This is a genomic window from Microbacterium sp. B19(2022), assembly GCF_012030385.1.
Classification (GTDB): Bacteria; Actinomycetota; Actinomycetes; order Actinomycetales; family Microbacteriaceae; genus Microbacterium; species Microbacterium oxydans_B.
This window is the reverse complement of the sequence record NZ_JAAUVO010000026.1, coordinates 1-49,137: the sequence shown is the minus strand read 5'-3', so window position 1 is coordinate 49,137 and position 49,137 is coordinate 1. Positions and strand designations below refer to the sequence as shown.

The 49,137-nt window shown below is 68.6% G+C and carries 49 protein-coding genes and 1 tRNA gene; 35 read left to right on the top strand and 15 right to left on the bottom strand.

What is annotated here, in order from left to right; genetic code table 11:
- The 9 genes from obgE to HCX50_RS18205 form a co-directional block, all read left to right on the top strand.
- The coding region (gene obgE / locus HCX50_RS18245; RefSeq protein ID WP_167635293.1) for a GTPase ObgE at positions 1-1,136 on the top strand (1,136 nt) is incomplete at its 5' end.
- Complete coding sequence (proB, locus tag HCX50_RS18240) at positions 1,133-1,918, top strand: glutamate 5-kinase (RefSeq protein WP_091037048.1); 786 nt, start codon at positions 1,133-1,135, stop codon at positions 1,916-1,918. The genes obgE and proB, both read left to right, overlap by 4 nt.
- 9 nt (positions 1,919-1,927) lie before the next feature.
- Positions 1,928-3,181, top strand: coding sequence for a glutamate-5-semialdehyde dehydrogenase (locus HCX50_RS18235; protein WP_091037046.1), 1,254 nt, complete (start codon positions 1,928-1,930; stop codon positions 3,179-3,181).
- 67 nt (positions 3,182-3,248) lie between these two features.
- Complete coding sequence (locus tag HCX50_RS18230; RefSeq protein ID WP_091037043.1) at positions 3,249-3,473, top strand: hypothetical protein; 225 nt, start codon at positions 3,249-3,251, stop codon at positions 3,471-3,473.
- Between the two features lie 6 nt (positions 3,474-3,479).
- Positions 3,480-4,085 carry a nicotinate-nucleotide adenylyltransferase gene (nadD, locus tag HCX50_RS18225; protein WP_091037040.1) on the top strand — a complete coding sequence of 202 codons (606 nt, stop codon included), beginning with the start codon at positions 3,480-3,482 and terminating at the stop codon, positions 4,083-4,085.
- Complete coding sequence (locus HCX50_RS18220) at positions 4,082-5,287, top strand: hypothetical protein (RefSeq protein WP_167635292.1); 1,206 nt, start codon at positions 4,082-4,084, stop codon at positions 5,285-5,287. The genes nadD and HCX50_RS18220 overlap by 4 nt, the downstream gene beginning before the upstream one ends.
- Positions 5,287-5,667 carry a ribosome silencing factor gene (rsfS, locus tag HCX50_RS18215; RefSeq protein WP_091037033.1) on the top strand — a complete coding sequence of 127 codons (381 nt, stop codon included), beginning with the start codon at positions 5,287-5,289 and terminating at the stop codon, positions 5,665-5,667. The genes HCX50_RS18220 and rsfS overlap by 1 nt, the downstream gene beginning before the upstream one ends.
- Before the next feature lies 1 nt (position 5,668).
- Positions 5,669-6,358, top strand: a complete 690-nt coding sequence (locus tag HCX50_RS18210) for an SDR family oxidoreductase (RefSeq protein ID WP_167635291.1) — start codon at positions 5,669-5,671, stop codon at positions 6,356-6,358.
- A 96-nt stretch (positions 6,359-6,454) separates the two neighbouring features.
- A complete protein-coding gene (locus HCX50_RS18205; protein ID WP_167635290.1) occupies positions 6,455-6,739 on the top strand; it encodes a hypothetical protein in 285 nt (94 codons plus the stop codon).
- A 78-nt stretch (positions 6,740-6,817) separates the two neighbouring features.
- Here HCX50_RS18205 and HCX50_RS18200 read toward each other — a convergent pair whose 3' ends face one another.
- The 3 genes from HCX50_RS18200 to HCX50_RS18190 form a co-directional block, all read right to left on the bottom strand.
- Positions 6,818-7,000, bottom strand: a complete 183-nt coding sequence (locus tag HCX50_RS18200; RefSeq protein WP_091037025.1) for a hypothetical protein — start codon at positions 6,998-7,000, stop codon at positions 6,818-6,820.
- 103 nt (positions 7,001-7,103) lie between these two features.
- Positions 7,104-7,565 (bottom strand): SRPBCC domain-containing protein, encoded by a 462-nt coding sequence (locus tag HCX50_RS18195; protein ID WP_091037021.1) that lies wholly within the window; start codon positions 7,563-7,565, stop codon positions 7,104-7,106.
- Between the two features lie 108 nt (positions 7,566-7,673).
- Positions 7,674-7,746: transfer RNA gene (locus HCX50_RS18190), tRNA-Ala, on the bottom strand.
- Positions 7,747-7,883: 137 nt separating this feature from the next.
- Between HCX50_RS18190 and HCX50_RS18185 the strand changes: the two genes are divergently transcribed.
- Positions 7,884-8,954 (top strand): NAD(P)-binding domain-containing protein, encoded by a 1,071-nt coding sequence (locus tag HCX50_RS18185; protein ID WP_167635289.1) that lies wholly within the window; start codon positions 7,884-7,886, stop codon positions 8,952-8,954.
- Here the strand turns inward: HCX50_RS18185 and HCX50_RS18180 are convergent.
- Positions 8,941-9,963, bottom strand: a complete 1,023-nt coding sequence (locus HCX50_RS18180; protein WP_167635288.1) for a DUF2804 domain-containing protein — start codon at positions 9,961-9,963, stop codon at positions 8,941-8,943. The genes HCX50_RS18185 and HCX50_RS18180 overlap by 14 nt on opposite strands.
- 140 nt (positions 9,964-10,103) lie before the next feature.
- On the opposite strand from HCX50_RS18180, the gene HCX50_RS18175 reads away from it, so the two are divergent.
- The 4 genes from HCX50_RS18175 to HCX50_RS18160 are packed head-to-tail and all read left to right on the top strand — an operon-like array spanning position 10,104 to position 13,336.
- The gene (locus HCX50_RS18175) at positions 10,104-10,895 is read left to right on the top strand and encodes a hypothetical protein (protein WP_167635287.1); all 792 of its coding nucleotides are present in this window, start codon (positions 10,104-10,106) and stop codon (positions 10,893-10,895) included.
- The gene (locus HCX50_RS18170; protein ID WP_167635286.1) at positions 10,892-11,419 is read left to right on the top strand and encodes a hypothetical protein; all 528 of its coding nucleotides are present in this window, start codon (positions 10,892-10,894) and stop codon (positions 11,417-11,419) included. The genes HCX50_RS18175 and HCX50_RS18170 overlap by 4 nt, the downstream gene beginning before the upstream one ends.
- A gap of 28 nt (positions 11,420-11,447) precedes the next feature.
- Complete coding sequence (locus HCX50_RS18165; RefSeq protein WP_091037011.1) at positions 11,448-12,104, top strand: SDR family oxidoreductase; 657 nt, start codon at positions 11,448-11,450, stop codon at positions 12,102-12,104.
- A gap of 26 nt (positions 12,105-12,130) precedes the next feature.
- Positions 12,131-13,336, top strand: coding sequence for a glycoside hydrolase family 3 N-terminal domain-containing protein (locus HCX50_RS18160; RefSeq protein WP_237682575.1), 1,206 nt, complete (start codon positions 12,131-12,133; stop codon positions 13,334-13,336).
- Positions 13,337-13,339: 3 nt separating this feature from the next.
- Here the strand turns inward: HCX50_RS18160 and HCX50_RS18155 are convergent, their stop codons facing one another.
- Genes HCX50_RS18155 through HCX50_RS18145 form a run of 3 tightly spaced genes read right to left on the bottom strand, consistent with a single transcriptional unit; the run spans position 13,340 to position 15,941 of the window.
- A complete protein-coding gene (locus tag HCX50_RS18155; protein ID WP_167635285.1) occupies positions 13,340-14,221 on the bottom strand; it encodes a 3-methyladenine DNA glycosylase in 882 nt (293 codons plus the stop codon).
- 18 nt (positions 14,222-14,239) lie between these two features.
- Positions 14,240-15,265, bottom strand: coding sequence for an App1 family protein (locus HCX50_RS18150; RefSeq protein WP_167635284.1), 1,026 nt, complete (start codon positions 15,263-15,265; stop codon positions 14,240-14,242).
- 4 nt (positions 15,266-15,269) lie between these two features.
- Entirely contained in the window at positions 15,270-15,941 is a 672-nt protein-coding gene (locus tag HCX50_RS18145) for a VTT domain-containing protein (RefSeq protein ID WP_167635283.1), read from the bottom strand.
- 41 nt (positions 15,942-15,982) lie between these two features.
- Here HCX50_RS18145 and HCX50_RS18140 point away from each other — a divergent pair, with 41 nt between their 5' ends.
- Positions 15,983-17,305, top strand: a complete 1,323-nt coding sequence (locus HCX50_RS18140) for an anthranilate synthase component I family protein (RefSeq protein ID WP_337750139.1) — start codon at positions 15,983-15,985, stop codon at positions 17,303-17,305.
- Positions 17,306-17,339: 34 nt separating this feature from the next.
- Positions 17,340-19,916: a leucine--tRNA ligase gene (gene leuS, locus HCX50_RS18135; RefSeq protein ID WP_167635296.1), complete on the top strand. Its 2,577-nt coding sequence runs from the start codon at positions 17,340-17,342 to the stop codon at positions 19,914-19,916.
- Positions 19,917-19,985: 69 nt separating this feature from the next.
- Here leuS and HCX50_RS18130 read toward each other — a convergent pair whose 3' ends face one another.
- Entirely contained in the window at positions 19,986-20,624 is a 639-nt protein-coding gene (locus HCX50_RS18130) for a phosphatase PAP2 family protein (RefSeq protein ID WP_167635282.1), read from the bottom strand.
- Between the two features lie 181 nt (positions 20,625-20,805).
- Here HCX50_RS18130 and HCX50_RS18125 point away from each other — a divergent pair, with 181 nt between their 5' ends.
- From HCX50_RS18125 to holA, 3 genes are read left to right on the top strand one after another with little or no spacing between them, the layout of a single operon-like run.
- Positions 20,806-21,402 (top strand): ComEA family DNA-binding protein, encoded by a 597-nt coding sequence (locus HCX50_RS18125; protein WP_167635281.1) that lies wholly within the window; start codon positions 20,806-20,808, stop codon positions 21,400-21,402.
- Positions 21,399-23,723 carry a ComEC/Rec2 family competence protein gene (locus tag HCX50_RS18120; protein ID WP_337750135.1) on the top strand — a complete coding sequence of 775 codons (2,325 nt, stop codon included), beginning with the start codon at positions 21,399-21,401 and terminating at the stop codon, positions 23,721-23,723. The genes HCX50_RS18125 and HCX50_RS18120 overlap by 4 nt, the downstream gene beginning before the upstream one ends.
- A gap of 43 nt (positions 23,724-23,766) precedes the next feature.
- Entirely contained in the window at positions 23,767-24,807 is a 1,041-nt protein-coding gene (holA, locus tag HCX50_RS18115; protein ID WP_091036995.1) for a DNA polymerase III subunit delta, read from the top strand.
- Between the two features lie 84 nt (positions 24,808-24,891).
- On the opposite strand, the gene rpsT is transcribed toward holA, so the two are convergent.
- On the bottom strand, positions 24,892-25,152 hold the full coding sequence (gene rpsT, locus HCX50_RS18110; protein WP_029261697.1) for a 30S ribosomal protein S20: 261 nt from the start codon (positions 25,150-25,152) through the stop codon (positions 24,892-24,894).
- A 222-nt stretch (positions 25,153-25,374) separates the two neighbouring features.
- On the opposite strand from rpsT, the gene HCX50_RS18105 reads away from it, so the two are divergent.
- On the top strand, positions 25,375-26,745 hold the full coding sequence (locus HCX50_RS18105) for a glycoside hydrolase family 1 protein (protein ID WP_167635280.1): 1,371 nt from the start codon (positions 25,375-25,377) through the stop codon (positions 26,743-26,745).
- The gene (locus HCX50_RS18100) at positions 26,742-27,977 is read left to right on the top strand and encodes an MFS transporter (protein ID WP_167635279.1); all 1,236 of its coding nucleotides are present in this window, start codon (positions 26,742-26,744) and stop codon (positions 27,975-27,977) included. The genes HCX50_RS18105 and HCX50_RS18100 overlap by 4 nt, the downstream gene beginning before the upstream one ends.
- On the opposite strand, the gene HCX50_RS18095 is transcribed toward HCX50_RS18100, so the two are convergent.
- Genes HCX50_RS18095 through HCX50_RS18075 form a run of 5 tightly spaced genes read right to left on the bottom strand, consistent with a single transcriptional unit; the run spans position 27,972 to position 33,273 of the window.
- Complete coding sequence (locus tag HCX50_RS18095; RefSeq protein ID WP_091036985.1) at positions 27,972-28,703, bottom strand: alpha/beta fold hydrolase; 732 nt, start codon at positions 28,701-28,703, stop codon at positions 27,972-27,974. The genes HCX50_RS18100 and HCX50_RS18095 overlap by 6 nt on opposite strands.
- A 42-nt stretch (positions 28,704-28,745) precedes the next feature.
- Complete coding sequence (locus HCX50_RS18090) at positions 28,746-29,306, bottom strand: PH domain-containing protein (protein WP_167635278.1); 561 nt, start codon at positions 29,304-29,306, stop codon at positions 28,746-28,748.
- A 14-nt stretch (positions 29,307-29,320) separates the two neighbouring features.
- A complete protein-coding gene (locus HCX50_RS18085) occupies positions 29,321-31,423 on the bottom strand; it encodes an ABC transporter ATP-binding protein (protein ID WP_167635277.1) in 2,103 nt (700 codons plus the stop codon).
- Entirely contained in the window at positions 31,374-32,291 is a 918-nt protein-coding gene (locus HCX50_RS18080) for an ABC transporter permease (RefSeq protein WP_091036975.1), read from the bottom strand. Before HCX50_RS18080 ends, HCX50_RS18085 begins: the two co-directional genes overlap by 50 nt.
- A 1-nt stretch (position 32,292) precedes the next feature.
- A complete protein-coding gene (locus HCX50_RS18075) occupies positions 32,293-33,273 on the bottom strand; it encodes an ABC transporter permease (RefSeq protein WP_091036971.1) in 981 nt (326 codons plus the stop codon).
- Positions 33,274-33,638: 365 nt separating this feature from the next.
- Between HCX50_RS18075 and HCX50_RS18070 the strand changes: the two genes are divergently transcribed.
- The 5 genes from HCX50_RS18070 (at position 33,639) to hemW (ending at position 39,790) form a co-directional block, all read left to right on the top strand.
- Entirely contained in the window at positions 33,639-35,369 is a 1,731-nt protein-coding gene (locus HCX50_RS18070) for an ABC transporter family substrate-binding protein (RefSeq protein WP_167381658.1), read from the top strand.
- A 116-nt stretch (positions 35,370-35,485) separates the two neighbouring features.
- Entirely contained in the window at positions 35,486-37,339 is a 1,854-nt protein-coding gene (gene lepA, locus HCX50_RS18065) for a translation elongation factor 4 (RefSeq protein ID WP_091036967.1), read from the top strand.
- A gap of 3 nt (positions 37,340-37,342) precedes the next feature.
- Positions 37,343-37,828 (top strand): DUF1990 family protein, encoded by a 486-nt coding sequence (locus HCX50_RS18060; RefSeq protein ID WP_091036964.1) that lies wholly within the window; start codon positions 37,343-37,345, stop codon positions 37,826-37,828.
- Positions 37,829-37,919: 91 nt separating this feature from the next.
- On the top strand, positions 37,920-38,573 hold the full coding sequence (locus HCX50_RS18055; protein ID WP_091036961.1) for a DUF1990 family protein: 654 nt from the start codon (positions 37,920-37,922) through the stop codon (positions 38,571-38,573).
- Positions 38,573-39,790, top strand: a complete 1,218-nt coding sequence (gene hemW, locus HCX50_RS18050) for a radical SAM family heme chaperone HemW (RefSeq protein ID WP_167635276.1) — start codon at positions 38,573-38,575, stop codon at positions 39,788-39,790. The genes HCX50_RS18055 and hemW overlap by 1 nt, the downstream gene beginning before the upstream one ends.
- Before the next feature lie 19 nt (positions 39,791-39,809).
- Here hemW and HCX50_RS18045 read toward each other — a convergent pair whose 3' ends face one another.
- The gene (locus HCX50_RS18045) at positions 39,810-41,228 is read right to left on the bottom strand and encodes a carboxylesterase/lipase family protein (RefSeq protein ID WP_237682574.1); all 1,419 of its coding nucleotides are present in this window, start codon (positions 41,226-41,228) and stop codon (positions 39,810-39,812) included.
- 103 nt (positions 41,229-41,331) lie between these two features.
- Between HCX50_RS18045 and hrcA the strand changes: the two genes are divergently transcribed.
- The 9 genes from hrcA (at position 41,332) to HCX50_RS18000 (ending at position 48,980) form a co-directional block, all read left to right on the top strand.
- Complete coding sequence (gene hrcA / locus HCX50_RS18040) at positions 41,332-42,363, top strand: heat-inducible transcriptional repressor HrcA (RefSeq protein ID WP_091036953.1); 1,032 nt, start codon at positions 41,332-41,334, stop codon at positions 42,361-42,363.
- 38 nt (positions 42,364-42,401) lie between these two features.
- The gene (gene dnaJ, locus HCX50_RS18035) at positions 42,402-43,517 is read left to right on the top strand and encodes a molecular chaperone DnaJ (RefSeq protein WP_091036950.1); all 1,116 of its coding nucleotides are present in this window, start codon (positions 42,402-42,404) and stop codon (positions 43,515-43,517) included.
- 2 nt (positions 43,518-43,519) lie between these two features.
- The gene (locus tag HCX50_RS18030; protein WP_167635274.1) at positions 43,520-44,248 is read left to right on the top strand and encodes a 16S rRNA (uracil(1498)-N(3))-methyltransferase; all 729 of its coding nucleotides are present in this window, start codon (positions 43,520-43,522) and stop codon (positions 44,246-44,248) included.
- Positions 44,249-44,312: 64 nt separating this feature from the next.
- Positions 44,313-44,663 carry an HIT domain-containing protein gene (locus HCX50_RS18025; protein WP_167635273.1) on the top strand — a complete coding sequence of 117 codons (351 nt, stop codon included), beginning with the start codon at positions 44,313-44,315 and terminating at the stop codon, positions 44,661-44,663.
- 79 nt (positions 44,664-44,742) lie between these two features.
- Positions 44,743-45,768: a PhoH family protein gene (locus HCX50_RS18020; RefSeq protein ID WP_237682577.1), complete on the top strand. Its 1,026-nt coding sequence runs from the start codon at positions 44,743-44,745 to the stop codon at positions 45,766-45,768.
- On the top strand, positions 45,765-46,223 hold the full coding sequence (ybeY, locus tag HCX50_RS18015; protein WP_029261717.1) for an rRNA maturation RNase YbeY: 459 nt from the start codon (positions 45,765-45,767) through the stop codon (positions 46,221-46,223). Before HCX50_RS18020 ends, ybeY begins: the two co-directional genes overlap by 4 nt.
- On the top strand, positions 46,220-47,515 hold the full coding sequence (locus tag HCX50_RS18010) for a hemolysin family protein (protein WP_167635272.1): 1,296 nt from the start codon (positions 46,220-46,222) through the stop codon (positions 47,513-47,515). Before ybeY ends, HCX50_RS18010 begins: the two co-directional genes overlap by 4 nt.
- Complete coding sequence (era, locus tag HCX50_RS18005) at positions 47,508-48,404, top strand: GTPase Era (protein WP_237682573.1); 897 nt, start codon at positions 47,508-47,510, stop codon at positions 48,402-48,404. The genes HCX50_RS18010 and era overlap by 8 nt, the downstream gene beginning before the upstream one ends.
- Before the next feature lie 54 nt (positions 48,405-48,458).
- On the top strand, positions 48,459-48,980 hold the full coding sequence (locus HCX50_RS18000; protein ID WP_091036937.1) for an RNA polymerase sigma factor: 522 nt from the start codon (positions 48,459-48,461) through the stop codon (positions 48,978-48,980).
- Positions 48,981-49,137: the final 157 nt, after the last annotated feature.

Genomic DNA, 49,137 nt, shown 5'->3' with positions numbered 1-49,137 from the left:
TGGGTGGGCTGGGCAACGCGGCTCTGGCCACTCCGAAGCGCAAGGCTCCCGGTTTCGCACTGCTGGGTACGCCCGGGTATGAGGGCGATGTCGTCCTCGAGCTGAAGACCGTCGCCGACATCGCGCTCGTGGGCTACCCGTCCGCGGGCAAGTCGAGCCTGATCGGCGCGATCTCGGCAGCACGACCCAAGATCGCGGACTACCCGTTCACCACCCTGCACCCCAACCTGGGTGTCGTGCAGGTGGGCGATTTCCGTTACACGGTCGCCGACGTTCCCGGCCTCATCGAGGGCGCGAGCGAGGGGCGTGGCCTCGGACTCGAGTTCCTCCGCCATGTCGAGCGCTGCTCGGCTCTGCTGCACGTCCTCGACTGCGCCACCCTTGAGCCCGGGCGCGACCCGATCTCCGACCTCGATGTCATCCTCGCCGAACTCGGAGCCTACGAGGTGCCCGAGGGCCAGACTCCGCTGCTCGAGCGCCCGCAGTTCATCGCGCTGAACAAGGTCGACGTGCCCGAGGCGCGCGATCTCGCCGAACTGGTGCGCCCCGACCTCGAAGCGCGTGGATTCCGCGTGTTCGAGATCTCCACGGTCTCGCACGAGGGCCTGCGCCCGCTCACGTTCGCGCTGGGCGAGCTCGTCGAGAAGGCCCGCGCCGAAGCCGCGCTCGAGACCCCGCCGGAGCGCGTCGTCATCCGCCCGCGTGGCCCCAAGAAGGGGTTCACCATACGGGTCGAGGGCGGCACCTACGGCAACGTCTACCGCATCATGGGAGAGAAGCCGGTGCGCTGGGTCCAGCAGACCGACTTCCAGAACGAGGAGGCCGTGGGCTACCTCGCCGATCGTCTCGAGAAGCTCGGCGTCGAGGATGAGCTCTTCCGCCTCGGTGCGGTGCAGGGATCGACCGTCGTGATCGGCGAGGGCGACAGCATCGTCTTCGACTGGGAGCCCACGATGACCTCGGCAGCAGAGCTCATGAGCGCTCCGCGTGGTACCGACCCCCGTCTCGCGCCGAACGCGCGTCGGACGACATCAGAGCGCCGCGAGCAGTACTACGAGCGCATGGATGCCAAGGCCGAGGCTCGTGCAGAGGTGGAGACCCAGCGCCTGGCCGCGTACCGCGAGGACGGCGAGTGACCGCACGCACCCGCGCCGATCTAGCGACCGCGTCACGCATCGTCGTCAAGGTCGGGTCGTCCTCGATCAGCGGTGAGTCGTCGTGGCGCATCCCCGTCATCGTCGAGGCCCTCGCCGCGGCGCACGCCCGTGGCGCAGAGGTCGTGCTGGTGTCCTCCGGCGCGATCGCCTCCGGGATCCCTTTCCTGCGTCTGGACTCGCGGCCGAACGACCTCGCCACCCAGCAGGCGGCCGCGGCCGTGGGGCAGAACATCCTCATGTACCGGTATCAGGAATCGCTTCGCCCGTTCGACATCGTCGCCGGTCAAGTCCTCCTCACCACCGGCGACCTGGAGCATCCCACCTCGCGCTCGAACGCCCGGCGCGCGATGGAGCGACTTCTCGGCCTGCGGACCCTGCCGATCGTCAATGAGAACGACACCGTCGCGACCCAGGAGATCCGGTTCGGCGACAACGACCGTCTCGGGGCCCTGGTCGCGCAGCTGATCGAGGCCGACGCGCTCATCCTCCTGAGCGACATCGAGTCGCTGTACACGAAGCCGCCGACGGACCCGGGTGCGGAGCCGATCGACATCGTCGCGCCCGATGCCGATCTCACCGGGCTCGAATTCGGTGCGACCGTGGTCAACAGCGTCGGCACCGGGGGAGCAGCCACCAAGGTCTCGGCCGCACGTCTGGCTGCCGCGTCCGGCATCGGCGTGCTCGTCACCAGCGCTGATCTGGTGGACAAGGCGCTCTCCGGCGCCGAAATAGGGACCTGGTTCGAACCCGCCAGCTCATAAACTAGACGGATGACCGACCAGACCCCGCAGGCGCGCCTGGAGCGCGCCAAAGAGGCCTCCCGCGCCACCGCAGCCCTGACCAGCGCTGACAAGGCCCGCGTGCTCGAAGCCATCGCGCTCGCGCTCCTGGCGGACACGCCGCGCATCATCGAGGCGAATGGTCGTGACATCTCGCGCGGGCAGCGCGACGGCATCGGTGATTCCCTGATCGATCGGCTGCGCCTCGACGAGAAGCGCGTCGCGGCTCTGGCCACCGCCGTGCGCGAGGTCGCCGCTCTCCCCGACCCCGTCGGGCGCGTGGTCGGCGGGCACCGGATGCCCAACGGCGTGGCGCTCGAGCAGGTGCGGGTTCCGTTCGGTGTGGTCGGCGCGATCTACGAAGCCCGACCCAACGTGACCGTCGACATCGCCGCGCTCGCGCTGCGATCGGGCAATGCGGTGGTGCTGCGCGGTGGCAGCGCCGCTCACGATTCCAACGCCGTGCTCGTGGAGATCATGCGTGCGGCGGTCGAGAGCGCCGGCCTCACGGCGGAGGCGATCCAGACCGTCGACGATTTCGGACGCGACGGCGCGAAGGCTCTCATGCACGGTCGCGGCTTCATCGACGTCCTGATCCCGCGGGGGAGCGCAGGCCTCATCGAGACCGTCGTGACGGAGTCGACCGTGCCCGTCATCGAGACCGGAGCCGGTAACGTCCACATCTTCCTCGACGAGACCGCTCCCGACGACTGGGCGCGTGACATCGTCGTGAATGCCAAGGTGCAGCGTCCGAGCGTGTGCAACGCGGTCGAGACGGTCCTCGTCCACCGTCAGGCTGCGCCGCGGCTCGTGCCGCTGGTGGCCAGCGCTCTCCAGAGCGAGGGCGTCGCGATCCACGGCGACGACATGGTCGTGGGGCTCATGTCCAACGTGATCCCCGCCACCGAGGAGGACTGGGAGACCGAATACCTGAGCCTCGACATCGCGATGAAGGTCGTCGACTCGCTCGACGAGGCACTAGCGCACATCCGCCGGTACAGCACGGGGCACACCGAGTCGATCATCACGACGGATTCCCGCAATGCCGAGCGGTTCCTTGCGGAGGTCGACTCGGCCGTGGTCATGGTGAACGCGTCCACACGATTCACCGACGGAGGCGAGTTCGGGTTCGGGGCGGAGGTCGGCATCTCGACCCAGAAACTGCATGCGCGGGGACCGATGGGGCTCTCCGAGCTGACCAGCACGAAATGGCTCGCGCGTGGGTCGGGGCAGACGCGCGGCTGAGGGCTAGACTGGGGGACGCTGTAACCCCCACAGGATCCCGAACAGCACGCCACGAAACGGAGCCAGGATGAACCTCGTCGCACAGATCGCGATGGCCGCTGCCGAAACCGAGCACCACGGCAACGTCGCGCTCGAGACGCTGATCTTCGGGGTCATCGCCGCGATCGTGTTCGGCGCACTCGGCCTCGTGACGTTCTCGTACAAGAACGTCGCCAACCGTCATTCGGCGAAGGCCGAGGCGTGGGCCGCGCAGCACGGCAAGGACAGCCACGAGGCGGGACACGGCCACTAGGCCCGCATGAACGACGCTGCGACCACGCGCCCCCCGCGCATCGGCGTGATGGGCGGCACGTTCGACCCCATCCACCATGGCCACCTGGTCGCAGCCAGCGAGGTCGCGAACTCCTTCGGCCTCGACGAGGTCGTCTTCGTACCCACTGGGCATCCGTGGCAGAAGTCCGGCGTCTCGCCGAGTGAGCATCGCTATCTCATGACGGTGATCGCGACCGCCTCGAACCCGCAGTTCACGGTGAGCCGCGTCGACATCGCCCGCGAAGGCCCCACCTACACGATCGACACGCTGCGCGATCTGAAGCGGGATCGACCCGACGCCGAGCTCTTCTTCATCACGGGAGCCGACGCCGTGGCGCAAATTCTCAGTTGGAGGGACCATGATGAGTTGTGGGAGTTGGCCCACTTCGTCGCGGTCTCACGCCCTGGACATGTCCTGAGCACAGACGGCCTCCCGAGCGACAACGTCAGCCAACTGGAAGTGCCGGCGCTGTCGATCTCGTCGACAAACTGCCGTGAACGCGTTCGCGACGATCAGCCGGTCTGGTACCTGGTCCCTGATGGGGTCGTTCAGTACATCGCGAAGCATCATCTGTATCGGAGCAAGGCATGAGTACATCGGATCAGCAAGGGCACGGTCCGCTGACGCGCAAGCAGCTGCGGGAGATCCGGTTGACGGGATCGACCCCGGTGATCTCCAGCGAGGAGGCCGCCGCGGCCGCCGAGGCCGCGCCTCCCGCGCCCCCGCTGCCCCGTGCTGCAGAACCCGTCCAGATCGAACCGGCACCGCTGCCGGTCCCCGTCGCCGACGAAGCGAACGGTGATGCCCCGCTGACCCGCCGCCAGGTTCGCGAGCAGGAGAAGGCCCGCACCGGTTCCGTCTCCGTGATCGGCGCCGATGAGGCCGAGGCGGCAGCACCCGCCGAGGAGCCCGAGGCAGCACCCGCAGAGCCGCTCGAAGAAGAGGCGCCGCAGCAGGAGGAAGCTCCCGCGGTGGCCGCTGCAGAAGTGCCTGCCGAGATCGTGTCCGGGGTCCCGGACTTCGCTCCTACCGTCGACGCCGGTGATGACGATGACGACGATGTGGATGACGAGGTCGCCATCGCGCCCGTCAGTGCATCCGTCGCGGCCGACACGGTCGGCGACGTCCCGCTCGAGGCTGTCGACACCCCCGCAGACGCAGCCGTCGACGAAGACGATGTCGAGGCGGCGCTCGGCCTTCCCGTCGAGGGCAGCGATGAGGCCGTCGACGGCGATGTCCTCGCCGACGTGGACGATGCCGACGAAGACGACGAAGACGACACGGAGCGTCCCACGGTCAACTCTTCCTTCGGAGAAGGCCTTCTCGCTGACGCCCCCGAAGTCCACACACCCTTCCGGCCGTCCTTCGACGAACTGATCGGCGTGGGAGACTCCACGGGATCGCAGCACTCCGCTCCCAACGCGCTGATCTTCACCCCGTCGCCGGGGGAGGGCTCACTGTCCGGCCCGGTCGCGTCGACCGGAGAGATCCTCGTCACCGGCTCCTACGAGCTGCCGCAGGGCATGGGCTCGCAGGGGCACGCACTCGGCACCACCGATGGCAAGGACATCGACGCCGTTCTCATCGATGGCGAGCTGCCGCCGGCATCCTCGCCCACGCCGATCGCCGCGAGTGCGGCCGTCAGCACCATCAAGCCAGCCGGAGAAGTCATCCGGCCTCCGGCCCCCGAGAAGGGGAACCGACTGATGGTGACCCTCGCCATCATCGCCGGCGGACTCGCCCTCGCGATCGGCGTCGTTCTCGTCATCGCCTTCACCACGAAAATGATCTGATGCAATCACCTGAAACCGCCGAAGAGATGCTGCGCCTCGCAGCACAAGCCGCCATCGACAAGGGCGGTGAGGATCTCGTCGCGCTCAACGTCTCCGAGCCGCTCCCGCTCGTCGACATCTTCCTGCTCGTCACGGGAAACAGTGAGCGCAACGTCGCCGCGATCGCGGACGAGATCGAGGACCGGCTGATCGAGTCCGGTCACAAGCGCGTGCGTCGCGAGGGGCGGGCCGAGGCCCGCTGGGTGCTGCTCGACTTCGGCGACCTGATCGTGCACGTCTTCCACCAGGAGGAGCGCGTCTACTACGGACTCGAGCGCCTCTGGAAGGATTGCCCGGTCGTTCCGATCGACGTGGCCGAGCCTGCGGCCGACGCCAGCTGACATGACCACGCACCTGATCACCGGTGCGGGCTCCGGCATCGGGTCCGTTCTCGCCCGGCGGTTGCTGGACCGTGGCGATGCCGTGGTGGCGATGGCTCGGGATGCGGGGCGTGCCAAGCAGATCGCGGACGACTTTCCCGGGGCGTCCGTCATCGTCGGCGACCTCGCGCAGCCCGGGCGCCTGTCGTGGGCACTGTCGAAGCAGCAGCTGCCCGACCGCATCGACTCGCTGGTGCATGTCGCCGGTGTCGTCGACCTCGGCGACGTGGCTGATCTGCCGGCCGCGCTGTGGGAGCAGCAGCTCGCCGTCAACCTCGTCGCTCCGGCCGAGCTCACCCGGCTCCTCCTCCCGGTACTGCGCGTGTCGCAGGGGCAGGTGGTGTTCGTGAACTCCGGTGCCGGTCTGCGCGCCAACGCGGGATGGTCCGCGTACGCGGCGTCCAAGCACGGCCTCAAGGCTCTGGCCGACGCCCTGCGCGCCGAAGAGGCCTCGCACGGCGTCCGCGTGACCTCGATCTACCCCGGCCGCACGGCGACGCCGATGCAGGAGCGTGTGCACCAGCAGGAGGGCCAGGCGTACGACGCGGAACGCTACGCCACACCGGAAGCGGTCGTCACGACCATTCTCACGGCGCTCGACCTTCCGCGTGACGCGGAGATCACCGATCTGACCGTGCGCCCCGGCCGCTGAGTCGATCCGGCATCCTCCGCTGGCGATGTCAAGGGGCTTCTCTTCGGGGCGGTGATGGCACAGGCTCTCCTTGAGAGAGTCCTGGAGGGCCCCCACATGTCTGAACTTCCCGATCCGCGCTTCATGTTGAATCGCATCACCGCGTCGGAATGGGTGATCAACGACCTTCGGTACCCGCCGAACGATCCGCGGCATGTGGTCGCGTGCGTCTACGAACTCGCCGAGACCGAGGTCGAGGTGACCTGGCTCCGCGACCTGCCGCTCGCAACCCGCTACGGAACCGCGTTCGAAGTGCTCGAGGACGTCGAACGGATGCGCGGTTCCAGCCGTGCTACCCGTCCGATCAGCATTCCGCACCGGCCGCCGCTGATGGTGACCTGACCGTCTCCACCACGCCGTACAGAAGCGCACCCCCTCGATGCTCGAGGGGGTGCGCTTCTGAGTTGTCCGCCGACCTGTTCAGATCAGAGGGTCTTCCTCGTCCGCTCCTGCGGCGACGCGATCGGCCTCGGCGCTGTCGACGAGAGCGTCGTCGACATCCGGATCGAGCACGCGCTCACCGTCGACGTCCCTGGTGGGCACACCGGCCGCGTCGTCATCGTGAGGGACGGGAGGCACCGGAGGAATGATGGGGTTCGACATGATCGCATCCTTTCGTCGAGGTGCGTTCACGCTAGAACCCGGAGCGTGCGGACTGAACCGGGTTGACGCCTGCGAAGTCGCACGCTAGCCACGGCGCCGGGATTCATGGCTCGAGATAGGCTGCGAGATTCGCCAGCGACGACGTCAGCCCCTGTGCGTGGTCGCGGGCACGGACGCCCTGGGGCACGTCGCGTGCGGTCAGCTCGACCTCCGTCCCCTCCTCGACGCTGCGGACGCGCCACTCCATCCGCATCGTGCCGTGGAACGCCGGGTCAGCGGAGTCGAAGTCGACCTCCTGCACGATGAGCTCGCCCGGCACGATCCGCGTCACGCGGACCTCGGAGGCGTCTGAGTCGGCCGAGGTCTTGCCCGGCGCGTCGGTGGGGTCCTCGTACGTGAGAACAAGTCGATACGAGCCGCCTTCGCGCATGTCGAAGCGCTCGAATCGCCCGTGCATCCCGTGGGGAGGCAGCCAGGAGAGCAGCGCCTCGCGACTGGTCAAGGCGTCGAACGCTTCGTCGCGGCCGACGTGGAGGAGGAGGCTGGCGCGGTCGGTTCTACTCATGTCGTCAGCCTATGGCGGCGGCGTTCCGCGCGGCTCCGGGTGATCACCTCAGCCTCGAAAGGAGCGCGGAAAAACAAGAAAACCCGCGATCTCTCGCGGGTTTCGTTGTGGACCTGGGGGGACTCGAACCCCCGACCCCCTGCATGCCATGCAGGTGCGCTACCAGCTGCGCCACAGGCCCAGATGCCGCTCCGTAGAAGCCGGAGCAACTTGAAAAGAGTACTACACGAATCCGCGCGAGCACCAATCGGCGGCGGCCGCCCGGGAGTGTCGTCATCCGGCTGGAACAACCGCGGGGAGCGGGGCGTTCTGTTCTTCGTGAGCATCCTCGACAGTCTGGTGATCGGCGCAGGGCAGGCCGGTCTCTCGGCATCCTTCCACCTGTCGCGGCTGGGCATCTCGCACGTGGTCCTCGACGCGGATGAGCGACCTGGAGGCGCTTGGCAGCATCGCTGGGATGCCCTCACGATGCGCGACGTGCACGGCGTCGCCGAGCTGCCCGGCGATACGCCGCCACCGCGTGACGGGGCCCGTGCCAACATCGCGGTGCCCGACTACTTCGCGGCATACGAGCGCGCGCATGGTCTCCCCGTGCTCCGGCCGGTGCACGTCGAACGGGTCGACGACGAGGACGGACTCCTCGTCGTGCGCGCGCGGGAGGGGGAGTGGACAGCCCGCACGCTGGTGAACGCGACGGGGACGTGGTCGCATCCGTTCCTCCCGCACTACCCCGGCATGGAGACCTTCGTCGGTGAGCAGCTGCACACGGTCGACTATCCCGGCCCCGAGCACTTCCTCGGCAAGCGGGTTCTCGTGGTGGGCGGTGGGGCGTCCGCGGTGCAGTTCCTCGGCGCCCTCGCCCCGATCACCGACACGCTCTGGGCCACCCGTCGGGAACCCGTGTGGCGGAACGACGACTTCACCCCCGAAGCCGGTACCGCCGCGGTGGCTCTGGTCGAGCAGCGCGTCGCCGCGGGCCTCCCTCCCGAGAGCGTGGTCAGCGTCACCGGACTCATGCTGCGCCCGCAGGAGCGCGAAGCCGAGCGTCTGGGCGCCTATGCCGCACGGCGGCCGATGTTCGAGCGCATCGAGCCCGACGGCGTGCGCTGGGCCGACGGCAGCTTCGAGCGCGTCGACGTCATCCTCTGGGCCACGGGGTTCCGTCCGGCCATCAGTCACCTGGCGCCCCTGCATCTGCGCAGCGCCGCCGGCGGCATCCAGCTCGACCGCAACGGGCGCGGAACCACCGCGGTCGCGGATCCGCGGGTGCAACTGGTCGGCTACGGCCCATCGGCGAGCACGATCGGCGCGAACCGTGCCGGGCGCTCTGCGGCGAAAGGTGTGCAGCGCGCGCTGCGGTCCGCGGAAGCGAGCATCACCAGCGGTTGAGCACCTCTTCGGCGAAGCCCTCGATGCCGTCGACGCGCACCTGCGTACCCGTGTCGTCGCGCACCCAACCCGACCAGACGCCGAACAGCTGATCCGTCCGGCTGGCGATGACCAGCGCGTTCGTGCGCGACCTCTTGTCGTAGAAGGGCGTGAACGTGAGGTCGGCCGTCGTACCGTGCACCCGCCAGGGGTGCATGAACTGTTCGGGGTCGTAGTCCCACACGAGTTCCTCGCTGATCTTCGACAGGCGTCCGTCGACGAGCAGCGCGTTCTCGGTCGCGCCGGAGCCATCGGTCCACTTCGCGCCGAGCTGCAACCCGATCGTGCGGCCGTCGACGGTGCCGCTGCCCGCCGCCCAGTTCCAATGCACCCTGTACGGCCAGCGCCCGCGTCCGTGATCGAGCACCGCCCAGCTGCCCACCGGCACGTCGTAGGCTGTGCCGTCGATCGCGACGGATCCGGTCGTCGGCCGCGCCACATCCTTCACCGTGTACTGGAACCTGCCGATGTCGTCTCCACGACGCCAGGGCACGACCACGCCGAGCGACTCGTGCTCGGGCGGCCGGGCGGCGAGCAGGTCGAACGACACCCGGGGAGCGGTGCCCCGCAGGCGCGTGCCGTCGAACACCTCGTCGACGTCGAGCGTGATCCGGCGGGTGCGGGCGTGCGCGGGGCCGTCTCCGAGTGACGCCGGCAGCGTCGCGGTGCGCGCACCGGGGGAGATCACCGTCGAGCCGATGTCCTCCCCGGTCGCACGGTCGAGCACCCAGACCTCGTGCAGCGCCAGGTAGTCGACGCACGACACGGTGAACGCGATGATGTGCGACGGCGTCATCACGTTCCAATACTCCCAGCGCTTGTTGCGCCCCCAATGGCCTCGGCCGGGGATGCCGGAGGTGTCGTGCAGAGGCATTCGAGACCAGCCGAGCGCATCGCGGTTCAGGGCTCCGTCGGGAGTCGTGAGCGAGACGGGCGCGGTGATCTCGCGCTCGATCAGCGGTGTGGGCATCGTCGTCCTGCTGTCGGGAGGGATGCCGTTCGGGTCGGCATCGTTGCCCCGAGTGTAGAGGACCCGGTGTCGCTGAACGAGGGGCACGGCGCGCAGATCCGTGCTCGGGAGGAGAACGATGCCTGGCTACGCTGAACATCATGCTCCGCATCGTGTTCCTCGCTGTCTGGCTGCTGCTCTCCGCCTGGCTCGTCATCTGGGTCGGCGAAGGGCTGTTCAGCGTGGATCAGCGTCACTCCATCCTCCCCTTCGCCGGTGAGGACACCCTCGGCGGCCCGATCATCATCGGCGTCGCGTGGGGCCTGCTGCTGACGTTCGGCGGGATGCTGTCGGGCCTGGCGCGTCGCAGGACCCCGCGTGGTGAGGCGCAGATCGGGGTCGGCACGATCGTCGAGGTCACCCGCACCGGGATGACGGTCAACGATGTGCCGCAGTACGACCTCTTCATCCGCGTGACCCCGAGCGCGGCCGATGACTTCATCGGGCAGCTCCGGACGCTCGTGCAGCCGACGGATCTCGCGACGCTCCAGGTGGGGCTTCCGGTCCCGGTGCGCTACAGCGTGACCGACCAGGACACGGTCGAGCTCGCGGACCTGAGCGACCCCGCCGTTCGAGACGCGATGCTGCAGTGGCGCATCGACCGTGGATTGATCGACCCCCGGCAGGTGCGAGCGCGCACCAGCGGGACGCAGGTGCCGGCGTCGGTGCTCGAGGTGCGGCCGACGGGCCGACGGCGCGAGGGGCAGAGCGAACTCGCGCTGCGCGTACTGATGGCACCCGAAGGGGCGGCGACCTGGGAGGCCGACACGACCGTGTTCGTCTACCCCCAGGCGATCCCGCATCTCCAGGTGGGAGCTCCCGTATGGGCGTTCTACCGCCGGGAGGACACGCAAACCGTCGCGGTAACCCTCGAGAAGGAGACGGCACGATGAATCCGGTGGACACGCTCGTGTGGCTCGTGAACTTCCCGGCCGCGCACGGCTACGCCATGGTCTTCATCGCGGGGTTCTCGATCCTCGGGCTGTTCGCGCTGTCGGCGCGGGGTGCGGTGCCGGGCGATTCGCTGCGGAGCATCCGGGAGCGGGAAGGTCTCCTGCACCCCACGGAACGTCCGCGAGGTCGGGTCTGGGCCGGCGTCGTCCGTATCGGTGCCCGCGTGCTGGCGCTCCTCATGCTGGGATCGCTCGTGATCGGGATCCTCAGCCTCACCGGAGTGCCCGTGACCCGCGCATACATCTACGACAACGGCCGCCCGACCACCGGGACCCTGGAGGGGGACTGGGTGACGTTCACGACCGCCGAGGGCGTCGAGTACACGCTGGAGAGCAACTTCTTCACGCCCGCCGTGTACCCGGACCGCGACGTCTACCTGACGAGCGGCGAGCCGGTGGTCGTCCGCTACCTGCCGAGCCATCCGCAGGCGTTCGTGATCGACAGCGACCAGACCCCGCGCTGAGGTCGGAGGGGGCGCGTAGGGTGAAGGTATGTCGCGCATCATCGTCTTCGGCGGCCATGGCCGCATCGCCCTTCTGCTCGCGCCGCTGCTCGTCGCTCGCGGCGATGAAGTCACCGGAGTGATCCGCAACCCGGAGCATGCCTCCGATGTCGAAGCGGCGGGGGCCGAGGCCCTCGTCGCGGATATCGAGAATCTCGACGTGGACGAGCTCGCCGAGATCATCCGGGGGCACGACGCGGTCGTGTGGTCGGCCGGTGCCGGCGGCGGATCCCCGGAGCGCACCTACGCGGTCGATCGCGATGCGGCGCAGCGTTCGATGGACGCGGCCGAGCGCGCGGGCGTCCGTCGCTACGTGATGGTGTCGTGGCTCGGTTCCACGGCCGATCATGGTGTCCCGGAGGGCGACTCCTTCTTCCCGTACGCGGATGCCAAGTGGGCGGCCGACGAGCATCTGCGCGGCAGCGGGTTGGAGGGCACGATCCTCGCTCCCGGCACACTCACGTTCGACGAGCCGACCGCGCGGATCCAGATCGATCCTGCGGGCAGCGGAGCCGTGGCACGGGCAGACGTCGCCGCGGTCATCGCCGCAGCGCTCCACGGGCCGTGCACCATCGGCCGCACGATCCGTTTCGGCAACGGCGACGCGGCCACCGCCGTGCCGATCACCGAGGCGCTCGGCTGCTGACGCGTCCACACCGCACAGGACCCGCCATGTCCCGATACCGTCGCTGGGCCGCAGGAGCACTGGCGGTCGTCGCGACGGCGGCACTGTGCGTCTCACCGGCAGCTGTCGCTGCGACCATCCCGTCGACGGCGGCCTCCCGCACTCCCGCCGCCGTCTCCCCGGTCGCGGAGCCGACCGGCCCGGCCGCGCATGCTACCGCTCTCGTCAAGGAGATGTCGGTGGCCGAGCAGGCCTCCGCTGTGGTCATGGGGCACGTGTCGGGAACGGATCCCGCCGCGCTCCGGGCATACATGAGCTCCGGTCTCGGTGGGTTCATCCTGATGGGGGCGAACATCCCCGACTCGGAGGCCGAACTGCAGGCCCTCACCGCCGCCATGACCATCGATCCCGCGTTGCCTCCGCTGATCGCGGTCGACCAGGAGGGCGGGATCGTTTCGCGTCTGCACGGCGATGAGTACGCGGCCTCCACCACGCTGAAGGGGCTCCCGGTCGACGAGACCTCCACGGCGTTCACGGCTCGAGGGTCGCTGGTGGCCCGTGCGGGGATCACGGTGAACTTCGGCACGGTGGCCGATTTCACGGCCGACTCGGGAACCTTCATCTACGGTCGCGCGCTCGGCACCGACCCCGCGAGCGCCGCGGATCGGGTGGCGGCGGCCACCACCGCACAGGAACAGTTCGTCGCTTCGACGCTCAAACATTTCCCCGGACACGGCGCCGCCCCCGGCGACTCGCATTCCGCGATCCCGAGCACGAGCATGGGACTCGACGAATGGCGCAACACTGAGGCTGTTCCGTTCGCGGCGGGGATCGATGCCGGAGCATCTCTCCTCATGTACGGGCACCTCGCCTACACGGCTGTCGATGCCGCGCCGGCTTCCCTCTCTGCCCAGTGGCATGAGATCGCCAGGGAGGAACTCGGCTTTGACGGGGTGGCGGTGACCGACGACCTCGGGATGCTGCTGTCGTCGGGGAATCCCGCCTACGCGGATCCAGTCGCGAACGGTGTCGCCGCGATCGCGGCCGGCAACGACCTGGTGCTGATGATCGCGGGCTCCGATGCGCAGACCGCGGGCAAGATGGCGGCCGGCATCGCCGCGGCGGTCGAGGCCGGCACGCTGCCGAAGGAACGGCTCGAAGAAGCGGCGACGCGAGTGCTCACGTTGCGTACTCAATTGTCCGCGGCGTCGGCGCGTTGGACGCTCTGTGCCGAGTGCGAACCGGCGGAGTGACGCTCAGGCTGCTTCTCGTGCGCCGTCGCCGAGCCACGCGTCCAACAGGGCAGCGCGCAGAGCGGCCCCGCGTTCGGCGAAGACGCGCTGCCGACGCACATACTCCGCCTTGCCCTCCGGCGTCTCGATGCGGACGGGGGTCACATCCCACGCGGAGAGATCGTACGGCGCGGCCTCCATGTCGAGCAGCCGGATGTCACGCGCCAGCTCGTACGAGTCGAGCAGGAGTTCGCCCGGGATGAGCGGTCCGAGCTTCGTCGCCCACTTGTAGAGATCCATCCCCGCGTGCAGACACCCCGGTTGCTCGAACAGCGGCTGGTCCTCGCGGCTCAGCGACGTGCGATTGCGCGGAACAGCCTCCGGGGTGAAGAACCGGAATGCGTCGAAGTGCGTGCAGCGCAGGTCGTGACTCTCGACGACCGCATCCGTGCCCGCCCGTCCCAGACGCAGCGGCACCGCGTGGCGGTGCTCGTCCGCCTGGTAGACCATCGCCCACTCGTGCAGCCCGAAGCAACCGAACTGGCCGGGGCGTGACGCCGTGCGGCGCAGCATCCGCTCGACGAGCGCGGCGAGGTCCCTCTTCTCCTGCGCGAAGGATCGGGGGTCGGGCATGGCGCTGCCCTCGGTCTCGCCCGGCGAATACCAGCGCCAGGAGAGGCGCTCCGGCGCATCCTGAAGCTCGACGTCCGCTCCCGGATGCCAGCGCCGAAGCTGCGCAGGCTTGTAGGAGTAATACGTGTGGAGGAAGTCCCACACGGGGTGCTTCTCTGATCGAGAGGCGCGCTCGCGATGCGCGGCCGTCAGGGCGTCTGCGCGCTCCTGATGCGCCCGCTCACGGGCGAGCCATTCGTCGCGGGGGATCGCCCTCTCCGCCACCGTGTGCATGTCTGCCCGTGTCTCTCGTCAGTGCAGGATGCCGGCTTCGCCGAGCAGGTCGCGGAGCCCGGCGCCGTCTTCGGCACTCACCCAGGGTGCCACGTCTTCGGAATGCGGCTCTCGGCCGGCACGACCGCCCGCGAGCACGGCTTCGGCGGGCAGCAGGCGCCGGATGGCGACACCGGCGACCGAATCGGGATGCTCGTCCATGAACTGCGAGTAGATGGATTCGTCGTGCTGGCCGTCGTCGCCGATCAGCAACCACTTCACGTCGGGGAACTCCGTCGCGAGCCGGCGCAGGTTGGTGAGCTTGTGCTCACGCCCGCTGCGGAACCAGCGCTCATGCGTCGGGCCCCAATCGGTCAGCAGCATCGACCCCGCCGGGAAGAGGTGACGACCGAGGAACCGCCAGAGGGTCGGCGCGACGTTCCAGGCGCCGGTGGACAGGTACACCATCGGCGCTCCGGGGTGCTGTCGCAGCAGCTGGTCGAGCAGCACGGCCATCCCGGGCACGGGTAGGCGGGCATGCTCATCGAGCACGAAGGAGTTCCAGAAGGCGATGAACGGACGGGGCAGGGCCGTGACCATCACGGTGTCGTCGACATCGGACACGACGCCGAACGTGGTGTCCTTCGCGACGATGAAGGCGCCGGCCTCGACGGGCTCCTGGCCCTCGACTGAGATCGTGAAGTTCTGCCAGCCGGGCTCGAGGTCGACGGCGATCTTCGCATCGACCACGCCACCGCGATCGGCGACCAGCTGATGCGTCGTCCCTCCGACGTGCACGGTCACCGCCGCGTACCCGACCGGGATCCCGACGAAGCTGCGCCAACCGCGCACGCTCGCCGGTTCGCCGTCGCGCGTACGACGCTGCGGGGGCACGATCAGCACTCGACCGACGACGCGCACCCAGCCGGGACCGCCGTAGCCGGGGAAGGGGAGGATCGTGGCGACACGGCCACGACGGCGCGCACGACCTTCACGCCAGACATGGAGGCGATGCTCGAGTCGGGCGAACCAGTGGATCCGGGGGGCTGGGGGAGCCGATGCCATTGACTCAGTCTTTCACGTCGGAGTCGACTGCCGACTCCGGGGCCTCCTGGTGGCGGGCTTCGAGCCGCTGCAGCAGCTTCTTGCCGAGGAACGCGAGGAGCAGGAACAGCGCGATGACGCCGACGAAGATGTAGCCCGCGAAGTGCACGCGATCGACGAGTTCGCGGAAGCTGCCGGCCGCGAGGGACGTCACGCTCACATACGCGGTGGCCCAGAGCACGCAGGCCGGAGCCGTCCAGGCCAGGAACTTGCGATAGGGGTACTCGCTCATGCCGACGGTGAGGGGGACGAGGGAGTGCAGCACCGGGAGGAAACGGGACAGGAAGATCGCGATGCCGCCGCGGCGCTCGAGATAGTTCTCGGCACGGACCCAGTTGTGCTCGCCGATCCTGCGGCCGAGCCACGACGCGCGGATGTGCGGGCCGAGCCAGCGTCCGAGCCAGAATCCGATGCTCTCGCCGATCAGTGCGCCGATCACGACGGCGACACCCATCGCGATGCCCTCCCATACGGTGGCGACGCCCATCGAGGCGATGATGACGATGGTGTCCCCGGGGACGATGAGGCCGATCAGGATGCTGGTCTCCAGCATGACGGCGATCCCCGCGACCAGCGTGCGCGTGATCGGATCGATCGACTGCACGGTGTCGAGGAGCCAGAGCAGGAGGTCGTCCACGTCATGAGAATACGGGAGTGGCCCGGTCCTAGGCTGGCAAGGTGCCCGAACAGCTGACCGCTCGACCCCTTCCCTCCTGGATGGATCCGTCGTCCGTGTTCGGGATGCTCGAAGCGCGCGGCGCCGATGTCTTCTGGCTCGACGCCGGAGCGGATGCCACAGAGGGCTGGAGCTTCGTCGGCACAGGGGAGCGGTCGTCCCTGCCGCGGGATGTGGCGCTGGATGCGGCGCCGAGCGATCCCACCTTTCCGCCCTTCTCCGGAGGGTGGGTCGGCTGGCTCGACTACGAGTCCGGCGCCGCCGCCGCCGGTGCGCCGGTGAATGGGCCTGTCGATGAGCCGGGCGGCTCCTGGCTGCGAGCGACACACGTCGTCGCGTTCGATCATGCCGCGCGGCGCGCCTGGGCACTCGGCGCCGACGACGAGCTCCCGTCGTGGGCGGCGGAGGTCTCCGGTGCCCCGCAGCCGCCGGACCACGCGGTCCCCTTGAAGGCCTCCGACGGTGCGGTCCGCATCGCCGAAGCGCGACACGATCCGCACGAGTACGCCGCGCTCATCGAACGCTGCCGCGACCTGATCCGCGCCGGCATCGCGTACCAGCTGTGCCTGACGACGCGGTTCACCGTGGCAGGGGCGCATGACGCCGTCGACGTCTACCGTCGCCTGAGAGCCGCGACGCCCGCGCATCACGGCGGATTCCTCCGCATCGGTGGCCGCGCGCTGCTGAGCGCCAGCCCCGAGCAGTTCCTCTACGTCGAGGCCGGTGTCATCTGCACCCGCCCCATCAAGGGCACCCGGCCCCGCAGTGCCGACCCGGAGGAGGATGCCGCGCTGGCCGCAGAACTCGCGGCGGATCGCAAGGAGCGCGCCGAGAACGTCATGATCGTCGATCTGATGCGCAACGACCTCTCCCGCGTGTGCGAGCCGGGGAGCATCCGCGTCGACGGACTGTGGGTGGTCGAGAGCTACCCGGCCGTGCACCAGCTCGTGAGCACCGTGAGCGGTGTCGCCGCGGCCGAGACGACCGTCGGTTCGCTGCTCGACGCGGCCTTTCCCGCCGGCAGCATGACGGGTGCGCCCAAGCTCTCCGCGATGACGAGACTGCAGGAGTTGGAAGGCGGACCGCGCGGCGTCTATGCCGGCTGCTTCGGGTACATCGGTGCGGACGGTGTGCTCGACCTCGCCATGGTCATCCGCAGCATCCTGATCGACGGCGAGCAGGCGGTGGTCGGCGCCGGAGGAGGGATCACCTGGGGGTCGGTGGCCGCATCCGAAGTCGCCGAAGTCGCGACCAAGGCGCGAGCGCCCCTCGCCGCGCTCGGTGCGGAAATGCCGGGGGTCTGGCGTTCCGATATCCTGAACTGATCCCGCTTTTTCCTTCAGATTGGTCGTGCGTTCGTTGTCTGAGAACCTGTCCACCGCTCCCGCCGATGACGAGACTCCGTCGGCGCACGCCATCCAGACGAAGTGGCAGAAGTACTGGGCGGAGAACGGCACGTTCCTCACCGGCGGCGAGGAAGACACCCGCCCGCGCAAGTACGTGCTCGGGATGTTCCCCTACCCGTCCGGCGACATGCACATGGGGCACGCCGAGAACTACGCGTACGTCGACATGGTGGCGCGGTTCTGGCGTCACCGCGGTCATAACGTGCTGAACCCGATCGGCTGGGACTCCTTCGGCCTGCCCGCGGAGAACGCGGCGATCAAGCGCGGCGCCGACCCTCGGGAGTGGACGTACGCCAACATCGATCAGCAGAAGCAGAGCCTGAAGGAGTTCGGCACCTCCTACGACTGGACGCGCGTCCTGCACACGTCCGACCCCGAGTACTACCGCTGGAACCAGTGGCTGTTCCTGAAGCTCTACGAGCGCGGGCTGGCCTATCGCAAGAAGAGCCCGGTCAACTGGTGTCCCAACGATCAGACAGTGCTGGCGAACGAGCAGGTCGTCGACGGTCGCTGCGAGCGCTGCGGTGCTGAGGTCATCAAGAAGAAGCTCACGCAGTGGTACTTCCGCATCACCGACTATGCCGACCGTCTGCTCGATGACCTGAACCAGCTCGAGGGCTTCTGGCCGCACAAGGTGCTGCAGATGCAGCGCAACTGGATCGGACGCTCGATCGGTGCGGACGTCGACTTCGTGATCGAGGGTCGCGAGGAGCCGGTCACCGTCTTCTCGACGCGCCCCGACACGCTGCACGGAGCGACGTTCTTCGTCGTCGCACCCGACTCCGACCTGGCATCCGAGCTGGCGGCCGATGCGCCGGACGAGGTGCGCCAGCGCTTCCGGACGTACCTGGAGCAGGTGCAGAAGGAGACCGACATCGCCCGGCAGTCCACGGACCGCCCGAAGACCGGCGTCTTCCTCGAGCGCTACGCGATCAACCCGGTCAACGGCGAGAAGCTGCCGGTGTGGGCGGCCGACTACGTCCTGGCCGATTACGGTCACGGCGCCGTCATGGCCGTGCCCGCCCATGATCAGCGCGACCTGGACTTCGCCCGCGCGTTCGACCTGCCGGTCAAGGTCGTCGTCGACACGACAGCTCCCGTCACGGGCGCGATGCCCGTGATCGAGGTCGACGAGGAAGGGGTGCCGATCGACACCGGCGCCGCTCTCGACGAGCAGAACCCCGCATCCACCGGCATCGCGTTGACCGGCGAAGGCCGCATGATCAACTCGGGTGCGCTGAACGGACTGTCCAAGCGCAACGCGATCGCGCGTGCGATCGAGCAGCTCGAGGCATCCGGCACCGGACGTGCCGCGAAGAACTACCGCCTGCGTGACTGGCTGATCTCGCGTCAGCGCTTCTGGGGCACTCCCATCCCGATGCTGCACACCGAGGACGGGGACATCATCCCGGTTCCCGAAGACCAGCTGCCGGTGAAGCTGCCCAGCGTGGAAGGTCTCGACCTCTCGCCCAAGGGCACCTCGCCGCTCGGGGCGGCGGAGCGCTGGGTGCGCACCACGGCCCCCGGGACCGGTGACCCCGTGCTGCGCGACACCGACACCATGGACACCTTCGTCGACAGCTCCTGGTACTTCCTGCGCTTCCTGTCGCCGAACAGCGATACCGTGGCGTTCGACCCGGCTCAGGCTGACCGGTGGGCTCCTGTCGACTCGTACATCGGTGGTGTCGAGCACGCCATCCTGCACCTGCTGTACGCGCGCTTCATCACGAAGGTGCTGTTCGACATGGGGCTGATCGACTTCACCGAGCCCTTCACGACGCTGATCAACCAGGGCATGGTGCTCCTCGACGGATCCAAGATGTCGAAGAGCAAGGGCAACCTGGTCGAGTTCTCGTCGAGCATGATCGACCCCGGTGCCGATGTCGTCCGCGTCGCTCTGGCCTTCGCGGGCCCGGTGGAGGATGACATCAACTGGGAGGACGTCTCCACGGCCGGTGCGCAGAAGTTCCTGGCCCGCGTGCTGCGGGTCGCCGGCGACGTCGCGAGTCCGGTCGACGTCGTGTTCGACGGCGGGAACCCCGCACTGCGCCGCGCGACGCACAAGCTGCTCGCTGAGGCCCCGGCTCTCGTGGAGCAGACGAAGTTCAACGTCCTGGTCGCCCGTCTCATGGAGCTGGTGAACATCACCCGCAAGACGATCGACGGTGCCGCCGGTGCCGCTGACCCCGCCGTGCGCGAGGCCGCCGAGACGATCGCCGTGATGCTCGACCTGTTCGCCCCGCACACCGCCGAAGAGGTGTGGGAGATCCTCGGGCACGAGCCCTCGGTCGGGCTGGTGCCCTGGCGATCGGCCGATCCCGCGCTGCTGGTCGAGGACACGATCACCGCGGTCGTGCAGGTGGGTGGCAAGGTCCGCGCACAGCTCGAGGTTTCGGCACGAATCGGCGAGTCCGAGCTCGAAGCGCTGGCTCGTGCGGACGAGCGGGTCATCCGTTCGATCGGCGACCGCGAGATCGTCAAGGTCGTCGTGCGCGCGCCCAAGATCGTCAGCATCGTCGTGAAGGGCTGATCGGCTCCCACCGCACGGACTGCATCCGGCCCCTGGCGCTCACTTCGGTGAGGCCAGGGGCCGTCGCCGTCATTCCTGAGGAGTCGTGGCGCGCGCACGGATAGCGCGCAAGACCGCCTCGACGCCGATGACCACCAGAAGTGGGACGGCCACGCCGAGGATCGCTCCGAGGGCGATGTCGTGGACGTAGTGGACGCCCTGCGCGACGCGCCCGACGGCGACGACGGAGGCGAGCGCGATCGCCGACCAGGTGAGCCACGACCGTCCGACGGCGATGGCGATCACTGCGGCGGCGCCGAATGCGAGGGTCGCGTGGTTCGAGGGCAGCGACCAGTCTCCAGGCGGCGGGCACTCACCAGCGATCTGCCAGACCGAGCACGGACGCGCCTGGGCGAAGAGCAGCTTTCCGCCCTCGCTCAAGAGGTAGGCGAGGACCACTCCGACGGCGGAGGCGGCGATGTGCACGCGTCGTTCCTTCCGGCTCCACCAGACGCGAGCCATGACCACGGCCGTGGCGGCGGCGAGCAGGAGGAGCCCTGCTTCGGAGATCAGCTCGACCGCGGGGACGGCTGACCCTGCGGCGCTGAGCCACCGGGTGCCGACCACGCTGAGGCTCCCCGGCAGCGGGACGATCAGCAGGAGGGCGGCGAGGGCTGACGCGATGCCCAAGGGCAGGACGGAACGCGCGGACAGACGAGAGGTGGGCATGCCTTCGACGCTACGGACAGTGGGCTCCCGTGAGCATCGGTCGGGGGATGTACCCGCGTCAGTCGTGCGACGGAGATGAGCGGATCGGTGCTCCTCTGCACCATCTGCGCCCGACGATGGTTGTCCACGGCTCGGGTGTGCCGGGCGTGGGGAGTCTGCTGAGCATGTCTAGCGTGGCCGGATGGCATCCCCGCAGGCACCACCTCCGCCGCGGCGTCGACTGCGTCTGAGCATCGGTGCCGGGGTGGTTCTCGCCCTCGTGGTGCTGTCTGCCGCTGTCGGCCTCGGCATCCTCCGCGGCCAGGCCGCGCCGACCGCATCCGTGCCGTTTACGGATGCCACGACGACCGCCGGCCCGTCCGGTGAGCTGTACGTGCACGTCCTGGGCTCGGTCGCCCGTCCCGGCATCTACGTTCTCGACCTCGATGCCCGCCTCGTCGACGCGCTGGCAGCGGCCGGGGGAGCCACCGATGATGCCGACCTGGCGGCGGTCAACCTCGCGAGGCTGCTCGAAGACGGCGAGCAGATCGTCGTCCCGGCCGTGGGCGCGGCGACCGATGCACCGGAAGCGGGGCCGCCGGGTGACGACCGCGTCGACCTCAACACCGCGGATCAGGCCGCCCTGGAGACGCTGCCGCGCATCGGTCCGGCGCTGGCGGAGCGGATCATCGCCTGGCGCGACGAGAACGGGCGCTTCGGATCCGTCGACGACCTGCTTGCGGTTCCCGGCATCGGGGAGAAGCTGCTCGCCGGCCTGCGCGACGGGGTCAGGGTGTGAAGGCCCGCGACCTCCGTCTCCTCCCTCTCGCGCTGGCTGTCTGGGGCATCGCCCTGCTCTGCGTATTGATTCCCGAGGCGGCCTGGTGGTGCGCGGCGGTCGGCGGTCTCGTGGCGATTCTGGTGCTGATGCTGCTCGTCCGGCGCCCGCGAACCTGGGTCTCGCGCCTGACCGGCGGTCTGGCCGTCGTGCTTCTCGCAGCCGCCGCAGCCACGGCCTTGACGGTCGGGTTCGCCCTCCCCGCACGGGAGCAGGCGATGTCGTGGAACGGTCGCGTGGTCGAGGTGACGGGGGAGATCACGTCCTCGGCGTCGGTCGGTCGCGACGGGCGGCTGTGGTTCGAGGCCTCGACCTCCACGCTCGGACCGCCGGGGCGCGCGAGCGGGTCGTCGGCACCGGTGCGCATCGGAGTAGACCCGACTGACGGGTTCGACCTCGGCGCGCGCATCCGAGCCGTCGGCGAGGCCTCAGCCACCGATGCGGGCGAGCGATCGGCGCTTGTCGTCTTCGCGAACGATGCCGAGGTCGTCGAGCCCGCCTCCGGAGTGTTCGGCGTCGCGGCCGCCCTCAAGCACGCCTTCGTCGAGCGTTCATCGCTGCTTCCCGAGCCCGGCGCCGGCCTTCTGCCGGGCCTCGCCGTGGGGGATACCCGGGCGGTGTCGATCGAGCTGAATGACGACATGCGCACGAGCGGTCTCAGTCACCTCACCGCGGTGAGCGGGGCGAACTGTGCGATCGTCGTCGGCGGGATCTTCTGGCTCGCCGCCCTGTGCGGTGCGGGGCGCGCGCTGCGGGTCGTCCTCGCGGTCGTGGGGCTGGCGGGCTTCGTCGTCCTCGTCACACCGGAGCCGAGCGTGATCCGTGCGGCGGTCATGGCGGCCGTCGGGATGCTCACCCTACTTCTGGGCAAACCGAGTGCCGGAGCCGGCATGCTCTCGCTGTGCGCGGCGGGCATCCTCCTCGTCGACCCCTGGCTGGCCGCCACGCCGGGATTCGCACTCTCGGTCGCGGCCTCCGGAGCCTTGATCCTGCTCGCGCCTCCACTCGCGCGGGGGTTCGGCCGGATCATGCCCGGACCGGTGGCTCTGGCTCTCGCGGTCCCTTTCGCCGCACAGCTGGCCTGCGGCCCGATCATCGCCCTGTTCGCCGAGCAGCAGTCGCTCATCGGCATCGCCGCGAACATCATCGCGGCGCCCGCGGCCCCGGTCGCCACCGTGGTCGGTCTGCTGGCTTGTCTGGCCGCTCCGCTGCCGGGTCTCGCTGATCTGCTGGCGTCGTCGGCCTGGCTGCCGGCCGCATGGATCGCGACGACGGCGACGACGACCGCTCGCCTGCCGGGCGCACAGTTGTTGCTGCCCGCAGGGATCGGTAGCGCACTGCTCGTGGCTCTCGTGAGCGCATGTATCGCGGTCGTCGTCATCAGGTCCGGCCCCCAGAGCAGGGGAGCTGCGACCGGGCGTGGAGGACTCATCGTGCAGCGAGCCGCAGCCGCGGTTCTGATCGTCGTACTCTCGCTCGCCGGCGCCCGTGTGGTCCTCGACGGACCGCTCGCCACGGCGACGACGCCGGAGGGGTGGGCGATCGCCGCGTGCGATGTCGGACAGGGCGATGCGCTGCTCGTGCGCTCGGCGACGAGAGTGGCGCTGATCGACACGGGGCCGGCCCCGGAGCCACTGGCGGCATGTCTGCGGTCTCTCGGCATCGGGCACATCGACCTGCTCGTCCTCACGCACTTCGACCTCGACCATGTCGGCGGTGTCGCCGCGGTGCAGGGACGGGTGGGCGCGGTCCTCCACGGGCCGGCGCTCGAGGAGGACGAACGACGTCTCCTCGCCGACCTCGCCGCCTCGGGTGCACAGGTCGACGAGGCGTGGGCAGGCCAACGCGGCGACCTCGGCGATGCCGCGTGGCGAGTGCTGTGGCCGGTGCGGGGTTCGGCCGCCTTTCCGGCGGGCAACGACGCGAGCGTGGTGATGGAGTTCGATGGGGGAGGAGTGCCCCGGTCGCTCTACCTCGGCGACCTCTCGGCGGCACCCCAGCGGATGCTGCTCCGCACGGCTCGGCTGGGTCACTACGACGTCGTCAAAGTCGCCCATCACGGCAGCGCGGACCAGGATGCGGGTCTCTATGAGGCCGTGCAGGCTCGCGTGGCGCTGTTCAGCGTGGGAGCGGACAACGACTACGGCCACCCGCGCATCGAGACGCTCGACCTCGTCTCAACGGTCGGGGCGCGGGCGCTGCGCACCGATCGGCAGGGACGCATCCTCCTCGGCACCGGCGACAGCGAGCTGCAGGTGTGGACTGAGAAGGTTGCACCATGAACGAGCGGGCAGCGGTGTCGGCGACCGCCGGTAGTCTGGATCCATGGCAGCTTCGCGTCCCCCTTCCCGCGGTGGTGCGAAACCCACGAAGGTCCCCCAGGTCTCCTGGCGAGAGCCTCGTCCCGCTCCGCTCGTGCTCGTCTCCGGGCCGGAAGAGGTCTGCGCAGAGCGCGCGATCGCCGGCGTCCGCGACTATCTCCGCGCCGAAGACCCCGCTCTCGAGGTCAGCGATGTGCGGGCCGACGACTACGCGCCGGGAACGCTCCTGGCCCTCACCTCCCCGTCCCTCTTCGGCGAACCGCGCCTGGTGCGCGTCTCCGGCGTGGAGAAGTGCTCCGACGCCTTCATCCAGGAGGCGGTGTCGTACCTCGATAACCCGCAGGAGGGTGCGACCGTCATCCTCCGGCACACGGGCGCGAGCGTGCGCGGCAAGAAGCTGCTCGATGCGGTCCGTGCCGGCACCGGCGGAGGCATCGAGATCGCCTGCCCCGCGATCAAGCGCGACGGCGACCGGGTCGACTTCGCCGCCGGAGAGTTCCGTACGGCCAAGAAGCGCATCGCGCCGGCGGCGTTGCGCGCGCTGGTCTCCGCGTTCGCCGATGACCTCACCGAGCTGGCGGCGGCCTGCCAGCAGCTGATCGGAGACGTCGAGGGCGACATTTCCGAAGAAGTCGTCACCAAGTACTACGGCGGGCGCGTCGAGGTGTCGGCATTCGTCGTGGCCGACACCGCGATCGCCGGCCGCTACGGTGAGGCGCTGGTCGCGCTCCGCCACGCGCTGTCGTCCGGTGCCGATCCGGTGCCGATGGTCGCGGCCTTCGCAATGAAGCTCCGCACCATGGCGCGGGTCGCCGGAAACCGCGAACCGAGCCGCCAGCTCGCCCAGCGCCTGGGTATGAAGGACTGGCAGGTCGATCGTGCCCGCCGTGACCTCGCCGGGTGGAACGAGCGTTCGCTCGGAATGGCGATCCAGGCCACAGCGCGCGCCGACGGTGAGGTCAAGGGTGCCGCCCGCGATCCGATCTTCGCGCTCGAGCGCATGGTCACGGTGATCGCCACTCGTCGACCGTTCGGCGAGGAGTAGTCGCGTCCTCACGCCGCGGAATCCGCCGAAGAACGAAGAAGGCCCGCCCCGAAAACGGGACGGGCCTTTCTCAGAAGCTTCAGCTCAGAGAGAAGCGACCTGCTTGGCGAGAGCCGACTTGCGGTTCGACGCCTGGTTCTTGTGCAGGACACCCTTGCTGACGGCCTTGTCGAGCTTGACGGCGGCCTTCTTCAGGCCGGCCTCGGCCGCGGCCTTGTCGCCGGCGGTGACTGCCGTGCGAGTCGTGCGGATGACCGTCTTGAGCTCGCTCTTCACGGCCTTGTTACGCTCGCGCGCCTTCTCGTTGGTCTTGTTGCGCTTGATCTGCGACTTGATGTTTGCCACGTGTGGACGCTTTCTGTACAGGAGTGTTCGGAATGCCGGCAGCAGAAGAGGGCTGCTGCACGGCGGTCGTGAGGGAAGAACCCACACGCAAGCCAAGAGTCGAGTCTACCAGCAGAGGGGGTGCTGACGCGAAACGGCCGACGGATTGCGAAACTCCGTCGCGGATCTCATGGTACTGGGTGCAGAATCATCACTATCCCGACACCGCTGTCAAGGAGCCATATGACCCCCGAACGCGTTCCTCCGTCCGTGCCCGCAGGCCTTCGCTGGTCCGCCGCGACCTCCGCCTTCCAGATCGAGGGATCGCGTCCGACGGGAAGTACGGGACGCTCCATCTGGGACGACTTCCTCGAGAGGCCCGGCGCGATCATCGACGGATCGACGGCGGACCCGGCATGCGACAGCTATCGGCATCCCGAGGCCGACGTGGCCCTCGCGGCCGGGTTGGGGCTCGACCGCTATCGGTTCTCCATCCCGTGGGCGCGCGTGCAGCCGGACGGCAGAGGTGACGGTGACAAGACCACCCTCGACCACTACTCGCGGCTGGTCGACCTTCTGCTGGAGGCGGGGGTCGCTCCGTTCCCGACCCTCTTCCACTGGGAGATGCCGAGTGCGGTCGAGGCCGACGGCGGCTGGCTCGAGCGTGACACCGCCGAGCGCTTCGCCGACTACGTGACGATCGTGGCCGACCGCCTCGGTGATCGCGTGCGGCAGTGGTACACCCTGAACGAGCCGGCCATGACGACGTTGCAGGGATACGCGGTCGGCGCACTCGCGCCGGGGAGACAGCTGCTCTTCGGCGCGCTGCCCACCGCCCACCACCAGCTGCTCGCCCATGCCCGCGCCGCCTCCGTGCTGCGGGAGCGAGGCGCCTCCGCCGTCGGGCTCGCGAACAACCACACGTGGGTGCTTCCGCTGCATGACACGGCCGCCGACCACGAGGCGGCCGGCCTCTATGATCTGATCCACAATCGGGTCTTCAGCGAGCCGCTCCTCACCGGCGCCTACCCGGACCTGGAGTCGCTGGGCCTCCCGCCGATGCCGGTGCGCGACGGGGACCTCGAGGAGATCGGCGGCTCGATCGACTTCTACGGCATCAACTTCTACAACCCCACGACCGTGACGGCACCAGAGGAGGGGAGTCCCATCCCCTTCGACATCGTGCCCACTCCCGGCGCTCCCGTCACCGGCTTCGGCCCCGAATGGCCGATCGTGCCCGGAGCGCTCCGCGACCTCCTGGTCGACCTGCATGCGCGGCACCCCCGTCTTCCCCCGGTCATCATCGGTGAGAACGGGGCTTCGTTCCCGGAACCGACGCGTTCCGGCCACGTCGATGACACGGACCGGATCGCGTATCTGGCCGGGCACCTCGCCGCCGTCGGGGAAGCGATGGCAGCCGGAGTCCCAGTGGAGGAGTACACGGTGTGGTCACTGCTCGACAACTGGGAGTGGGCCGACGGCTACACCCAACGGTTCGGGCTCGTCCACGTCGACTTCGAGACGGGGGAGCGGACACCCAAGGCCTCCTACGACTGGTATCGCGACGTCATCGCGAGTTCGCGCGCGGCGACAGCGACGGCGGTGGCGAGATGACCGAGGTCGCCGGCACCCGCACGGTTCGAGCGGGAGCACGATGGATGTCGCTGTTCACGCTGGCGTGGCTCGCGATCTGGACCGTGCAGCTCACGCCGGTGCAGCTGCTTCTTCCCCTGCAGCTGGACACACCGGAAGACGACTGGATCCGCGGTGTCGTCTCCTCCGGTCTGGTGCTCGGAATCGGCGGGCTCGCCGGCATCATCGCCGGTCCTGCGGCCGGAGCGCTCTCCGACCGCGCAGCTGCGGGGCGCCACCGCCGCCGTCCGTGGGCGCTCGGCGGCGTTCTGTTCACCGCGGTCTGCCTCGTCCTGACCGGATACGCCGAGGGCCCATGGGCGGTCGGCGCCGGATGGGTGGGCGTGTCGATCGGCGTCGCGGTCTCGTCCGCCGCCTTCACCGCTCTCATCGCCGACCAGCTGCCGTCGACGCAGCGCGGTGCGGCATCGGCGGCGGTCGGTTCCAGTCAGGCCGTCGGCATCGTGCTCGGCGTCGGCCTGGTCGTTCTCCTCGGACTCGGCATCCGCGAAGGCTACCTGCTGCTCGCCGGAGTGATCGCCGTCGTCGGATCGGCCGTCGCCTTGCTCCTGCCCGACCCGCCGAGCGTCGAGGCGATGCGACCGAAGCCGGTGGGGCGTCGCCGGCTGGCCTCTCTGCGCGATCGGGATTTCGCCTGGATGCTCTCCGGTCGCCTGGTGACGAACATCGGCAATGCGCTCGGGACGGCCCTGTTCCTGTTCTTCCTGCTGCACGGGCTCGGCCAGCCGAGTGCGGTCGCCCAGGACAACCTCCTGCTGCTCATCGTCGTGTACACCGTGTTCGTGGTGATCGCCTCGGTGGTCACCGGCATCGTCTCCGACCGCACGGGGAACCGGCGCACGCTCGCGGTCGCCGCGACGGTGGTGCAGGCGGCATCCGGTGTCGCGATCGCGCTCGTGCCGACGTTCGAGATGACGATGGTGGCCGCGGCTCTGATGGGCCTCGGCTACGGCGCCTTCTCGACGGTGGGGCTCGCTTTCGCCGCCGATCTGCTGCCGGATGAACAGGACCACGCGCGCGACCTCGGGATCGTGAACGTCACGGCCGCCCTCGGCCAGCTGATCGGACCGGTGCTCGGGGCTGCGCTGGTCGCCCTGGTCGGCGGGTTCTGGCTGGTGTTCGTCGCGGCGGCCGTGCTGTCGCTGGTGGGGGGACTCCTCACCGCGTTCGCCCGAGAGCCGAAGCGCTCATGAGCGCGATGCGTCCTTCTCCACCGTCGCGATCGCGAGCTGCAGCACCGCGTTGAAGATCCGCGGTCTCATCGCCGTGACCAGATGGGTCGTTCGAGGGACGACGATCAGTTCGGCGTGCGGGGCGAGACGACGGAAGAGCGTCTCGTTCAGGCGCAGCTGGTCGTACTGACCGTTCACGAACCAGAGGGGGATTGTGATGCGGGGGACCGCGGCGGCGACGTCGAGGGCCGCGAGACTGCGGAGCGCGGCATCCTGTGTGTCGAGTGCGTAGCCGCCCGCGGCGAAGTCCGACCGCGTCTCGGCGGGGATGGTGGCCTCGAGCATGCGCGCGGTGAGCCACATGCCGCGGTCGGGGAGCGAGTCGACGGCCCTCGCGAACAGCCGATAGGCCCGCAGACCTGCGCCGTGGGGGAGCGAGGTGCACGCTGCCGCGACGAGACCGGCGACGGGTGGCGTCTGCGCTCCGCCGACGTACGCGAGGCAGAGGAGCCCACCCATCGAGTGCCCGACGAGCACGACGGGCCCCTTCTGCGCCGCGGCGCGAACCGCGGCATCGATCGTGTGCAGCGCCTCATGCAGCGTGAAGTCCTCGCTCATCCGGGTGCCGTGTCCCGGCAGGTCGACGGCCGTGGCGGCGTATCCGCGCGCCTCGAGATAGGCGAGCTGCGCGCGCCACATGGTGGCAGACGTGCGGATGCCGTGCACGAGGACGATCTGTGCGCTCACGCGTTCAGCTTAGGATCTCGGCGTCTGTGCCGAGACCCCGCGTCACAACAGCAGGCCGGCGGCCGTGACGCCGAGAGCCACGGCGAGGGCGAGAGCGAGGAGAGGCAGCCACGCGAAACCTACGGTTCGTGATGACGTACCCGTCGGCGCTCGCCCGACGTCATCACGCGCCCGGTCGATCGCCTCCACGACACCGACGAAGGCGCGGGAACGGTGCGTCGTCGACGCATCGGCTTCTCGGTCCCGGCGCGGTTGGACGGTGGGCGAACCCCACGCGCGGATAGTGGTGCCGTCGGTCAACTCGACGACCAGCTGATACCGCACGTGGAGCTCGGCCACCTCCTGCCACGGGATCGTGTGCGTGCGGACGACGTTGACCACGGTGAGCGTGGGCGGCGCGACGATCAGGCACGGCCGGATCAGCAGCATCCAGCACACCAGCAGCACCGCGCCCATCCAGGGCAGGGAGAGGAGCACGATCGCCCACTCCGCGCGCACGGTCGCATCGATGAGCAGGTAGGCGAAGAGCGCCGCCAGAACGCCGCTGATCCACCAGCCCGATGCGCCGCGGATGACGATGCGGTCAGTGCTGCGCCCGCTCACGCCGTCACCACGGATCACGCGGTCTGCAGGATGTCCTGCTCCGCCCAGTGGCAGGAGACGTCGCGTCCCTCCACGGGGCGCAGCTCGGGAGAGACGGTCTCGCATTGGGCCTGCTGTTCCGGAGGCAGGATCGCGTAGAGCGGGCACCGCGAGCGGAACGCGCACCCCGTGATCGACTCGGTCGGCGAAGGGAGGTCTCCGGAGAGGAGGATGCGCTCGCGCGTCCGCTCGATCTGCGGGTCGGGGATCGGCACGGCCGACAGCAGCGCGCGCGTGTACGGGTGGCGCGGGTTGCTGAAGATCGCGTCGACGTCGCCGTACTCGATGATGCGCCCGAGGTACATCACGGCGACGTCATCGGCGATGTGGTGCACCACGGCGAGGTCGTGGGCGACGAACAGGTAGGAGAGTCCCAGTTGCTGCTTCAGATCCTCGAGCAGGTTGATCACGCCGGCCTGCACCGAGACGTCGAGCGCGGAAACCGGCTCGTCGAGGACGAGGATCTTCGGTTCGACGACGAGCGCACGGGCGATTCCGATGCGCTGGCGCTGACCTCCGGAGAACTCGTGCGGGTAGCGACGGGCATAGCTCGGCTCGAGACCGACGAGCTCGAGCATCCGGCGCACGCGGCGCGAGATCTCCTTCGCCGGGACGTCGTGCACGGTGAGCGGTTCGCCGATGAGTTCTTCGACGGTCATACGCGGGTCGAGCGAGGCCGCCGGGTCCTGGAACACGATCTGGATGTCGGTCCGGAGCGCGCGACGCTGTGAAGCGGAGAGCGTGGCCGTGTCGATGCCGTTGACGGAGACGCGCCCCGACTGCGGCTGGGCGAGCTCCATGACCTCCATGACGGTGGTCGACTTTCCGCAGCCCGATTCTCCGACCAGGCCGAGGGTCTTGCCGCCGTCCAGCTCGAAGCTGACGCCGTCGACCGCGCGGACGGTGCCGATCCGGCGGCGGAAGACGGTGCCCTTGGTGAGCGGGTAGTGCCGCTTCAGGTCCTCGACCTTGAGCACGGTGCCGCGGGTCTCGACCTCGCGGACGACCTCTTCGACAGGGGCTGGCGGGGAGAAGACCTCGTCGCGGGGGAGCCGGCCGTCGACGATCTCTTCCGAGCGGATGCACGCCGCGGACTGCAGCGGTGCGACGGGGACGAGATCGGGCTCGATGTCGTGGCACGCCGAGATCACGGCGGGGCAGCGATCGGCGAACGGGCAGCCGGTGGGCACCTCGGTCAGCAGCGGCGGACGTCCCTCGAGCGGGACGAGACGTTCGGAGGGCCCGTTGGCGATGCTGGGCATCGAGCGCAGGAGTCCGATCGTGTACGGCATCGCCGGACGTGCGAACAGTTCGTCGACCGGTGCTGTCTCCACGATGCGGCCCGCGTACATCACGGCCACGCGATCGGCGTTGCCGGCGACGACGCCGAGATCATGCGTGATCAGTACCACGGCGGCGCCGGTGATGTCCTTCGCCTTCTGAAGCACATCCAGGATCTGGGCCTGGATGGTGACATCCAGTGCCGTGGTCGGCTCGTCCGCGATGATCAGCTTCGGATCGTTCGCGATGGCGATCGCGATCATCGCGCGCTGGCGCATGCCGCCCGAGAACTCGTGCGGGAACGATTTCACCCGTCGGCGGGGCTCCGGGATGCCCACGATGTCGAGCAGCTCGACCGCTCGGGCCTCCAGAGCCTGGTTGCTGAGTCCGGGCTGGTGGAGCTTGAGGCCCTCGATGATCTGCTGGCCGATCGTGTAGACCGGGGTCAGCGCCGAGAGCGGGTCCTGGAAGATCATCGCGATGTCGGAACCGCGCAGCTTCGACAGCTGCCGGTCGGTGGAGCCGAGGAGCTCGGTGCCGTCGTACGTGATGGAGCCCGAGACGTTGGCGGTGCTCGGGAGGAGGCCCATGACCGCCATCGACGACACGGACTTTCCCGAGCCGGATTCTCCCACGATCGCCAGGAACTCTCCCCGGTTGACCTCGTAGTTGACGCCACGCACCGCGTGGACGGTGCGGGCCTTCGTCTCGAAGGTGACGTTGAGGTCGCGGACGCGAAGCAGGGGTTCAGGCACGGTTGTTCTCCGAGGTCGGGTCGACGGCGTCACGCAGGGCATCTCCGAGCAGACTCGACGCGAGCACGGTGGCGACGAGGATGATCGCCGGCGGGATGAAGAGCCAGGGGCGGGTGGTCGCCGCGGCGCTTCCGGCGGCGAGCAGCGTGCCGAGTGACACATCGGGCGGCTGAATGCCGAAGCCGAAGTAGCTGAGTGTTGTCTCGGCGAGGATCGCGGCGCCGACACCCAGCGTCGCGTCGATGATCAGCAGCGATGCCACGTTGGGGATGATGTGGCGGCGGATGATCGTGAAACCGCCGACGCCCATGAAACGGGCTGCCTTGACATAGTCACGCTCGCGCAGCGACATGGTCTGACCGCGGATGACTCTCGCGAGCACCATCCACCCGAAGAGGGGGAGGAACACGACGAGCGCGACCCAGGCCAGGTCCTTGAAGAGCGGGCTCAGCAGGACCAGGATGTAGAAGCTCGGCAGCACGAGGAGCAGGTCGATGATCCAGACGATCACCCGGTCCCACACGCCGCCGACATACCCGGCGATCGCGCCGACGAGCCCGGCGATGATCGCGGTGACCGGACCGACGATGAGGCCGATGAGCAGCGACTTCTGCAGGCCGGCCATCGACTGGGCGAAGATGTCCTGCCCGATCGTGTCGGTGCCGAACCAGTGGTCGAGGCTCGGACCCTTGTTGAATGACAGGTAGTCCTGATCGGTCGCGGACCACGGGTAGAGCAGCGGGCCGACGTACGCCAGCAGGAACATCAGCACGAGCACGCCGGCGCCGATCCAGGCGCGCTTGGTCGAGAACGTGCGGACCAGGATCAGCCGCCACCGGGGGATCGAAGGAGACTCCTCGTTCTCCGGCTCGAGCGGCGGAGCGTCGAGCTGTGTGGGATCGAGCGTCATGTCACATCCTCACTCGGGGGTCGAGGGCCGCGTAGAGGACGTCGGCCAGCGTGCCCGCGATGAGCACCAGGATCGCGGCGAACAGGATGGACCCGGTCGCGGCGTTGATGTCGTTGTTCGACACGGAGTCGATGAGGTATTCGCCCATGCCGTGCCAGCTGAAGATCTTCTCGGTCACCGCCGCGCCAGCCAGGATGGTGCCGAACGAGTAGGCGAAGAAGGTCGACATGGGGATCAGGGCGACGCGCACGCCGTGACGCATGATGGCGGATCCGCGGGTGCGTCCCTTCGCACGTGCCGTCCGGATGAAGTCCGAGGAGAGCACATCGAGCATCGCGCTGCGCTGATACCGGGAGTAGGAGGCTGCCGCGGTCACGGTGAGCGCGATCGTGGGCAGCAGCAGATGCGCTATTCGATCGCCTATGACGGGCCAGAACCCGGTGACCCCGACGCTGTACTCGCCGGTGAAGTTGATGAGCTGCTGGCCGGACGCGTTGTTGACCCAGGTCGCGCCGATCATGAGGAGGACCGCGATCACGAAGATCGGCGTCGCGAGCACGGTGAACGACGCGTAGGTGATGATCTGATCGCTCGCGCGGTACTGCCGGATGGCTCCCCACACGCCGAGCAGGATGCCGAAGACCGCGCCCAGGATGGTGCCGATGATGAGCAGTCGCAGGCTGGTGCCGGCACGTTCGATGATGTCGGCCGTGACCTCGGTGCTGCGCGTCGAGATTCCGAGGGAGCCGGTCGTCACGAACTGGACGAGCCAGTCCCACATGCGCTGAAGCAGAGAGACGTCGGGATTGACGCCCATCTTGTCGAGCGCCGCGTCGATGCTGGACTGCGGGACCGGGGGATTCTTGCCGAGGAACCGTGCCGCCGGCTGAAGAGTGGTGGAGACGAGCGCGTAACCGGCCAGGGTGGCGATGACGGTGAGGATGAGATAGTTCACCAATCGCTTGGCGATGAATCCGATCATGGAGCTCCTTCGGCGCGGGATCGCCGCGCACCCGACATCTGTTGCGGCCTCGCTACTCTAGGCACCCGAGTCCCGCTTTCCAAAACTCCGGCATATCCTCTTCGATCGCCGGCAGGCTCCCTATGGTGCCACGTTCATGGTGATCGGGCCGACGCGACGCGGTGTCAGCGCGGACGCGACCCCGTTTCAGTCGTGCGACCATGTGACTTCAACGACAACTAGGTAACGATCCGGACAACACGTGCCTGACATGCCGGTGTACGGGGCGATCATCGATGATGTTGCTCCATAGCCGGTCGCTGTCTTCGGTACCGGCTCGGACGAGTCCTGTGCAGTCTGCACGAAACGATAGAAGGGGGAGATCGATGAAGTCGAACTCCAAGAAATGGGCGGGTCTCGCCGGGATCGCCGCGGTCGCGCTGGCGCTCTCTGCGTGCGCGCCCGCCACGAACGGCGGAAACGAGGGGGACGGCGGTTCCTCGCCCGAGGCGCTTCCCGCGACCGGCTGGGTCGCCGCTGACCGCGACGCCATCAAGGACGGCGGCACGCTGAACCTGCCGCTCGACGAGACGCCGGCCAACTGGAACCTCTACAACCTCGATGCCGGCACCGTCGACGACAACACGATCTCGAGCCTGTTCACCCCCGGCTTCGTGGTCATCAACGAGGACGGCGGCTGGGAAGCCGACCCGAACTTCGCCACGTCGGTCGAGCTGAAGAGCGAGGACCCTCAGGTCGTCGAGGTCAAGGTCAACCCTGACGCCGTCTGGTCCGATGGCACCCCCATCGGTGTGCAGGACTTCCAGGGCCAGTTCAATGCGCTCAACGGCAAGACCGAGGCATACGCCCCGACGTCCACCAACGTCTGGTCCGACGTCGCCTCCGTCGAGGCCGGCGAGAACGACCAGGACGTGCTGATCACGTTCGCGAACAAGAACGCCGACTGGCCTTCCATCCTCGGCACCGGCACGATCTACCCCCGCTGGCTCACGGCGACGCCGGAGAGCTTCAACACGGCATGGGCGAACGGCCCGTTCGCTGCTGACGGCTCGACGTACGTCTCGGGCGGTCCGTTCATCGTGAGCAAGTTCGACGCGACCGGCAAGACGATCACGTTCGAGCCGAACCCGAAGTGGTGGGGCGACAAGCCGAAGCTCGACACGATCAACTACAAGGCGACAGACCGCTCGACCGTCGGACAGGCGTTCGCCAACAAGGAGTTCGACGCCATTCCGATCAACTCCAGCGTCGACACGCTCGAGTCCGCGAAGGCACGCTCCGACTCCGAGATCCTGAACTCGAAGGGTGTCACGTACAGCCACGTCACGCTCAACGGCACCGCCGGCGTGTTCGAAGACGTCGCCGTCCGTCAGGCCTTCGCGAAGTCGCTCGACCGCCAGATCATGGCTCAGGCAGTCATCGAGCCGCTGGGCGTCGAGCCCGAGGTCCTCAACAACCTCATCTTCCTCAACGGTCAGAACGGCTACGAAGACGACGGCGCGGACATCGCGTTCGACGTCGACGCCGCGAAGAAGCAGCTGGAAGACGCCGGCTGGGTCGAGGGCGACAAGGGCATCCGCGAGAAGGACGGCACCAAGCTGACCGTTCGCCTCGTGATCCCCTCGGAGACCCCGAACTCGGCGATCCTCTCGCAGCAGATCCAGCCGATGGCCGCCAAGGCGGGCTTCGACGTCAAGATCGACACCGTCCCGTCGGCGGACTTCTTCACGAAGTACATCACGACGGAGACGCGTGACTTCGAGGCGACGATCTTCGCGTGGCAGGGTACGCCGTTCCCGATCTCCTCGACGGAGTCGATCTTCAGCCCGGCAGACTCGGGTCAGAACTTCCCCGGCGTCGCGGATGAGCGTCTGGACGGTCTGTGGACGAAGGCCAACGCCGAGCTCGACCCCGAGGCACGTCTCGAGATCGCGAAGGAGATCGACAAGATCATCATGAGCGAAGCTGTGACGATCCCCCTGGCGGCACGTCCGAACCAGTACGCGATCGCCGACGGTCTCGTGAACTACGGTCCCTCGCAGTTCGAGTCGACCACCGGCACGAACTTCTGGCAGAACGTGGGCTGGGCCAAGTAAGCCCCGTTCGCATCACACACTGGGCGGTCCCTTCGGGGGCCGCCCAGTGTGCTTTCCCCGGTGTCGCATCACGCGAATCGGGGATTGCCGCCGCCTGACCGTAGAATCGAGGGGACATGTCCCCACGCGCTCTCACACCTCTTCAGCCTGCCTCGACGCCGGCTGCGCAGATCCGCAATTTCTGCATCATCGCCCACATCGACCACGGCAAGTCCACCCTCGCCGACCGGATGCTCCAGATCACCGGTGTCGTCTCGGATCGCGACATGCGGGCGCAGTACCTCGACCGCATGGACATCGAGCGCGAGCGCGGCATCACCATCAAGAGCCAGGCCGTGCGCATGCCGTGGCAGCTCGACGGCCAGACCGTCGCCCTGAACATGATCGACACCCCGGGTCACGTCGACTTCACCTACGAGGTCTCGCGCTCGCTCGCGGCGTGCGAAGGCGCGATCCTGCTCGTGGACGCGGCGCAGGGCATCGAAGCCCAGACGCTGGCGAACCTCTACCTGGCGCTGGAGAACGACCTCCACATCATCCCGGTGCTCAACAAGATCGACCTACCGGCCGCCGATCCCGAGAAGTACGCGAAGGAACTCGCATCCCTCATCGGCGGCAAGCCCGAGGACGTGCTCCGTGTCTCGGGCAAGACCGGCGTCGGCGTCGAGGAGCTGCTCGACCGCCTCGTCAAGGAGATCCCCGCGCCCGTCGGCGACGCCGACGCTCCCGCGCGCGCCATGATCTTCGACTCGGTCTACGACGCCTACCGCGGTGTCGTCACCTATGTCCGCATGGTCGACGGCAGCCTCTCGCCGCGAGAGCGCATTCAGATGATGTCGACGGGCGCCACCCACGAGGCGCTCGAGGTCGGCGTGTCCAGCCCCGAGCCCGTGCCCTCCAAGGGACTCGGCGTCGGCGAGGTGGGGTACCTGATCACCGGAGTGAAGGATGTCCGTCTGTCGAAGGTCGGTGACACGATCACCACGGCACGCAGGCCCTCGACCCAGGCTCTCCCCGGATACACGGACCCGAAGCCCATGGTCTTCTCGGGGCTGTACCCGATCGACGGCAGCGACTACGCGGAACTCCGCGAGGCGCTTGACAAGCTGAAGCTCTCCGATGCCTCCCTCGCATACGAGCCTGAGACATCCGTCGCCCTCGGATTCGGATTCCGCTGCGGATTCCTGGGACTCCTGCACCTCGAGATCATCACCGAGCGTCTCGAGCGCGAGTTCGGCCTTGACCTCATCACGACCGCACCCAGCGTGATCTACGAGGTGCTCACCAGCGATACGGGCGAGACCGTGACGGTGACGAACCCGAGCGAGTACCCCGACGGTCGCATCGGCTCCGTGTCGGAACCGATGGTGAAGACGGCGATCCTGCTGCCCAAGGACTACGTCGGCACCGTCATGGAGCTGTGCCAGTCCCGCCGCGGAACGCTGCTCGGCATGGAGTACTTCTCCGAGGAACGCGTCGAGCTGCGCTACAACATGCCGCTCGGTGAGATCGTGTTCGACTTCTTCGATCAGCTGAAGTCCAAGACGCAGGGCTACGCCTCCCTCGACTACGAGCCGTCCGGCCAGCAGGAGGCCGACCTGGTCAAGGTCGACATCCTCCTCCAGGGCGAGAAGGTCGACGCGTTCAGCTCGATCGTCCACCGTGACAAGGCGTATGCCTACGGCACGATGATGGCCGAACGCCTGCGCAAGCTCATCCCTCGCCAGCAGTTCGAGGTTCCGATCCAGGCCGCGATCGGCGCGCGCATCATCGCCCGAGAGACGATCCGCGCGATCCGCAAGGACGTGCTCGCCAAGTGCTACGGCGGTGACATCACCCGCAAGCGCAAGCTCCTCGAGAAGCAGAAGGAGGGCAAGAAGCGCATGAAGATGGTCGGTCGCGTCGAGGTCCCCCAGGAGGCGTTCATCGCCGCGCTGTCGGGCGACGTCGAGGGCAAGGACAAGAAGTAGCACGTGCCGCTGCCGGCATACGAGCGGGGAATCACACGCCATCCGATCGCGACAGCGCCGGAGGGGATGCGGATCGCCGAGCATTCGACCGTGGTCGATCCGGCGGCGCGCGATGCCGTCGCGGCGTTGGTGTGCTCGTGGGAGTTCAAACGACGCGCCGGATTCGAGGTGCCGCCCCAGGAGCCGATGCCCGGCCTCGAAGGTGTGCTCGCGAAGCGCCTGTTCGGCATCCGCTTCGTCGAGCCGGTGCGCATCGTCTGGGCCGATGAGAGCGGGTTCGGCTATGAGACGCGACCCGGGCACCCGATCTACGGCGAGGAGTCGTTCCGGATCGACGAGCACGGTGTGTTCACGGCGCGGTCCATCTCCTGCCCTTCCACCGCACTCTGGCGGGTTCTCGGTCCTGCCTTGCGGATGGTGCAGCGCGCGACCCATGCGCGCTACGTGAAGATCGTGCAGGCCGAAGCGGCGGCTTCCCGCACGCAGTGACGCTCGACCGGCCGGGTGCGCCGACCGAAGATGTGTCGCCGTGCGGCGCGTGGGGGTGTTCGCTCAGGTAACGGGAAGTAGGCTGGAACTCATGCGGCGCGGGACTTTCCGAGACGACACGGTGGACTATGCGGCCGTGGGTGCGACCCACGCGCCCGATCTGATGCAGTACCCGCCGGAGCGCAGTCTCCCGGCGGAGGAATCCTGGCGGATCGGCAGCGGCATCGAGCGCTTCCAGACCGCCGGTGAAGCGCTGCTCTCGTGGACGGCGCAGCGCGCGGCCGGACTCTCGGTCGAAGACGTGCGCCCGGCGCCCGGCCCTGCTTACGCCGGGGTGAGCTTCGACGCGGAGGGCAACCCGATCGCGCCGAGCAAGCGCGACGTCGAGCCCCGCTACGACGCGGAGGGCATGCCCTTCGTCGGTGCGGGGATGACTCTTCATCTGCGCGGTCGCGTCGGCAGCATGCGTGCGGACGCGGAGCTGCGCGTGATCTCGGTGACCGAGGAGACCCGGCGCATCGGCTTCGTCCTCGGCACCGTCGGCGGATCCGTCGTCCGCGGCGAAGAGTCCTTCGACGTGGACTGGCGCGAAGACAACGACGAGGTCTGGTTCACCGTCCGCGCCTTCGACGCTCCGCACGCGCTGCTGTACCGCACCGTGCCTGCACTCGTGAAGCGTCGTCGTCGTGAGCTCTTCGCGCGCTACCTCCGCGCGATCTCCCCGCTGTACGCGACCCCTCTGTGATGGCGGGACCGCTTCCTCTGGGAGACCCTGCGCCGGCAGACGGACATCTGCCCGACGACCTTCCCATCGACACGAGTGTGCCGTTCTCGGCCTACCTGCACATCCCGTTCTGCACGGTGCGCTGCGGTTACTGCGACTTCAACACGTACACGTCGACCGAGCTCCGCGGAGCCAAGCAGGAGGACTACGCATCGACGCTGATCTCCGAGATCGGCCTCGCCCGTCGGGTGCTGGCCGGCGCGGGGGCGCTGCGGCCGATGGACACCGTCTTCTTCGGGGGTGGCACGCCCACGCTGCTGCCGGCCGGCGATCTCGCCCGGATGCTGGAAGCCGCGACCTCGGCCTTCGGACTGGCGGAGGGCGCAGAGGTCACGGTGGAGGCGAATCCTGACACCGTGACGCCCGCGGTCGCGCGTACACTGGCCGCTGCCGGTGTCACGCGGATGTCGGTCGGCATGCAGTCGTCCGTGCCGCACGTGCTCGCCTCCCTCGACCGCACGCACCGGCCCGAGAACGTGACCACCGCGGTCGCCGCGGCGAAGGACGCGGGTCTCGCGGTCAGTGTCGATCTGATCTACGGGGCGCCGGGGGAGTCGCTCGCCGACTGGGAAGCCTCGCTCGACGCGGCGCTCGCGCTGGAGTCCGACCACGTCTCCGCGTACGCGCTGATCATCGAGGACGGCACGAAGCTCGCTCGCCAGATCCGCCGTGGAGAGGTTCCGACCCCCGACGACGACGTGCAGGCCGACATGTACGAGCTCGCCGACGCCCGTCTCGCGGCGGGGGGCTTCGACTGGTACGAGGTCAGCAACTGGGCACGCACGCCCGAGCAGCGGTCGCGGCACAATCTCGCGTACTGGCGCGGGAGTGACTGGTGGGGCTTCGGCCCCGGCGCGCACAGCCACGTCGCCGGGCTGCGCTGGTGGAACGTGAAGCATCCGGCGGCATACGCACAGCGGCTCGCGGCATCCGAGTCACCCGCCGCGGGCACGGAACGACCGGACGCCGAGTCCCGGACGCTGGAGCGGATCCTGCTGCTGAGCCGCATCCGCGAGGGGATCGCGATCGACGAGGTGCCCACCGCCAACCGCAACCGCGTCGCCGGACTGATCGCCGACGGGCTCGTGGACCCGGCCGCAGCCATCCGCGGCCGTGTCCAGCTGACTCTGCGCGGACGACTCCTCGCCGATGCCGTGGTGCGCGAGCTCACCGACTGAGCGCCCGCGCCGGTCGGGCTCACCCCGGGAGCAGATCCATGCCGGTGGTCCGCCGCTGCGGCAGCGTCGCGCTGGTGGTGTCGAAGACCCGCGTCTGTCGGCCGGACCCGTACGCCGGCCAGCCGGGGTCGCCGTTCGTGACGAATCCGACCCAGGCCGCGTTCATCTCGTCGGCGAGCGTCTGCGGGGCGTCGCGGCCCGCCAGCCGCACCGTCTCGTCGTCCGTGAGCCGATCGAACACGAACCCGAGTTCGAGTGCATGCGCGGCGCGCAGATCGCGAACCGGACTCGGCCACGCGAATTCGTACACATGCGTGCGCTCCGGTCGCATTGCCGCCACACGACTCAACGGCCCTCGCAGCATCATGTCCGTGACGAGCTGCCCGAACACCTCGCCGGTGCTCGCCCCGGGGAAGGCCGAGCGATACTCGCGCACTGCTCGACGAGGGATGCGGGAGAGGATCCGTGCGGCCTGCAGCTTCAGCTCGCTGATGCCGGCCAGAGCCTCGGGCGGGAACCACAACCGGTACTCGTCGGTGTTGCTGCCGATCAGGAGCGGAGTCTCGATCTCGCCGAGCACCTCGTGCGGAGAGCGGGGCAGGCTGTCCGGGTCGATGGCGAACTGGAAGCCGGGAGCTCCGCCCAGCGGCGAGGATCCGGCCGACTGTGCCTTTCGCGCTTCGAGCAGCTGATCGGGTGAGAGCGCGGCGAACGAGTCACGGTCGGCCCGGACACCGAGGTGCTTCGCGAGCTGTGCGGTCACCCGACCCGCCTTCTTCACCGGCTGTGCCGTGAGTGGCCCGGATTCGATGATGGCGCGATGGATCAGCTCGCGGGAAGCGTCTCGTGCGAGAAGCCCGGCGAGGATCGCCCCGCCTGCGGATTCCCCCATCGCGGTGATCTGCGCCGGATCGCCTCCGAAGGCGGAGATCTCGCGATGCACCCACTCCAACGCGGCAGCGGCGTCGCGCAGACCCAGGTTCCGGGGTGCGCCGTCGAGTACCGAGAACCCCTCCGACCCCAGACGGTAGTTGATCGAGACGAACACGATCCCCGCCTTCGCGAAGACGGTGCCGTCGTAGAGGGGCAGCGCGGCGGTTCCGCGTTCCAGCGCGCCGCCGTGGATCCATAGGAGCACCGGCGCCGCGGAGGCCCCGACCGGAGCCCAGACGTTGGCCGTGAGGATGTCTTCCCCGTCGATGCGCACCGAGCCGAGGAGCTCGCCGATCGCGCCGGCGTAGGGGAGCTGGGGAGCGGTGGGGCCGAACTGCGTCGCCTCACGGATGCCCTCCCACGCCGGCACCGGCTGCGGGGCGCGGAACCGGTTCTCGCCGAACGGAGGCTGCGCATAGGGGATGCCGAGGAACCGGGCGACACCCTCCTCTTCGGAACCGCGCACAGCGCCGGTCGACAGCGTGGCCTGAGGTGAGGGGGTCATGAGCGTCATCCTAGGGTCGTGCGTCCGCGGTACGGAGAATCCCGAGCTGCACGGGGTAGGATTGGCACTCTGAACGTCCGAGTGCCAGCGGAAGGGAAGGGTGATGGTCACAGAGCGAGGACTCCAGGTTCTCCGCGCGATCGTGCAGGACTACGTCGAGACCCACGAACCCGTCGGCAGCCGTTCCATCGTCGACCGGCACTCCTTCGGGGTCTCGGCGGCGACGATCCGCAACGACATGGCGCTGCTCGAGGATGAAGAGCTCATCACGGCTCCGCACACCTCGTCCGGTCGGGTGCCGACCGACAAGGGCTACCGCGTCTTCGTGAACCACCTGGCACAGCTGCGACCGCTCTCGTCGGCGCAGCGCTCGGCGATCGAGTCGTTCCTCGGCGAGCCCGCCGACCTCGACGACCTGATGGTGCGCACGGTGCGTGTGCTGACGCAGCTCACCGGTCAGGTCGCGCTCGCGCAGTACCCCTCGTTCGCACGGGCTCACGTCACCCACGTCGAGCTGGTCGCGCTGGCGCCCAACCGACTCCTGATCGTGCTGGTCACCGATGCCGGTGGTGTGTCGCAACGCGTGGCCCAGCTGCCGGAGGCCATCGACGAGGCCGAGATGGCGGTGCTGCGCGCGCGCATGGCCGCCTTGATCACCGGTCACGGCATCGGCGAGGCCTCCGACCGTCTGCAGGCACTGCTCGCCGTTCAGGACGCGCCGAAGGATCACGTGCTGCGCGCGATCGCGAGCGTCGTCATGGACGAGCTCAGCGGTTTCCGCCAAGAGCGTCTGGTGATGGCGGGAGCAGCCACCCTGGCCCGTCGCGAACAGGACTTCCGCGGCAGCATCCATCCGCTCCTCGAGGCGATCGAGGAGCAGGTGACCCTGTTGCGGCTGATGAGTGAGATGGTGACCGACGAGCACGGGCTCGCGGCCAGCATCGGCACCGAGAACGCGCCGTTCGGCCTCGGCGAGGCATCGATCGTCGCCAGCAACTACGCGGCACCCAGCGGCACCGCGCGCGTCGGCGTGATGGGGCCGACGCGGATGGATTATCCGAGCAATCTCGCGGCGGCGCGGGCGGTCGCCCGCTACCTGTCGCGGATGCTCGACGAAGACGAGGCCGGCCGCTGACGCGGTCGCGACCGGAAGACACACGCAGAAAGGCGATTGTGGCGGACCACTATGAGGTTCTCGGGGTGTCCCGAGACGCTTCCACCGACGAGATCAAGAAGGCGTATCGGCGCCTCGCGCGACAGCTGCATCCGGATGTGAATCCCGGTGAGGATGCGGCGGAGAAGTTCAAGCTCGTCACGCACGCGTATGACGTGCTGAGCGACGATGAGTCGCGGCGCCGCTACGACATGGGCGGAGGAGACGGCGCTGCCGGCAACTTCGGCGGATTCGGCGGGTTCGGCGACATCTTCGAGACGTTCTTCGGCGCCTCCCAGGGCGGCGGACGCGGGGCGCGACCCCGTTCGCGCCGGGAGCGCGGACAGGACGCTCTCGTGCGTGTCACGCTCGACCTCGGTGACGTCGTCTTCGGTGCGCACCGCGACATCGACGTCGACACCGCCGTACTGTGCGAGACATGTCAGGGGTCCTGCTGCCAGGAGGGGACGTCCCCCGTCACCTGCGACATCTGCGGCGGCTCCGGCCACGTGCAGCGTCAGGTGCGCAGCCTGCTCGGCAACGTCGTCACCTCTCAGCCCTGCGGCACGTGCGAGGGCTACGGCACCACCATCCCGTACCCGTGCGGTACGTGCGGCGGCCAGGGCCGCGTGCGCTCGCGTCGCACGGTCTCGCTCGACATCCCGGCCGGCGTCGAGACCGGGCTTCGCCTGCAGCTGCCCGGCTCGGGCGAGGTCGGCAAGGCGGGTGGCCCGAACGGCGACCTGTACGTCGAGGTCACGGTCAACGCGCATCCCGCCTTCAGCCGCGAGGGCGACGACCTGCTCGCCACGCTCGAGGTGTCGATGACCGATGCGATCCTCGGCACCGAGACCACGATCCAGGGGCTCGACGGCGAGGTCGACCTCGAGATCCGTTCCGGCGTGCAGTCCGGGGATGTGCTGACCATCAAGGGGCGGGGCATCACCCCGCTCCGGGGCACCCAGCGCGGAGACCTTCGCGTCGGTGTGCAGGTGCTGACGCCTACCCGGCTGGACTCCGCGCAGCGCGCACTTATCGAGGACTTCGCGAAGAAGACCAAGGCTCCGGATCCGCAGCTCGCGCAGTTCCAGCCCGGGCTCTTCTCGAAGCTCCGCGACCGTTTCCGCAGCCACTGATCATGGCACTGCACTTCGTGGTCGAGTCGTCGACGGATGCGGGCGTCGGCGACCTCGTGTCGCTGACGGGCGCGGAGGCGAAGCATGCCGCTGTCGTCCGGCGGCTGCGCGTCGGCGAGCCGGTCACGGTCGGCGACGGCGCGGGCGTGTGGCTGACGGGTGCGGCCGAAGAGGTGTCCCCGACCCGGGTCGAGGTCCGGATCTCCGACCGCGTCGAGCATCCGGCTCCGAGCCCACGGATCGTCCTGGTCCAAGCTCTCGCGAAGGGCGACCGCGACGAGCTGGCCGTGCAGGCGGCGTGCGAGCTCGGCGTCGACGAGATCGTGCCGTGGCAGGCGAGCCGTAGCGTCTCCCGCTGGGAGGGGCCGAAGGCCGTCAAGGGGCGCGAGCGATGGGCGACCATCGTGCGCGAGGCCGCGAAGCAGGCCCATCGGGCCTGGCTGCCCGGGGTCATCGCACCGGTGTCGACGAAGCAGCTCGCCGAGCGGGCGTCTTCGCAGCGGGTGCTGCTCCTCGACCCCACGGCTTCCGTGCGTCTTTCCGAGATCACGGCCGACGGTCGCGATCTGGTGCTGGTCGTGGGGCCCGAAGGCGGGATCGCCGAGGAGGAGCTCGACCGGCTGACGGCCGCGGGCGCCGAAAGGGTGCTCCTGGGCGACACTGTGCTGCGGACCTCGACCGCGGGCCCGGCGGCGATCGCCGTGCTGTCGGTCGCGCTCGGACGCTGGTGAGCGCTGGTCCGGGCGTCGAGGGAGCCAGGGCGCCACGGACGCGGCGATCAGTAGACTTGAGCGCATGACGGAACCCTCGATCTTCACGCGCATTCTGAACGGGGAGATCCCTGCCGAGGTCCTCGGCGAGACCGACCGCCTGTTCGCACTGCGTGACATCGCGCCGCAAGCACCGGTACACCTCCTCGTGGTGCCGAAGACCGCGGAGTACCGCGATGTCACCGAGCTCGCCGCGGGGGATCCGTCCCTGCTGGCCGAGATGGTGGCGTTCGCCGGGAAGCTGGCCGAGGAGCACACCGACGACGGCGACTTCCGCCTCGTCTTCAACACCGGCGCGAACGCCGGACAGACCGTTTTCCACGTCCATGCCCATGTGCTGGCCGGGGGATTGACCGAGAAGAGCGTCGGTGCCTGACAACAACGAACCGCAGGAGCGCAGCCTGGGAGGTCGACCGCCCGAGGCGGTCGAGAAGATCTATGCCGACGGCGTCGCCATGGTGCAGCTGCTCGGACCACAGGACCGCCTGCTGCGGATGCTCGAGAAGGAGCACCCTGACGTCCAGGTGCTCGTGCGCGGCAACGAGATCACTCTCGGCGGCGACGTGGATGCTGTCGCAAAGGCCAAGGCGCTGGTCGAAGAGCTGCTCGCCATGACCAGAGCCGGCCATGACCTGGCTCCGAGCGACGTCTCCAGCTCGGCCCGCATGCTGCGCCAAGAGGGCGGTCCCCGTCCGAGTGAGGTGCTGGGAGAGGCGATCCTGACCACTCGCGGCAAGGTGATCCGTCCCAAGACCCTCGGGCAGAAGGAGTACGTCGACGCGATCGAGGAGAACACGATCGTTTTCGGCATCGGCCCTGCCGGTACCGGCAAGACCTACCTCGCGATGGCCAAGGCCGTCCAGGCGCTGCAGCGCAAGGAAGTCACGCGCATCATCCTCACCCGTCCCGCCGTCGAGGCGGGGGAGCGACTCGGGTTCCTTCCCGGCACGCTGACCGACAAGATCGATCCGTACCTGCGGCCGCTGTACGACGCGCTCAACGAGATGATGGACCCCGAGATCGTTCCGCGCCTCATGGCGACAGGGACGATCGAGGTCGCGCCGCTCGCGTACATGCGCGGACGCACGCTGAACGATTCGTTCGTGGTGCTCGACGAGGCGCAGAACACCACGCCCGAGCAGATGAAGATGTTCCTCACGCGCCTCGGCTTCGGCACGCGCATGGTCGTGACGGGCGACATCACCCAGGTCGACCTTCCGCAGGGCTCCTCCGGACTCCGTCTGGTTACGCGCGTGCTCGACGGTATCGACGACATCCACTTCTCGCGGCTCACCAGCGACGACGTCGTTCGCCACTCGCTGGTCGGACGCATCGTCGACGCCTACAGCGAGTTCGACGAGAAGCGCTCCGCGCAGCGCTTCGAGCGCGAACAGGCGGCGGAGTTCGCGAACCGCGCCGACCGCAGGGGAGCGCAGCGCCCCGGACCACGTGACCGCATGCCGAAACGAGGACTCTCATGATCGAGATCAACAACGAGTCGGCCATCGACGTCGACGAGACCGTGCTCCAGCGCCTCACGGACTACAACCTGGCGCAGCTGCACGTCAGCCCGGATGCCGAGGTTGCGATCGTCCTCGTCGACGAGGGCGCCATGGAAGCTCTTCATGTGCAGTGGATGGATGAGCCCGGTCCCACCGATGTGCTCAGTTTCCCGATGGACGAGCTGCGTCCGGGTACGGAGGACCGCCCCACGGCCCCCGGGCTCCTCGGCGACATCGTGCTGTGCCCGCAGGTGGCGGAGGCGCAGGCTCAGGCCGCGCGCCACACGCTGATGGACGAGCTGATCCTGCTCACCACCCACGGCCTTCTCCACCTTCTCGGATTCGATCACGCCGAGCCCGACGAGGAGCGTGAGATGTTCGGACTGCAGAAGGAACTGATCCAGGGCTTCGCCGCGGCTGAACGTCGCCGATGACGGCCGCCCTCCTTCTCATCGCCGCCGTCCTGCTGGTGGCGTTCGGCGGTCTCATGGCGGCGATCGACGCCGCCTACGGTGTCGCCTCCCGAGCCAATCTCGCCGACATGGCGACCGAGGGCCGCCGGGCCAAGGCGCTCGGTCGCATCGCCGCCGATCTCGACGCGCACGTCAACGCGGTCGCGTTCATCCGCGTGCTCGCTGAGGTGACCGCTGCGGTGCTGGTGACGGTCGCGTTCACGATGCTCATCGACAACAACTGGTGGGCGATGCTCGCCGCCGCGCTGCTGATGACGGCGATCACCTTCGTGCTCGTCGGCGCGAGTCCACGGTCGTTCGGACGCCAGCACGCCGAGGGCATGATCCGCGGCACCGCCTCGATCGTGCGCGGGCTCCGCATCTTCCTCGGACCGCTCGCGCAGGGACTCGTCGTGCTGGGCAACAAGGTGACGCCCGGCACGGGCCGCAGCTCCTTCGCCAGTGAGGACCAGCTGCTCAGCATGGTCGATGAGGCCGCGTCGAACGATCTGATCGAGGAGGACGACCGCGACCTCATCCACTCGGTGTTCGACTTCACCGACCAGTTCGTCCGCGCCGTCATGGTGCCGCGCACGGAGATGGTGACCGTCGATGCCAGCGCGAGGACGGATGAGGCGATGTCGCTGTTCCTGAACCGCGGCGTCTCCCGGATGCCCGTCGTGGACGATGACGCCGATGACGTCGTGGGTGTGCTGTACCTCAAGGACCTCGTGCAGTTCGCGTACCGTGACGACAGCGCCTGGCGCGCTGCATCCATCCGGCCGATCGCGCGACCGGCGACCTTCGTGCCCGAGTCGATGCGCGCTGAGACCCTCCTGCAGCAGATGAAGCGCGACGCCGTGCACGTGTGCCTCGTGATCGACGAGCACGGCGGCATCTCCGGCCTCGTCACCCTGGAGGATCTGATCGAGGAGCTCGTCGGCGAGATCTCAGACGAGTACGATCAAGTATCCGCAGAGTTCGTCGATCTCGGTCACGGACGTTACCGCGTGAGTGCCCGTCTCTCCCTCGAGGACGTGGGCGACCTCTTCGGTCTCGAACTCGAGGACGAGGACGTCGACTCGATCGGCGGTCTGCTCGGCAAGGCGCTGGGACAGGTCCCGCAACCCGGTGCGACGGCGACGGTGGAGGGCCTGGTCCTCACCGGTGGAGCCTCTCGCGGTCGAGGCCGGGGGATCGCGACGGTGTTCGTGGAACGTGCGGCAGGAGACCCTGGCGCTTCGCAGGATGAAGGAGATCGACACGATGACTGACGACACCCGAAGCGGGTTCGTGACCTTCGTCGGCCGCCCCAACGTCGGCAAGTCGACGCTGACGAATGCGCTCGTCGGCGAGAAGATCGCCATCACCAGCGAGAAGCCCCAGACCACGCGTCGAGCGATCCGCGGCATCATGAATCGCCCCGAGGGGCAGCTCGTCATCGTCGACACCCCCGGCATCCACAAGCCGAGGACGCTGCTCGGTGAGCGACTGAACGACCTGGTCGAGCAGGTGCTCGGCGACGTCGACGTCATCGGTTTCTGCGTGCCCGCGAACGAGAAGGTGGGCCCGGGCGATCGCCGCATCGCCGCGTCGCTCGACGGCTATCCGCGTGCCAAGAAGATCGCGATCGTGACGAAGACCGATGCTGCGGCGCGCGACGAGATCACCGAGCGTCTGCTGGAGGTCGATGCGTTGCGCGAGGACTGGTCCGCGGTCATCCCGCTCTCGGCGTTGACGAGGGACCAGCTCGAGGTTCTGTCCGACGAGATCCTCCTGCTGATGCCGAAGGGACCCGCCCTGTATCCGGAAGGCATCACGACCGACGAGTCGCAGGAGGACCGCATCGCCGAGATGATCCGGGAGGCGGCTCTCGAGGGCGTCCGCGATGAGCTTCCGCACTCGATCGCGGTCGTGATCGACGACATCGCGCCGCGCGAGGGCACCGATCTCACCGACGTGCACGCCTCGATCGTCGTCGAGCGCGACAGCCAGAAGGCGATCATCATCGGACACAAGGGCAAGCGGCTCAGCGAGGTCGGGGCGCGAGCCCGCGTCGGCATCGAGGCGCTGATCGGCACCCGGGTGTTCCTGGGCCTGCATGTCAAGGTGGCGAAGGAATGGCAGCGCGATCCGAAGCAGCTCGGCAGGCTCGGCTTCTGACATGAGGCCGGGTCGCACGTCGATGGCGGCGGGAAGGCCGCCGACCCCGGAGACATGAACTTCCGCAGCGATGACCCGAATCCGCTGCGGAACGAGGTCTTCACGCAAGTTTTCGACGCTCACTGGGCGGCGGTACGACACCACATCGAGGGAGTGGTCGGCGACGAGGCGGAAGTCACAGAGATCGTCTCGGAGGTGTTCCTGTCCGCCTGGTCCCGGCTCAGGCCCGCGCGTCCGCCCGGTCGGGTCTGGCTGCTTCGCGCCGCCGACCGGCGTCTGCGCTCTCGTTCCCGTCGATCATCGACGCCGAACGGCGCCCTCGACGCCGTGCACAGCGGAGTGTCCGGCGGCGACGAACAGCCGGGGCTGACGGGTCGCCGCGAGGTCATTCGAGCTTTGGGTGTCCTCACTCCACTTCAACGGCGTATCATCATGCTCACGTACTGGGATGGACTCGCGGTGGGGGAGATCGCGGAATTGCTGCGCGCTTCTGAGTCCCGAGTACGAAAGACGCTGGGCGTCGCGCGGGGACGTCTGCGCGACGAGCTGGGCCTGGAGGGGGCGGACAACGGGTGATGACTGACAACGCCGTGCTCGAGCGGATGCTGATCGAGGCCGACCCCGCACCGACCCCACGCGACGCGCCACCCGATGCCCGTGCTCTCGCGACCCGTGACCGCATCCTCCGCAGCGATATCGCACCGAAGCGGCGTCGGGCGCAGACCTGTCTCTT

What these genes read in the sequence shown, in the direction of transcription:
- HCX50_RS18220 (WP_167635292.1), top strand. Translation starts at nt 4,082, where the DNA reads ATGAGTACATCGGATCAGCAAGGGCACGGTCCGCTGACGCGCAAGCAG.
- HCX50_RS18165 (WP_091037011.1), top strand. Translation starts at nt 11,448, where the DNA reads ATGTCGCGCATCATCGTCTTCGGCGGCCATGGCCGCATCGCCCTTCTG.
- era (WP_237682573.1), top strand. Translation starts at nt 47,508, where the DNA reads ATGACTGACGACACCCGAAGCGGGTTCGTGACCTTCGTCGGCCGCCCC.
- ybeY (WP_029261717.1), top strand. Translation starts at nt 45,765, where the DNA reads ATGATCGAGATCAACAACGAGTCGGCCATCGACGTCGACGAGACCGTG.
- HCX50_RS18170 (WP_167635286.1), top strand. Translation starts at nt 10,892, where the DNA reads ATGAATCCGGTGGACACGCTCGTGTGGCTCGTGAACTTCCCGGCCGCG.
- HCX50_RS18205 (WP_167635290.1), top strand. Translation starts at nt 6,455, where the DNA reads ATGTCTGAACTTCCCGATCCGCGCTTCATGTTGAATCGCATCACCGCG.
- HCX50_RS18210 (WP_167635291.1), top strand. Translation starts at nt 5,669, where the DNA reads ATGACCACGCACCTGATCACCGGTGCGGGCTCCGGCATCGGGTCCGTT.
- HCX50_RS18155 (WP_167635285.1), bottom strand. Translation starts at nt 14,221, where the DNA reads ATGCACACGGTGGCGGAGAGGGCGATCCCCCGCGACGAATGGCTCGCC.
- HCX50_RS18030 (WP_167635274.1), top strand. Translation starts at nt 43,520, where the DNA reads ATGGCACTGCACTTCGTGGTCGAGTCGTCGACGGATGCGGGCGTCGGC.
- nadD (WP_091037040.1), top strand. Translation starts at nt 3,480, where the DNA reads ATGAACGACGCTGCGACCACGCGCCCCCCGCGCATCGGCGTGATGGGC.
- HCX50_RS18010 (WP_167635272.1), top strand. Translation starts at nt 46,220, where the DNA reads ATGACGGCCGCCCTCCTTCTCATCGCCGCCGTCCTGCTGGTGGCGTTC.
- HCX50_RS18085 (WP_167635277.1), bottom strand. Translation starts at nt 31,423, where the DNA reads ATGCCCTGCGTGACGCCGTCGACCCGACCTCGGAGAACAACCGTGCCT.
- HCX50_RS18055 (WP_091036961.1), top strand. Translation starts at nt 37,920, where the DNA reads ATGCGGCGCGGGACTTTCCGAGACGACACGGTGGACTATGCGGCCGTG.
- HCX50_RS18045 (WP_237682574.1), bottom strand. Translation starts at nt 41,228, where the DNA reads ATGACCCCCTCACCTCAGGCCACGCTGTCGACCGGCGCTGTGCGCGGT.
- HCX50_RS18160 (WP_237682575.1), top strand. Translation starts at nt 12,131, where the DNA reads ATGTCCCGATACCGTCGCTGGGCCGCAGGAGCACTGGCGGTCGTCGCG.
- HCX50_RS18235 (WP_091037046.1), top strand. Translation starts at nt 1,928, where the DNA reads ATGACCGACCAGACCCCGCAGGCGCGCCTGGAGCGCGCCAAAGAGGCC.
- holA (WP_091036995.1), top strand. Translation starts at nt 23,767, where the DNA reads ATGGCAGCTTCGCGTCCCCCTTCCCGCGGTGGTGCGAAACCCACGAAG.
- lepA (WP_091036967.1), top strand. Translation starts at nt 35,486, where the DNA reads ATGTCCCCACGCGCTCTCACACCTCTTCAGCCTGCCTCGACGCCGGCT.
- HCX50_RS18100 (WP_167635279.1), top strand. Translation starts at nt 26,742, where the DNA reads ATGACCGAGGTCGCCGGCACCCGCACGGTTCGAGCGGGAGCACGATGG.
- hemW (WP_167635276.1), top strand. Translation starts at nt 38,573, where the DNA reads ATGGCGGGACCGCTTCCTCTGGGAGACCCTGCGCCGGCAGACGGACAT.
- rsfS (WP_091037033.1), top strand. Translation starts at nt 5,287, where the DNA reads ATGCAATCACCTGAAACCGCCGAAGAGATGCTGCGCCTCGCAGCACAA.
- HCX50_RS18080 (WP_091036975.1), bottom strand. Translation starts at nt 32,291, where the DNA reads ATGACGCTCGATCCCACACAGCTCGACGCTCCGCCGCTCGAGCCGGAG.
- HCX50_RS18075 (WP_091036971.1), bottom strand. Translation starts at nt 33,273, where the DNA reads ATGATCGGATTCATCGCCAAGCGATTGGTGAACTATCTCATCCTCACC.
- HCX50_RS18180 (WP_167635288.1), bottom strand. Translation starts at nt 9,963, where the DNA reads ATGCCCACACCGCTGATCGAGCGCGAGATCACCGCGCCCGTCTCGCTC.
- HCX50_RS18020 (WP_237682577.1), top strand. Translation starts at nt 44,743, where the DNA reads ATGGTGCAGCTGCTCGGACCACAGGACCGCCTGCTGCGGATGCTCGAG.
- HCX50_RS18195 (WP_091037021.1), bottom strand. Translation starts at nt 7,565, where the DNA reads ATGAGTAGAACCGACCGCGCCAGCCTCCTCCTCCACGTCGGCCGCGAC.
- HCX50_RS18070 (WP_167381658.1), top strand. Translation starts at nt 33,639, where the DNA reads ATGAAGTCGAACTCCAAGAAATGGGCGGGTCTCGCCGGGATCGCCGCG.
- HCX50_RS18125 (WP_167635281.1), top strand. Translation starts at nt 20,806, where the DNA reads ATGGCATCCCCGCAGGCACCACCTCCGCCGCGGCGTCGACTGCGTCTG.
- HCX50_RS18105 (WP_167635280.1), top strand. Translation starts at nt 25,375, where the DNA reads ATGACCCCCGAACGCGTTCCTCCGTCCGTGCCCGCAGGCCTTCGCTGG.
- HCX50_RS18175 (WP_167635287.1), top strand. Translation starts at nt 10,104, where the DNA reads ATGCTCCGCATCGTGTTCCTCGCTGTCTGGCTGCTGCTCTCCGCCTGG.
- HCX50_RS18025 (WP_167635273.1), top strand. Translation starts at nt 44,313, where the DNA reads ATGACGGAACCCTCGATCTTCACGCGCATTCTGAACGGGGAGATCCCT.
- HCX50_RS18000 (WP_091036937.1), top strand. Translation starts at nt 48,459, where the DNA reads ATGAACTTCCGCAGCGATGACCCGAATCCGCTGCGGAACGAGGTCTTC.
- hrcA (WP_091036953.1), top strand. Translation starts at nt 41,332, where the DNA reads ATGGTCACAGAGCGAGGACTCCAGGTTCTCCGCGCGATCGTGCAGGAC.
- HCX50_RS18200 (WP_091037025.1), bottom strand. Translation starts at nt 7,000, where the DNA reads ATGTCGAACCCCATCATTCCTCCGGTGCCTCCCGTCCCTCACGATGAC.
- HCX50_RS18150 (WP_167635284.1), bottom strand. Translation starts at nt 15,265, where the DNA reads ATGGCATCGGCTCCCCCAGCCCCCCGGATCCACTGGTTCGCCCGACTC.
- HCX50_RS18230 (WP_091037043.1), top strand. Translation starts at nt 3,249, where the DNA reads ATGAACCTCGTCGCACAGATCGCGATGGCCGCTGCCGAAACCGAGCAC.
- HCX50_RS18130 (WP_167635282.1), bottom strand. Translation starts at nt 20,624, where the DNA reads ATGCCCACCTCTCGTCTGTCCGCGCGTTCCGTCCTGCCCTTGGGCATC.